The organism is Roseovarius halophilus (ex Wu et al. 2025) (genome assembly GCF_047086965.1).
In genome coordinates this window covers 1-43,611 of record NZ_JBKOTX010000029.1, presented here as the reverse complement: position 1 = coordinate 43,611, position 43,611 = coordinate 1, and the positions used below count along the sequence as shown (strand labels likewise).

Annotated in this window: 39 protein-coding genes, 1 tRNA gene and 2 pseudogenes; 23 read left to right on the top strand and 19 right to left on the bottom strand. The window is 64.1% G+C overall.

The window, feature by feature from the left end:
• Positions 1-33 precede the first annotated feature (33 nt).
• Positions 34-1,251 carry a multidrug effflux MFS transporter gene (locus ACH107_RS08420; protein ID WP_412505446.1) on the bottom strand — a complete coding sequence of 406 codons (1,218 nt, stop codon included), beginning with the start codon at positions 1,249-1,251 and terminating at the stop codon, positions 34-36.
• 169 nt (positions 1,252-1,420) lie between these two features.
• On the opposite strand from ACH107_RS08420, the gene ACH107_RS08415 reads away from it, so the two are divergent.
• From ACH107_RS08415 to ACH107_RS08395, 5 genes are all read left to right on the top strand, one after another.
• Entirely contained in the window at positions 1,421-2,953 is a 1,533-nt protein-coding gene (locus ACH107_RS08415) for an acyl-CoA carboxylase subunit beta (protein WP_412505442.1), read from the top strand.
• Positions 2,954-2,982: 29 nt separating this feature from the next.
• The gene (locus tag ACH107_RS08410) at positions 2,983-3,384 is read left to right on the top strand and encodes a DUF6497 family protein (protein ID WP_412505441.1); all 402 of its coding nucleotides are present in this window, start codon (positions 2,983-2,985) and stop codon (positions 3,382-3,384) included.
• Positions 3,385-3,757: 373 nt separating this feature from the next.
• The gene (locus ACH107_RS08405; protein WP_412505440.1) at positions 3,758-4,117 is read left to right on the top strand and encodes a hypothetical protein; all 360 of its coding nucleotides are present in this window, start codon (positions 3,758-3,760) and stop codon (positions 4,115-4,117) included.
• A 435-nt stretch (positions 4,118-4,552) separates the two neighbouring features.
• Positions 4,553-6,553: an acetyl-CoA carboxylase biotin carboxylase subunit gene (locus ACH107_RS08400; protein ID WP_412505439.1), complete on the top strand. Its 2,001-nt coding sequence runs from the start codon at positions 4,553-4,555 to the stop codon at positions 6,551-6,553.
• Between the two features lie 49 nt (positions 6,554-6,602).
• Complete coding sequence (locus ACH107_RS08395) at positions 6,603-7,085, top strand: hypothetical protein (RefSeq protein WP_412505438.1); 483 nt, start codon at positions 6,603-6,605, stop codon at positions 7,083-7,085.
• 13 nt (positions 7,086-7,098) lie between these two features.
• Here ACH107_RS08395 and ACH107_RS08390 read toward each other — a convergent pair whose 3' ends face one another.
• On the bottom strand, positions 7,099-7,431 hold the full coding sequence (locus ACH107_RS08390) for a DUF4174 domain-containing protein (protein WP_412505437.1): 333 nt from the start codon (positions 7,429-7,431) through the stop codon (positions 7,099-7,101).
• A 34-nt stretch (positions 7,432-7,465) separates the two neighbouring features.
• Between ACH107_RS08390 and ACH107_RS08385 the strand changes: the two genes are divergently transcribed.
• The 7 genes from ACH107_RS08385 (at position 7,466) to ACH107_RS08355 (ending at position 14,379) form a co-directional block, all read left to right on the top strand.
• Positions 7,466-8,662, top strand: coding sequence for a hypothetical protein (locus ACH107_RS08385; RefSeq protein WP_412505436.1), 1,197 nt, complete (start codon positions 7,466-7,468; stop codon positions 8,660-8,662).
• Positions 8,634-10,763, top strand: a complete 2,130-nt coding sequence (scpA, locus tag ACH107_RS08380) for a methylmalonyl-CoA mutase (RefSeq protein ID WP_412505435.1) — start codon at positions 8,634-8,636, stop codon at positions 10,761-10,763. The genes ACH107_RS08385 and scpA overlap by 29 nt, the downstream gene beginning before the upstream one ends.
• A 69-nt stretch (positions 10,764-10,832) precedes the next feature.
• The gene (locus ACH107_RS08375; RefSeq protein WP_412505434.1) at positions 10,833-11,306 is read left to right on the top strand and encodes an MAPEG family protein; all 474 of its coding nucleotides are present in this window, start codon (positions 10,833-10,835) and stop codon (positions 11,304-11,306) included.
• Between the two features lie 80 nt (positions 11,307-11,386).
• Positions 11,387-12,001: a VOC family protein gene (locus ACH107_RS08370; RefSeq protein ID WP_412505433.1), complete on the top strand. Its 615-nt coding sequence runs from the start codon at positions 11,387-11,389 to the stop codon at positions 11,999-12,001.
• A 261-nt stretch (positions 12,002-12,262) separates the two neighbouring features.
• Entirely contained in the window at positions 12,263-12,943 is a 681-nt protein-coding gene (locus ACH107_RS08365; protein WP_412505432.1) for a TerB family tellurite resistance protein, read from the top strand.
• Between the two features lie 2 nt (positions 12,944-12,945).
• On the top strand, positions 12,946-13,980 hold the full coding sequence (locus ACH107_RS08360; protein WP_412505431.1) for an endonuclease/exonuclease/phosphatase family protein: 1,035 nt from the start codon (positions 12,946-12,948) through the stop codon (positions 13,978-13,980).
• 36 nt (positions 13,981-14,016) lie between these two features.
• The gene (locus ACH107_RS08355) at positions 14,017-14,379 is read left to right on the top strand and encodes a hypothetical protein (protein WP_412505430.1); all 363 of its coding nucleotides are present in this window, start codon (positions 14,017-14,019) and stop codon (positions 14,377-14,379) included.
• A gap of 11 nt (positions 14,380-14,390) precedes the next feature.
• Here the strand turns inward: ACH107_RS08355 and ACH107_RS08350 are convergent, their stop codons facing one another.
• From ACH107_RS08350 to ACH107_RS08330, 5 genes are all read right to left on the bottom strand, one after another.
• The gene (locus ACH107_RS08350) at positions 14,391-15,929 is read right to left on the bottom strand and encodes a Ppx/GppA family phosphatase (RefSeq protein ID WP_412505429.1); all 1,539 of its coding nucleotides are present in this window, start codon (positions 15,927-15,929) and stop codon (positions 14,391-14,393) included.
• Positions 15,930-15,984: 55 nt separating this feature from the next.
• Positions 15,985-18,159: an RNA degradosome polyphosphate kinase gene (locus ACH107_RS08345; RefSeq protein WP_412505428.1), complete on the bottom strand. Its 2,175-nt coding sequence runs from the start codon at positions 18,157-18,159 to the stop codon at positions 15,985-15,987.
• A 49-nt stretch (positions 18,160-18,208) separates the two neighbouring features.
• The gene (locus ACH107_RS08340) at positions 18,209-18,883 is read right to left on the bottom strand and encodes a chromosomal replication initiator DnaA (RefSeq protein WP_412505445.1); all 675 of its coding nucleotides are present in this window, start codon (positions 18,881-18,883) and stop codon (positions 18,209-18,211) included.
• Complete coding sequence (locus ACH107_RS08335) at positions 18,883-19,950, bottom strand: AI-2E family transporter (RefSeq protein WP_412505427.1); 1,068 nt, start codon at positions 19,948-19,950, stop codon at positions 18,883-18,885. The genes ACH107_RS08340 and ACH107_RS08335 overlap by 1 nt, the downstream gene beginning before the upstream one ends.
• A gap of 84 nt (positions 19,951-20,034) precedes the next feature.
• Positions 20,035-20,313 carry an FAD-dependent oxidoreductase gene (locus ACH107_RS08330; RefSeq protein WP_412505426.1) on the bottom strand — a complete coding sequence of 93 codons (279 nt, stop codon included), beginning with the start codon at positions 20,311-20,313 and terminating at the stop codon, positions 20,035-20,037.
• A gap of 245 nt (positions 20,314-20,558) precedes the next feature.
• Between ACH107_RS08330 and proS the strand changes: the two genes are divergently transcribed.
• The gene (gene proS, locus ACH107_RS08325) at positions 20,559-21,911 is read left to right on the top strand and encodes a proline--tRNA ligase (protein WP_412505425.1); all 1,353 of its coding nucleotides are present in this window, start codon (positions 20,559-20,561) and stop codon (positions 21,909-21,911) included.
• Positions 21,912-21,982: 71 nt separating this feature from the next.
• On the opposite strand, the gene ACH107_RS08320 is transcribed toward proS, so the two are convergent.
• Positions 21,983-22,855 carry a LysR family transcriptional regulator gene (locus tag ACH107_RS08320; RefSeq protein ID WP_412505424.1) on the bottom strand — a complete coding sequence of 291 codons (873 nt, stop codon included), beginning with the start codon at positions 22,853-22,855 and terminating at the stop codon, positions 21,983-21,985.
• A gap of 115 nt (positions 22,856-22,970) precedes the next feature.
• Between ACH107_RS08320 and ACH107_RS08315 the strand changes: the two genes are divergently transcribed.
• Positions 22,971-24,515: a proton-conducting transporter membrane subunit gene (locus ACH107_RS08315; protein ID WP_412505444.1), complete on the top strand. Its 1,545-nt coding sequence runs from the start codon at positions 22,971-22,973 to the stop codon at positions 24,513-24,515.
• Between the two features lie 16 nt (positions 24,516-24,531).
• Positions 24,532-26,898, top strand: a complete 2,367-nt coding sequence (locus tag ACH107_RS08310; protein ID WP_412505423.1) for a YbcC family protein — start codon at positions 24,532-24,534, stop codon at positions 26,896-26,898.
• Positions 26,899-27,853: 955 nt separating this feature from the next.
• On the opposite strand, the gene ACH107_RS08305 is transcribed toward ACH107_RS08310, so the two are convergent.
• Together ACH107_RS08305 and ACH107_RS08300 are read right to left on the bottom strand one after the other, a co-directional pair.
• Positions 27,854-28,390, bottom strand: coding sequence for a hypothetical protein (locus ACH107_RS08305; protein ID WP_412505422.1), 537 nt, complete (start codon positions 28,388-28,390; stop codon positions 27,854-27,856).
• Between the two features lie 84 nt (positions 28,391-28,474).
• Positions 28,475-29,179, bottom strand: a complete 705-nt coding sequence (locus ACH107_RS08300) for a hypothetical protein (RefSeq protein ID WP_412505421.1) — start codon at positions 29,177-29,179, stop codon at positions 28,475-28,477.
• Between the two features lie 109 nt (positions 29,180-29,288).
• Between ACH107_RS08300 and ACH107_RS08295 the strand changes: the two are divergent.
• The 3 genes and pseudogenes from ACH107_RS08295 to ACH107_RS08285 form a co-directional block, all read left to right on the top strand.
• A pseudogene (locus ACH107_RS08295) lies at positions 29,289-29,675 on the top strand (HAD hydrolase-like protein); the annotation flags it as partial.
• Positions 29,676-29,761: 86 nt separating this feature from the next.
• Positions 29,762-29,980 carry a hypothetical protein gene (locus ACH107_RS08290; RefSeq protein WP_412505420.1) on the top strand — a complete coding sequence of 73 codons (219 nt, stop codon included), beginning with the start codon at positions 29,762-29,764 and terminating at the stop codon, positions 29,978-29,980.
• Between the two features lie 37 nt (positions 29,981-30,017).
• The gene (locus tag ACH107_RS08285) at positions 30,018-31,220 is read left to right on the top strand and encodes a UbiH/UbiF family hydroxylase (protein ID WP_412505419.1); all 1,203 of its coding nucleotides are present in this window, start codon (positions 30,018-30,020) and stop codon (positions 31,218-31,220) included.
• Positions 31,221-31,243: 23 nt separating this feature from the next.
• Here ACH107_RS08285 and ACH107_RS08280 read toward each other — a convergent pair whose 3' ends face one another.
• The 3 genes from ACH107_RS08280 to ACH107_RS08270 form a co-directional block, all read right to left on the bottom strand.
• Complete coding sequence (locus tag ACH107_RS08280) at positions 31,244-32,371, bottom strand: aminotransferase class V-fold PLP-dependent enzyme (protein ID WP_412505418.1); 1,128 nt, start codon at positions 32,369-32,371, stop codon at positions 31,244-31,246.
• Between the two features lie 70 nt (positions 32,372-32,441).
• Entirely contained in the window at positions 32,442-32,900 is a 459-nt protein-coding gene (locus ACH107_RS08275; RefSeq protein WP_412505417.1) for an Lrp/AsnC family transcriptional regulator, read from the bottom strand.
• Positions 32,897-33,352, bottom strand: a complete 456-nt coding sequence (locus ACH107_RS08270) for an Lrp/AsnC family transcriptional regulator (RefSeq protein ID WP_412505416.1) — start codon at positions 33,350-33,352, stop codon at positions 32,897-32,899. Before ACH107_RS08270 ends, ACH107_RS08275 begins: the two co-directional genes overlap by 4 nt.
• Here ACH107_RS08270 and ilvC point away from each other — a divergent pair.
• Together ilvC and ACH107_RS08260 are read left to right on the top strand one after the other, a co-directional pair.
• Positions 33,327-34,502 (top strand): ketol-acid reductoisomerase, encoded by a 1,176-nt coding sequence (gene ilvC, locus ACH107_RS08265; protein WP_412505415.1) that lies wholly within the window; start codon positions 33,327-33,329, stop codon positions 34,500-34,502. The genes ACH107_RS08270 and ilvC overlap by 26 nt on opposite strands.
• Positions 34,503-34,587: 85 nt before the next feature.
• On the top strand, positions 34,588-35,526 hold the full coding sequence (locus ACH107_RS08260; protein ID WP_412505414.1) for a DMT family transporter: 939 nt from the start codon (positions 34,588-34,590) through the stop codon (positions 35,524-35,526).
• Here the strand turns inward: ACH107_RS08260 and folP are convergent.
• The 4 genes from folP to ACH107_RS08240 form a co-directional block, all read right to left on the bottom strand.
• Positions 35,495-36,547: a dihydropteroate synthase gene (gene folP / locus ACH107_RS08255; RefSeq protein WP_412505413.1), complete on the bottom strand. Its 1,053-nt coding sequence runs from the start codon at positions 36,545-36,547 to the stop codon at positions 35,495-35,497. The genes ACH107_RS08260 and folP overlap by 32 nt on opposite strands.
• Positions 36,548-36,657: 110 nt before the next feature.
• A complete protein-coding gene (locus ACH107_RS08250) occupies positions 36,658-37,587 on the bottom strand; it encodes a dihydroneopterin aldolase (RefSeq protein WP_412505412.1) in 930 nt (309 codons plus the stop codon).
• Between the two features lie 177 nt (positions 37,588-37,764).
• Positions 37,765-39,438, bottom strand: coding sequence for a cytochrome c oxidase subunit I (gene ctaD / locus ACH107_RS08245; protein WP_412505411.1), 1,674 nt, complete (start codon positions 39,436-39,438; stop codon positions 37,765-37,767).
• A 200-nt stretch (positions 39,439-39,638) separates the two neighbouring features.
• Entirely contained in the window at positions 39,639-40,025 is a 387-nt protein-coding gene (locus ACH107_RS08240; RefSeq protein ID WP_412505410.1) for a c-type cytochrome, read from the bottom strand.
• A gap of 319 nt (positions 40,026-40,344) precedes the next feature.
• Here ACH107_RS08240 and ACH107_RS08235 point away from each other — a divergent pair, with 319 nt between their 5' ends.
• The gene (locus tag ACH107_RS08235) at positions 40,345-41,205 is read left to right on the top strand and encodes an ankyrin repeat domain-containing protein (protein WP_412505443.1); all 861 of its coding nucleotides are present in this window, start codon (positions 40,345-40,347) and stop codon (positions 41,203-41,205) included.
• The gene (locus ACH107_RS08230; RefSeq protein ID WP_412505409.1) at positions 41,202-41,834 is read left to right on the top strand and encodes a hypothetical protein; all 633 of its coding nucleotides are present in this window, start codon (positions 41,202-41,204) and stop codon (positions 41,832-41,834) included. The genes ACH107_RS08235 and ACH107_RS08230 overlap by 4 nt, the downstream gene beginning before the upstream one ends.
• Positions 41,835-41,842: 8 nt before the next feature.
• Here ACH107_RS08230 and lipB read toward each other — a convergent pair whose 3' ends face one another.
• Positions 41,843-42,532, bottom strand: coding sequence for a lipoyl(octanoyl) transferase LipB (gene lipB, locus ACH107_RS08225; protein WP_412505408.1), 690 nt, complete (start codon positions 42,530-42,532; stop codon positions 41,843-41,845).
• A gap of 208 nt (positions 42,533-42,740) precedes the next feature.
• On the opposite strand from lipB, the gene ACH107_RS08220 reads away from it, so the two are divergent.
• Positions 42,741-42,827: transfer RNA gene (locus tag ACH107_RS08220), tRNA-Leu, on the top strand.
• A 549-nt stretch (positions 42,828-43,376) separates the two neighbouring features.
• On the opposite strand, the pseudogene ACH107_RS08215 reads toward ACH107_RS08220, so the two are convergent.
• Positions 43,377-43,611 (bottom strand): annotated as a pseudogene (locus ACH107_RS08215) (hypothetical protein); the annotation flags it as partial.

Here is a 43,611-nt window from a genome sequence, read left to right as displayed (position 1 = left end):
GTCCCGCCGGCGATTAACCCGCGCTGCCGTGGCTCACGGCCGGGCCAGCCGGCGCTCCCGCCGCATCACCAGCGCGATGGCGACAATGCCCGACGCCGCGGTGCCGACCATCAGCCACAGCAACGGAAACGCGCCGGTGCCCGGGCTCAGCAGGGTACCGGCCAGCGCCGACAGCGCCGCGCCGCCCCCGATCATCATGGCCCCCGACAGCCCGCTTGCCGTGCCGGCCAGTTCGGGGCGCACCGACAGCGCGCCGGCCGTGGCATTGGGGATCGTCATGCCGTTGCCCAGCCCCATGAACGTCATGAGCCCGAAAAACCCGATCGGGGTGCCGAGGCCCATCTGGAACAGCGTCAGGTTCAGCGCGATGCCCCCGGCATTGATGGTCGCGCCCCACAACACCATGCGGTTGACACCCACCCGCACCGAGAACCGGCCCGACACGAAGTTGCCGAGGAAGTAACCGATCGCCGGCGCGCCGAAATAGACGCCCAGCTCCTCCGGGCTCAGCCCGAATACCTGGTCACCTACGAAGGGGGCGCCGCCCAGGTAGGCGAAAAACGATCCCGACGACAGGGCCGCGGCCATCGAGTAGCCCCAGAAGCGTGGCGATTTCAGGAGCTTGGGATAATCCCGGATCTGTTCTGCGAAGGTCTGGCCCGACAGCGGCGCGGTCTCGCCCAGGTCGGCCCACGTCATCCACGTGACCAGCGCGCCAAGCGCGAAAAGCAGCCAGAAACTGGCCTGCCAGCCAAAGGCGGCATCCAGCACGCCGCCGATCGCGGGGCCGATCATGGGCACCACGGCCATGCCCATCGTGACATAGCCGATCATGCTGGCGGCCTGGTCCTGCGGGACCATGTCGCGCACCACGGCACGGCTGAGCACCATGGCCACCACGACGCTGGCCTGGCACATCCGGAAGAAAAGAAAGACCCAGACATTGCCGGCCACGATGCAGCCCACCGTGGCCAGCAGGAAGATGGCCATCCCGCCGAGGATCACCGGGCGCCGCCCCAACCTGTCCGATACCGGCCCCATGAGAATCTGCAGCGCCGCGTTGACCCCGAGATAGAGCGCGACCGACAACTGCATGAGCCGGTATTCCGTCTCGAACCACGCGGTCATGCCGGGCAGGGACGGCAGGAAAATGTTCATCGCCAGCGCCGAGATCCCGGCCAGCAGGATCAGCGTGACGACATGTGGCGGTGTGGCGCGGTCCAGAAACCGGACCCTGGAATGCGACGGCATGACGCAAGTGGTAGGAGCATGCACCACGGAAGTCCATCCCGCGCCGGTGTTTTGCGGATTAGCGGGTTAACAGACATTGGTTTCCAGATATTTGCAAATTTGCCGGATTCTTCTTTCTGCATCGTGGGGTTTTGCCTATGGTGCCGCCAAAACCGTGAGAGGAGCCGCCATGAAAGATATTCTGCAGGAGCTCGAGAGCCGCCGGGGAGAGGCCCGTCTGGGGGGCGGGCAGCGCCGGATCGACGCGCAGCACGCCAAGGGTAAGCTTACGGCCCGCGAACGCATCGACCTGTTGCTCGACGAGGGCAGCTTCGAGGAATTCGACATGTTTGTCGCGCATCGCTGCACGGATTTCGGCATGGATCAAAACCGGCCCTACGGCGACGGCGTTGTCACGGGCTGGGGCACGATCAACGGCCGGCTCGTGTACGTGTTCAGCCAGGATTTCACCGTGCTCGGCGGGTCGGTGAGCGCCACCCATGCGCAAAAAATTTGCAAGATCATGGACATGGCCATGCAGAATGGCGCGCCGATCATCGGGATAAACGACTCCGGTGGCGCGCGCATCCAGGAAGGCGTGGACAGCCTTGCCGGGTATGGCGAGGTCTTCCAGCGCAACATCGAAGCCTCGGGCGTGGTGCCGCAGATCAGCGTGATCACCGGCCCGTGTGCCGGTGGGGCCGTCTACTCGCCCGCGATGACGGACTTCATCTTCATGGTCAAGGACAGCTCCTACATGTTCGTGACGGGCCCCGACGTGGTCAAGACCGTCACGAACGAGCATGTCACGGCCGAGGAGCTGGGCGGGGCCGGAACCCACACCAAGAAAAGTTCGGTCGCCGACGCGGCCTTCGAAAACGACGTGGAGGCGATGGCCGAGGTGCGGCGGCTGGTGGATTTCCTGCCGCTCCACAACCAGGAAGCGCCGCCGGTGCGCCCTTTCTTCGATGAGCCGGGCCGCAAGGATCTTAGCCTCGACACGCTTGTTCCCGACAACCCCAACATGCCCTACGACATGAAGGAGCTGATCGTCAAAGTGGCGGACGAGGGGGATTTCTACGAGATTCAGGAGGATTTCGCCAAGAACATCATCACCGGGTTCATAAGGCTGGAAGGCCGTACCGTGGGTGTCGTGGCCAATCAGCCGATGGTGCTGGCGGGATGCCTCGATATCGACAGCTCGCGCAAGGCCGCGCGCTTCGTCCGGTTCTGTGACGCGTTCGAGATCCCGATCCTGACATTCGTGGACGTGCCGGGATTCCTGCCGGGCACCAGCCAGGAGCACAACGGCGTGATCAAGCACGGGGCGAAATTGCTCTTTGCCTATGGCGAAGCGACGGTGCCGAAGGTCACGGTCATCACGCGCAAGGCGTATGGCGGGGCCTACGTGGTGATGTCGTCCAAGCACCTGCGCGGCGATTTCAACTATGCGTGGCCTACTTCCGAGGTGGCCGTGATGGGGGCCAAGGGCGCCACGGAGATCCTCTATCGCTCCGAACTCGGCGATGCCGAGAAGATCGCCTCCCGCACGCAGGATTACGAGGACCGTTTCGCCAATCCCTTCGTCGCGGCGGAACGCGGCTTTATCGACGAGGTGATCCAGCCGAACAACACGCGGATGCGCGTCAGCCGGGCCTTTGCCGCCCTGCGCAAGAAAAAGCGCAAGATGCCGTGGAAGAAACACGACAATATTCCGCTTTGATACCCATGGCCGGTGAACAAGGGCGCAGGATGCAGGGCGTGATCGGCGAGGTCGCAGCGGTAAGCGCCGGCGCGGTGTTCGCGGTGTCCGGCATCGCGGTCGCGTCCGAGTCCGTGATCTTGCCGTCGGGCCTTCAGGCCAGCCTCCATGAAACGCGGCTGGATGATGAGGGGCGCGTGTATCGGCTGCGCTTCGTGGCGCCCGGCTTCGAGGGGGGCGAGGCGGCGCTTGCCCACATCGCAGATGACATGGCGTATCTCTGCCGGGACGTGGCGTTGCCCGAGGTCGCGGCGATGGCCGCGCCGCCGGAGCGGGTGGTCATTTCACTGGCCGATAAAGCGGCGGAATTCGGCGAGTACGATCCCGCGGTAACGCAGTCTTTCGAGGCCTTTCGCGTGGACGGCGGCCGCTGCATCTGGGAGCCTTTCTGATGGCTGTACAACATCTTGAAAGCTGGCAGTCTTGGTATGATGTTGCTTTCGCGTCACGCATCGTGGCGTGCCGTTGGGGGGCGTGGTCCCGCCGCGTCGGCTGCTGTGTCATGAAACCCGGCCAGAGCGCGAGGATTTGCCTGCCGCGTTCGAGGGCTTGTGCGAGCAGCAAACGTCCTTCGGCATCAGGGGCGTCGCGGCCCGTGTCACCGCATGCATGCAGCAAGCCGAGCAAGCGCCCGTCTGTGGCAAGCCCATCACCGTGGCATCGGAACCGATCGACAAGTACGGGCAGCCCCCAGCGTACGATCCGGGGGGTAGCCACCACCCCGCCCGCTCGGGCCATGCAGGACCGGCCTGCGGGGCGGCTGTCATGCTGAAACATCGCGGGTTTCCCGGCCGTCTGCCGGGCACGGATTTCCAGTTCACCATCCGTCGCGCCAACGCCAAGGGTGCGACCAGGCTGGTCGCGCGAGAACGCTATCGCGATCGGCGGCCGGCGGACAGCAACGCCGACCTCGTTTTCGTGCGCGCGCTGTGGGAGCATTTCGGTGATCAGCCGTTCGAGCGCGGCAATCTGGATGCCGGGCGCCTGTCCTGGCTTTTCGGCCGCGAAGTGCTGCCGGTCGAGGACCCGTTCGATCCGGAGAGTTACGAGTCGTTGCTCGTCCTTGATGTCCCGGCGGCCCGCGCGGCATTTCCCGACGCGTTCAACGAGGATCTGTGGGAATGACGGCGCGCGGTTCTGGTCACGTCCCGCTCATTGGCGGCAATCTGCCAGACGGGGCGCGTAATACGCATGATTCAGCCGATACGGGCGGCGAGATGCGGCGCCTGTTGGGTGCTGGCGCATCTGTCTGCATGATACCCAGTGCCGGCGGGGCGTCCCCCCAGATAGTCGCGACGGCTGATATGTTCCATTACCCTTCCCCTCGCGGGCGGTCTTCCGACAAGTGTGAAAGGCCGCCCGCCTTTTTCTTTCCACGCAACATTCGCCCCACGTCGCGGCCTCGCGACGATGACCGCCGGGCCGGTCGTTCCGCCGGTTCCCCGAGGGCGTGGCGGGGACGCGTTCCATTTGCTTTCCCGTGCCGTGGGGCAGGGGGCAGTCTCGATGCCGGGCCGGGGAGCGCCCCGCGCGGCCAAGAACCGAAAGAAGGTGCATGACATGTTCAAGAAGATCCTGATCGCCAACCGCGGCGAAATCGCCTGCCGCGTCATCAAGACAGCCCGGCGGATGGGCATAAGCACGGTGGCGATCTATTCCGACGCCGACCGGAACGCGCTGCATGTGCAGATGGCCGACGAGGCGGTGCATATCGGCCCGCCCCCGGCAAACGAATCCTACATCGTCATCGACAAGGTGATGGACGCCATCCGGCAGACCGGGGCGGAGGCGGTGCATCCGGGCTACGGTTTCCTGTCCGAGAACCCGAAATTCGCCGAGGCGCTTGAGGCGGCGGGCGTCGCCTTCATCGGGCCGCCGAAGGGCGCGATCGAGGCGATGGGCGACAAGATCACCTCCAAGAAGATCGCCAAGGAAGCCGAAGTCAACACCGTGCCGGGCGTGATGGGCCTGATCGAGGACGCCGACGAGGCGGTGAAGATCAGTCAGGAAATCGGCTATCCGGTGATGATCAAGGCCAGTGCCGGTGGCGGTGGCAAGGGCATGCGTATCGCTTGGAACGACGACGACGCGCGCGAAGGGTTCCAGAGTTCCAAGAACGAGGCGGCAAGCAGCTTTGGCGACGACCGGATCTTCATCGAGAAATTCGTCACGCAACCGCGCCATATCGAGATCCAGGTCCTGTGCGACGGTCATGGCAATGGCGTTTACCTTGCCGAGCGGGAATGCTCGATCCAGCGGCGCAACCAGAAGGTCATCGAGGAGGCGCCGAGCCCTTTCCTCGACGAGCAGACGCGCCGGGCCATGGGCGAACAATCCCTCGCGCTGGCCCATGCCGTGAATTACGCCAGCGCCGGCACGGTGGAATTCATCGTCGATGGCGACAAGAACTTCTATTTCCTTGAAATGAACACGCGCCTGCAGGTGGAACACCCTGTCACGGAACTGGTCACGGGCGTCGACTTGGTGGAGCAGATGATCCGCGTGGCGTATGGCGAGAAGCTCCAGCTGGCGCAGGACGATATCAGTATCAACGGCTGGGCGATCGAAAGTCGCCTCTACGCCGAGGACCCTTATCGCAACTTCCTGCCCTCCATCGGCCGGCTGACACGGTACCGCCCGCCCGCGGAACTGGATGTCGAGGGAGCGGTGGTGCGCAACGACACCGGCGTCTACGAGGGCGGCGAGATCTCGATGTATTACGACCCGATGATCGCCAAGCTCTGCACATGGGGCCATACAAGGGGCGAGGCCATCGAGGGGATGCGCAACGCGCTCGACGCCTTCGAGGTCGAAGGGATCGGTCACAACCTGCCGTTCCTGAGCGCGGTGATGGATCACGCCAAGTTCGTCTCGGGCGACATGACAACCGCCTTCATCTCCGAGGAATACCCCGACGGCTTCGAGGGCGTGGAACTGGGCGAGGATGCCTTGCGCCGCATCGCGGCGAGCTGCGCCGCGATGCACCGCGTTGCCGAGATACGGCGTACCCGCGTTTCGGGCCGGATGGACAACCACGAACGTCACGTCGGTGATGACTGGGTCGCGACGCTTCAGGGCTTGTCGTTCCCGGTGACGGTCACCGCCGACAAGGACGGGGCGACCGTCACATTCGAGGATGGTGCGACGATGCGCGTGACGAGCGCGTGGACGCCCGGCGACACGCTTGCCCATGTGATCGTGGACAACCAGCCCGTCGTACTCAAGACCGGCAAGATATCGGGCGGCTTCCGCATCCGCAGTCGCGGCGCGGATATCAAGGTCCATGTGCGCACACCCCGGCAGGCCGAACTGGCCGCGTTAATGCCCGAGAAACTGCCGCCTGATACCTCCAAGATGCTGCTTTGCCCGATGCCGGGCCTGATCGTCGATATCAATGTGTCGATAGGCGACGAAGTGCAGGAAGGGCAGGCGTTGTGCACCGTGGAGGCGATGAAGATGGAGAACATCCTGCGGGCCGAAAGGAAAGCCGTGGTCACCAAGATCAATGCCGGCCCCGGTGACAGCCTGGCCGTTGACGACGTGATCATGGAATTCGAGTGAGCGGATGCAAGGTGCGGTCGTACAGCGAGTTGGAAGCGGGTTGGTGCCGATGGCGCTGACCTGCGTGAGCTTTCTGTCGGCTTGCGCGCGGGAGGATGAGGTCGCGCTTCGCGCGCGGCTTGCCCAGTGGTTCATGATCGGTGACTCGGTGGAATTCAGCGCCCAGCACGACTGTGCGGCCGCAACCTACCGCCTGCGCGGGACGCGGATGAAAAGCGCGTTGCCGGTGACGTCGGACATGGCGCGCCTGTTGCACGATCTTGAGCGACATGGCGTGGCGGCGCTGGATGACCCGGCGCGGTCTCCGGATGCGGCCCTGATTGACCTGGTGACTGCGGACCGGCCAGCCGGAATGACAATCCGTCGTACGGCGCTTGAGGCGCGACGCTGCATGGAAGGCATCACGGAAAGTGCGTTCCGCTACGCGTTGCAGAACCCGGCCACCGTTTTGGCGTATGACAGCCGACACCATACTCTGATGCTGCTTGATCGTGCCACAGGTGTCCTCGTCACGGCGAGGGGAGCGTCGTGATGGCGGCGGCCGGTCAGCTGCCGCCCTGCTGCTCGCGCATCTCGCGCTGTCGCGTCGGCAGTTTGTCGATCGTCCGGGTGATTTCACGAACATCCCACGGGAACGGTTTGCGCAGGTATTTTTCACCGTTCTTGCCGATCAGGACCAGCATGAACCCCCGGGGGCGCAGTTCGGTGCGCAACGGGTTGTTTGCGGCCGGGTCGGTATCGGTCAGCACGATGACATCGCGCGCTGCCAGGGGCTCGGGCCGGTCGGTGATGAATTCCATCTGTCGGATGAACCTCGGGTCCGAGGCGCTGTCGGCGAAGACGATCAATGGCCGGTATTGCCACAGAAAGTCGTTCAATTGCGACTCACCTGCCTTCCGGATCAGAGCCGGAATGTACGGCTCATCGGATGCCGCCGCGTCTTGCGCGATGGCCGGTAGTGGCGCAAACAGCAGTAAAACAAGGGAAATTAGAATTCGCATGGTGCCTCCTGTGCGGCAAGATATAGGCGTGTTCGACCGATTTGCGAAGTCTGTTCGCGTGGGGCCTCTGAAAATTTTAACCTTAATTCCTTCGTCAGCTTTCGGGTGCAGCATGATCCGCATGGCCCATCCGCCGCATGGTGCGGCGCAAGAGCGAAAGGCGCGTGACGACATGGAAATCATCCTGCATCTTGGAGCGCATCGGACAGCCTCGACCGGGTTCCAGTTTTACCTTCGAGAGAACGCGCAAAGACTCGCCGCCACGGGGATCGGCTTCTGGGGTCCATGGCGGACACGTGACGGGCTTCTCACCGGGGTTGTCCCCGTGCCCGGGCGCCGCCCTCCCGGCGTGCAACTGGACCGCGCGCAGGGCCGTATCGGCCTGAACCTCGCTGAACTGGCACGTGACGGCATCCGCCAATTGATCGTCAGCGACGAGAACATGATCGGCGCGTGCAGGCGCAACCTCAAAATCAACAGGCTTTATCCGGATGTCGGTGAGCGGATGGCAAGATTTGGCGCGGCCTTCTCCGGGCGTGTTGTGCGGATCGTTCTGTCGATCCGGTGTCACGACAGCTACTGGAGCTCCGCATTGGCGTACAGTGTCGGGCGCGGGCATCATGTGCCGCGGCACGGGGAGCTGGACCGGCTGGCGACCGCGAACAGGCACTGGCGTGACGTGATCGCCGACATCGCGTGCGCTCTGCCGGCAGCCGAGATCGTCGTCGTGCCTTATGAAACCTTCGGATCGCGGCCCGAAGTCAAACTGGCGATGATGACCGGCCTTGCAACGCCACCGAGACGTCACGCGCGGGAGTGGGTCAACCGCGCCCCGAGCCTTGGCCAACTGCGCAAGATACTGAGCGATCGCGGTGACGATCCCGCGTGCCTGCCCGCGCAGGAGGGCAGGTGGATGCCTTTCACGCGCGAACAGGCGGATTGCCTTCGCGAGGCGTATGCCGACGATCTGTTCTGGCTTCGGGGCGGGGCTGACGGCCTGGCCACCTTTGTAGAGGAAACCGGACCGGTGAGCGCGGGGAAACATCCGCCCGCCGGCCAGACGAAAAGAGGACAGCCAAATGGCATCGAAGAAAGAAGACTGGCGTAAGATCGCGGAAAAGGAACTCAAGGGACGGTCCCTGTCCGATCTGACGTGGCAAACCCTCGAGGGCATCGAGATCGAGCCGCTTTACACCGAGGAGGATGTCGCGGAACTCGACCATCTGGGCTCGATCCCCGGCGCGGCGCCATTCACGCGCGGGCCACGGGCAACGATGTATGCCGGCCGGCCCTGGACGATACGGCAATATGCCGGTTTCTCGACGGCCGAGGAGTCGAACGCCTTCTACCGCCGCAACCTGGCTGCCGGGCAGCAGGGCGTATCGGTTGCCTTCGACCTGGCCACGCACCGCGGCTATGACAGCGACCATCCCCGAGTCGTGGGCGACGTGGGCAAGGCGGGCGTTGCCATCGACAGCGTCGAGGACATGAAGATCCTTTTCGACGGCATTCCGCTCGACAAGGTGTCTGTCAGCATGACGATGAACGGCGCCGTGATACCTGTACTGGCCAGCTACATCGTGGCCGGGGAGGAGCAGGGCGTTGCCCTGTCGGACCTGTCCGGCACGATCCAGAACGATATCCTCAAGGAGTTCATGGTTCGCAACACCTATATATATCCGCCCGAACCCTCCATGCGGATCGTCAGCGACATCATCGAATACACCTCGACCGAGATGCCGCGTTTCAACTCGATCTCGATCTCGGGCTACCACATGCAGGAGGCGGGCGCGAACCTCGTGCAGGAGCTGGCCTACACCCTCGCCGATGGCAAGGAATACGTGAAGGCGGCGATCGCGGCGGGCATGGACGTGGACAGCTTCGCGCCGCGGCTGTCTTTCTTCTTCGCCATCGGCATGAACTTCTTTATGGAGGCGGCCAAGCTTCGCGCCGCGCGGCTGCTCTGGCATCGCATCATGACCGAGTTCGGCGCACAGAACGACAAGTCCAAGATGTTGCGCACGCATTGCCAGACCAGTGGCGTGAGCCTGCAGGAACAGGACCCCTACAACAACGTGGTGCGCACGGCCTACGAAGCGATGAGTGCGGTTCTGGGCGGCACACAGTCACTGCATACCAACGCCCTCGACGAGGCGATGGCGCTGCCCACCGATTTCAGCGCCCGCATCGCGCGGAACACCCAGCTGATCCTGCAGGAGGAAACCGGCGTGACCAACGTGGTCGATCCGCTCGCCGGCTCCTATTACGTCGAGAAGCTCACGCATGATCTGGCTGAAAAAGCATGGGAGCTTATTAAGGAAGTCGACGAAATGGGCGGGATGACCAAGGCCGTGGCCAGCGGTATGCCCAAGCTGAGGATCGAGGAAAGTGCCGCGACGCGGCAGGCGATGATTGATCGCGGTGACGAGGTCATCGTGGGCGTCAACAAGTACCGTCGTGACAAGGAAGACCCGATCGATCTTTTGGACATCGACAATACCGCCGTTCTCAATTCCCAGGTTGAGCGCCTGCAGAAAATCCGCGCCGCCCGGGACGATGGCCAGTGCCAGGCGATGCTGGATGAGCTGGGCCGCCGCGCGAGAGAGGGCGGCAACCTTTTGGAAGCGGCGGTCAACGCCGCGCGGGCGCGTGCATCGGTGGGGGAAATCAGCATGGCGATGGAAAACGAATTCGGCCGGCACAGCGCCGAGGTCAAGACCCTGGCCGGTGTATACGGCAAGGCCTACGAGGGCGATGAGGGCTTCGCGGCCATCCAGCATTCCGTCGAGGAATTTGCCGAAGCCGAGGGGCGTCGCCCGCGGATGCTGGTCGTGAAGATGGGACAGGACGGGCACGACAGGGGGGCCAAGGTGATCGCGACGGCGTTTGCCGATATCGGTTTCGACGTGGATGTCGGCCCGCTGTTCCAGACCCCGGAAGAGGCCGCGCAGGATGCCATCGACAATGACGTCCACGTCATCGGTATCTCCAGCCAGGCAGCCGGTCACAAGACGCTGGCCCCCAAGCTCATCGAGGCGTTGCGAAACAAGGATGCCGATGACATCATCGTGATCTGCGGCGGGGTCATTCCGCAACAGGACTATGCTTTCCTCGAGGAAGCCGGGGTGAAGGCGATTTTCGGGCCGGGGACCAATATCCCGGACGCGGCACAGGACATCCTGAAGCTGATCAGGCAGGCACGGTCCTGAAGCGCGCGGGATGGTGACCGGGCAGGCCATGCCGCCGAACGTGGAAACGACTCGCGAGGAGGATCCGACATGCCACGGGGCAGGGCCGGCCTGATCATCATCTCATTGTCCTTGCTGTGGAGCGTCGCGCTTTTGTGGGGCGCTGCCCGCTTTGTTACCTTGCCGGTGTTCACGCTGATGCCGACGGTCATGACGGCTTTCCTCGCTCCGGGGCTCGTGCTTGCGCTGATGGTGGCTCGGATCGGCTGGCGCCAGCGTGCCGGCCGACAGTGGCGTATCGATCGGCACGTCCTTGACGTGACGGTGCTACAGCTCGTGCTGGCCTTGTGCATCTGGCCAGGCGCGGCCGTCCTGCTGGGGTCGGCGGGGCCGGGTGCGATCACGGTGCTCGGTGTCGGGTTCGTGATTTCCAGTCTTGGTCACTGGCTGGGTGCATATCTGTCGCGCCCCCTGCGAGATCTCGGCCGCGCTGCCACCTTCGCCCCCACGATGCTCGTTGCCTTGTGGGCGCTCGCGTCGGCCGCGGCGTATGGCAGCGGTTGATGCCAATCCCGATCACGGTGCCAAAAGCCTGACCCGCGCTGTAAGTCTTTAACGCAACCCTGCCGACCCATGGCCGCTCGATGCTGCAACTTGATCATATTGCCCTTGCTGCCGAGACCCTTGAAGAGGGGGGCGATGTTGCCGAGTCACGGCTTGGCGTCCCCTTGCTGCCCGGGGGCGTTCATCCGCGGTTCGGCACACACAACCGTCTGCTCGGCTTGGCGGACGGTCTCTATCTCGAGGTGATCGCGATCGACGCGTCCGTGCCGGGCCCGCCGGAAGGTGCGCGGTGGTTCGATCTTGATCGCTTCAAGGGGCCGCCGCGCCTGGCCAACTGGATTTGCCGTACGAATGATCTTGACGCGATGATAAGCCGCTTTCCGGCGGCAGGTACCGCCGTGGCGCTGTCGCGCGGGGATCTGAATTGGCGCATGGCGGTGCCGCGGAACGGGATACTGCCTTTTGACAACATGTTCCCGGCGTTGATGCAGTGGGAGTGCACGCCGACGCCCGCACAGATCCTGCCCGGCTCGGGGTGCAGGCTGACCCGGCTCACGGTCTCCCACCCGGAGGTGTGCGCGCTTGCCGACGCGCTGTCGACGGTCCTCGTTGATGACCGGATTGTCTTCCGGTCTGGGCCCGCGCGCTTGGGCGCCGAGATCGAAACGCCGGACGGGACAAGGCTGCTGGCCTGAAAACCCGCCGGACCTGCTTCTGGAATCGCCTGTGTTCGTGGCTGTCCGGAACCCGTTCTGCCGTGCAGTTGCGGGGGCGTGAACGCGGATGGTCCGGATCAGGCGCGAGACGCGATCAGGCTTAACCGCCATAAATGCTTTGACAGCACGGGGCAGGTAAGGCAGGCGGCGCGAGGAATCGACTGCTTGATCCGATCCTGACGCGGACGTTTCCGCGGCCGTCGCGCTGACAGCGGGTGAGAAAGCCGGTAGGGTTGAACCATGTCCATCTGGAAACGCATTGCGGACGCCGTGTCAGCCCTTGCCAAGGGCGAGTCGCTGACGGAGATATTCGACCGTTTGCGTGCGCCACCCGAACGCAGCGTCGCGTTCACGATCGCGGTGATCGCGCTCAGTGCCAAGATGGCCAAGGCCGACGGGCTGGTAACGAAAGACGAGGTTTCGGCGTTCCGCGAAGTATTCCATATCGCACCCGAGGACGAGCCGGGCGCCGCGCGCGTCTTCAACCTCGCGCGGCAGGACGTGGCAGGTTACGAGGAATACGCCCGCAGGATCCGCAAGATGTTCGGTGACGAGGCGGGTACGCTGAACGACCTTATGGAAGGTCTTTTTCATATCGCGATGGCCGATGGCGTCTATCACCCCAAGGAAAACGACTTCCTGGCCCGTGTGGCCGAGATATTCGGGATCGGCGAGGCCCGTTTCAAGGGGTTGCGGTGCCGTTTCGTGCCGGATGCGCATCCTGATCCGTATGCCGTGCTCGGCGTGACGCCGGACATGCCCCTCGACGAGATCCGCAAGCGATGGCGCAAACTGGTGCGTGAAACACACCCCGACAGCATGGTGGCGCGCGGGGTCCCGGAGGAAGCCGTCAAGATGGCCGAGAAACGCATCGTTGACATCAACCGCGCGTGGGAGGAGATCAGCAAGGAGGCGGCCTGACGATGCGCATCGCCACCTACAACGTGGAATGGTTCAACGCGCTTTTCGACGTGGACGGCAATCTTCTGGATGACGGGGAAAAGTCAGCCCGACACGACGTGACGCGGTCGGATCAATTGGCTGCTCTCGGCATTGTCTTGACCGCGATCGACGCTGACGCGGTCATGATCATCGAGGCGCCCGACCCCGGCGGCAAAAGCGCCACGGTGTTGGCGCTGGAAAATTTCGCGCGTGTCATGCAACTCAGGGCGCGCCGGGCCGTCGTCGGTTTCGAGAACGGCACCCAGCAGGAAATCGCGCTTTTGTACGACCCGGATGCGCTTCGGGTACGGCACGATCCGCAGGGGGCGCTGTCGGCTGGCGGTGACGGACATGGCGACGTTCCGCGTTTCGACCGCCAGTTTCGCATTGATCTGGATATTGATGCGAAAAAGGATTCGATCACCTTCTCGAAGCCGCCTTTCGAGCTCGCGGCGGAAACGGCGTCGGGGTTCCGGTTCCGCATGATCGGTGCCCATCTGAAGTCCAAGGCGCCGCACGGGGCGGAAACCCGGGACCAGATCATGCGCATGGCTATCAGTAACCGGCGCAAGCAGCAGGCACAGGCTGTCTGGCTGCGCCAACGCGTGGAAGCGCATCTGGAGGCCGGGGATCCGTTGATATTGCTCGGCGATCTCAATGACGGGCCGGGCCTTGATGAATACGAGGACCTGTTCGGGCGTTCATCGGTCGAGATCATAATGGGCGCGGATGCGCCGGCGCTGCTCAGGCTTCATGACCCGCACGCTCATGACGCGGTAAAACAGCGGATCGGCCCGTTGCGCGCAACAGCCCGTTTTTACCTGACGAGCGAACGTCGATATCTTCAGGCGCTTCTGGATTACATCATGATATCGCCCGATCTGATGGCCCGTGATCCGAGATGGCGGATCTGGCATCCTTTCGACGATCCGGGGTGCTGGCGGTACCCCGAACTGCGCGATGCCCTGCTTGACGCGTCCGATCACTTCCCGGTGACGCTCGATATCGACATCTGATCTTACAATGGCACACGGCGCCCCTATATTCCGACCATGAGACAGATTTTCCTGATCGCCGCGATAATGTGCCTGCCAGCCATGCCGATCCATGCCGAGGACGATGGCAAAGACAACGGCCTGTCCCTGATGGAGGAGGGCGCAAGACTGTTCATGGAAGGCATCATGCGCGAGATGGAGCCGGCAATGGATGATCTGCGCGGGCTGGCCGAAGGCGTGGAGCCCAAACTGCGTGAATTCGTGCGTGAAATGGGCCCGGCCTTGGCCGACATACTCGGCAAGGTCGAGAACCTGAGCAATTACCACCCGCCGGAAATGCTGCCAAACGGTGACATAATCCTGCGCAAGAAGGTGCCCGATACGGTGCAGGAGCCGCCGGAGGACGAGATCGAGATCTGAACGGCCGCGCGCTACCGCTTGATGACCGGCGTGGCCGAGAGTGACTGCGCGAGAGACAGGAAACGCGCTTCGGCCACTTCGCCGAAAAGGTCGCGCGCCGCCTTGGACAGGCGCAGCTCCAGCACCTTCTTCTTGGGAAACCAGCGTATTTCTCCAAGGTTGGCGTCTTCACGCAGCCAGAGCATGGCGGCGAACCGCATCGCCTTGCCAAGAACCTCGGCCTGACGGGCCTGTTGTTCACTCAGCAGCGGCTTGAGGTCATCGAAACGACTGCTGTTCTGCTTGTTCGAATACCTGTGCATGAGCGCAAGCCCGAGAAATATGCGTTCGGAATGTTTCAGACCGCCGAGATTGGCGCGCGTTGCGTTGTCGAAACAGTCTTCTGCGCGGTAGTCGGGGTGCGCGCGCCAGCTGACATCGTGCAACAGGCACGCCGCCTTGATCAGGCGGCTGCATTCCGGGCTGGCGGACTTGAAAATGGGATATATGAAGTCGTGCACGATCTTGCCGAACCCGGGCAGCCGCGCGTCCTTCGCCTCGGCAAAACGGCACGCTTCGATCAACGGGTCGCGATCGCGCAGCTTCTGGGGCATCTGTTCGTAAAGCAGCCCTTCGCGGATGCCGTAGCTTGAAATCGCGATGTCCCTTGGTTTGAAGGTCTTGACGAGTTCTCGCAGCACCTCCGACGCTTGCGGCAAAAGCGCCACGCGGGCCGAGGAGACACCGGCGTCCTGCCGGATTTTCTCGATATCGTGAGCCTTGATGAATTTCGCGGTGTCGCGAACGTCCGCCGGGCTCATGCGATATTCGTGCAGCACCCGCAGCGGGTATCCGCGCCGGGCCATGTCGACCTTTGCGATGGCCCGCCACGAGCCACCGACGAGGAACAGACGATTTTTTTGCGGGCCGATGCTTTCCCGCATCTGTGCGAGCGTTTCACGAACGTATGTCTTGCGGGCCTTCTTGCCGCCCTTCATGTCGCGCAGCTTGAGCGGGCCGAGGTTCGAGGTCAGCCGTCGCCCGACCTCGCCGCCGTTGATCTCCGCCAGTTCCATCGAGGACCCACCGATGTCGCAGACGAGCCCGTAGGAACCGGGCCAGCCCAACAGGACGCCCTGCGCCGACAGTCGCGCCTCCTCGTGGCCGTCCACGACCCATAGCTTGATGCCCGTGGCCTGCATCACCTCGTCGCAAAAGTCGGGCCCGTCCTCCGCCTCGCGCACGGCGGCTGTCGCGACCGCCGTCAGGGGGCCGGTGCCCATGCCGTCGCCCAGCAGTTTGAAGCGCTTGAGCGCCGCGAGGGCGCGCGCGCGTCCATCGGGGTTCAGGCGTCCCGTTTCCGACATGCCCGCGCCGAGCCCGCACATGATCTTTTCATTGAAGAAATAGGCCGGTGACCGTGCCGCGCCGTCGAACACCACGAGCCTGACCGAGTTCGACCCGACATCAACCACACCGACACGGCTGACAGCGCGGGCCGAGGGTTTGTCAAACAAGGGCCGGCCAAATGGACCCCAATCCTGTTCTGCGGTGTCGTTTGTCCCGTCCATGTGTCCCCCCGGACCCGACTTCGGGTTCCATGTATGCGACAGTGTCGGGAATGAATCAATCGCCCGTATGAGTCAGCTTGGGCACATCGCCGGCCCCGGCCGAGCCGCGCCCGGACAGGGACGGGTTCTCCATGAAGAAACGATGGCAGTTGAAGGCGAATTCCCCGTCGGGAACCTGCGATCGCGTAAAGGTGCCATCGGCCTTCATCACCCAGCTTTGCGCGACATCGGCGAGGTTTGCCGCCATGATCTGGCTGACGATCTGCGCTTTCACCGTCGCGTTCTCGATCTCGACGAGGGTTTCAACCCGGCGGTTCAGGTTGCGCCCCATCCAGTCCGCGGAACTGATGAAGACCCGCGCGCCCTTGGACGGCACCCCGCCACCGTTGCCGAAACACACGATGCGCGAATGTTCGAGGAAACGCCCGACGATGGATTTTACCCGGATGTTTTCTGACAGTCCCTTCACACCGGGTCGGAGCCCGCAGATGCCCCTGACGACGAGGCTGATTTTCACCCCCGCCTGCGAGGCGCGGTAGAGCGCGTCGATCACGTCCGGTTCCACGAGCGCGTTCATCTTGGCCCAGATCTGCGCCTGCTTGCCGGCTTGGGCGTGCGCGATTTCCGCATCGATCAGCTCGATGAGCCGCGATTTAAGCATCATCGGCGAGATCGAGAGGTTTTCCAGCTTTTCGGGTTCGGCGTAACCCGAGAGGAAATTGAACACCTTTGTCGCGTCGCGCCCCAACGCGGCATCGCATGTGAACAGGCTGAGGTCGGTGTAAATCTTGGCCGTGATCGGATGATAGTTGCCCGTGCCGTAATGTGTATAGGTCACGAGGCTGTCGCCTTCGCGCCGGACCACCGTCGAAATCTTTGCGTGCGTCTTCCAGTCGATGAAACCGTAAACCACGTGCGCGCCGGCCCGTTCCAGACGGCGTGACTGGCGGATGTTCGCGGCCTCGTCGAAACGGGCTTTCAACTCGACGAGGGCCGTGACCGACTTGCCGTCCTCGGCGGCTTCGCAGAGTGCCTCGACGATGGGTGAGTCCTTGGAGGTGCGGTATAGCGTCTGCTTGATGGCCACGACGTGCGGGTCACGTGCCGCCTGTGCAAGAAAACGCACGACCATGTCGAACGTCTCGTAGGGATGGTGCAGCAACATGTCCTTCTGTCGAATGGCCGCGAACATGTCGCCGTCATGGTCCTGCACCCGCTCGGGGACGCGCGGCGTGAAACTGGGCCACAGAAGATCGGGACGCTCTTCGAGCACGAGTTCCTTGAGGTCGGCCAGCCCGATCATCCCCTTGACCTCGACGACCTCGTGCGGTTCGACGTGCAATTCGCGCATGATCATCTCGCGCAGGGCGGCCGGCGCGCCCGCCGAGAGCTTCATGCGCACCACCTCGCCCCGGCGACGCCGCTTCAGCGCAACTTCGAATTCCCGCACGAGGTCCTCTGCTTCTTCCTCGACCTCGAGGTCGCTGTCACGCAGGACGCGGAACGAGCAGTGCGCCTTGCACCTGTAACCCGGGAAGAGGCTCGTCAGGTGCATAAGCAACAATTCTTCGAGCGGCAGGACACGATGTGCGCCGTCCGGCGCGGGGAGTGTCACGAAACGGTCGATCTGGTGCGGAATCGGCAGCAGCGCCTGAAGGGCGCGTTTGTCGGATTTTCGTTCAAGCTGTAGCGCCAGCGAGTAGCCGAGATTCGGGATGAACGGAAACGGGTGCGCCGGATCGATGGCAAGGGGCGATAGCACCGGAAAAACCTTGTCGATGAAGACGTCGCCCAGGAACTTGCGGTCTTCCGCCGTGAGGTTGTCCCGTTCGAGGATGGATATGTTCTTTTCTTCCATCTCCCGCCGCAAGGCCTCGTAGGTTTCCTGCTGTGAGTCGAGCAGGCGCCGCGCGTTCTCGTCGATCCTGACGAGTTGCTCTGCGGGGGTCAGCCCGTCGACCGCCGGTGTCGTGTTGCCCGCATGGGCCAGTTCGCGAAGGCCGGCCACGCGCACGTTGTAGAACTCGTCGAGATTGGTCGCCGAGATCGACAGGAAACGCAGCCTTTCAAGCAACGGGAGGCGCGCGTGCTGGGCCTCTTCGAGAACGCGCCAGTTGAAGCCCAGCCAGCTGAGTTCGCGATTGTAGAAACGTCCGGGACCCGACATGTCGAGGTCCGTTAGGTCAACGGGCTCGGGAAGGGGCGATTTCAGGAAGTTGGACTGGGTCATGGAAGCCTTGTGGCGTGACGTTGTAACGAATGGGTGACAAGGATTGCGCCTATCGCGCCGGATTGTCCAGCACCTCGGCCGCGAGCCTGCGGTTGACGGGGCGGCCGCTGGCCAGGGCAGCCGCGTCAAGTGCGGCAACGATCTGGCGCGCGGCGTCAAAGGAACGTTCCATCCGGCGGGCAAGGAACGGGATCGTGCCGGGCGTCGGCATGATCTGCCTGTCAGTGAAGAGCTTCATCAGCACGGCCTTGAGCAACGCGTCATCAGGGGCGGACAGCGCGACCACAGGCATCGCCTGCATGCGACTGACCAGGTCCGGCAGGGCAAGTTCCCATGCGCGTGCCGGGCGCTCCGCGGTGAGGAGCAAGGCATACCCTTCGGCCAGCAGCAGGTTGTGCAGATGGAAAAGCGCGCGCTCACCCCGCGCGTCGCCGGCGACGCGGTCACAATCCTCAACGGCCAGGGGGCCACGACACAGGGCCGGTACGCTCAGGTCACGAAGTTCCTGCGCGCCGATGATGCGCGCGCCCGACAGGTTTGCCCAGACATGGGCCAGGTGTGTTTTGCCGGCGCCTGATGGTCCGGTCAGCAGCAATTTGCGCGCAGGCCACTGATGCCAGGTCTCGATCATCGCCACCGCGTTGGCGTTCGCCGGGGAGATGAAAAAATCCTCGCGTCCGAGTGCTTCGCGCACCGGCAGCTCAAAGCTCATCTGCTGATGCATCATTCGTCATCCCGCGCGACAAGGCCCCGGTAAAGCCGACTGTCCTTGTACTGACCTATGGCGAACCGGGCCAGCACCCCGATCGCCGCCGCCACCGGTACCGCCACGAGCATCCCGACGAAACCGAACAACGCGCCGAACACCGACAACGCGAAAATCAGCCAGACCGGATGCAACCCGACCGAATTGCCGACAAGCTTGGGGGTCAGGAAATTGCCCTCTGCCACTTGGCCGAGAACGAAAATTCCCCCGACGATCGCGATCGACAGCCAGTCCCCCCAGAACTGGAAGAGGGCGAGCCCGACGGCAAGCGCGCCGCCAACCACGGCGCCCACGTAGGGGATGAACGTGATCAGGCCCGCGAGGAAGCCGACCACCAGCCCGAATTGCAGCCCGGCCATCATGAGCGCGACGGCATAGTAGGTGCCGAGGATCAGGCACACGGTTCCCATGCCGCGGATGAAACTGGCCAGTGTCTCGTCGATGTCGCGCGCCAGCTGACGGATGACGGGAGCGTGGTCACGTGGCAGAAGGTCGTCGATTTCCGCGATCATGCGGTCCCAGTCGTAGAGCAGGTAGAAAGCCACGACAGGCACGATCACGAACAGCACGATCATGTTGATCAGCGAGGCGGCGGAACTGACCACGGATTCCAGCAATTGGCCGCCGCGATCGCGGATGGTTTCGCCGACCGCGATCAGTGACCGGCGCAGCGCCGAGTTCTCGTCGACGAGGTCCGGGAAGCGCTCGGTCAGGAAGTTTTGCAGGTCATTGAAAAGCTTCGGCGCGATGTTGAAAAGCGCGACGGTTTGTTGGACGAGGGTGGGGACCACCATCAGGGCCATGACCACGAAGATGCATACCGTCACGAGCGTTATCACGACGAGCGCGATCGCGCGGGACAGGCCCGCCCTCTCCAGCCTGTCGGCAACAGGATCGAGGAAGTAGGCGATCGCGCCGCCCAGCACGAAGGGCAGGATCACGTCCCCGAGGAACCAGAGCGTGACGAGAAATATCGCAGACGCGATACCCCAGTATTTCGCCTGTTTCCTGACCGGAAGCGCCATGCGTGCCCCTGCGTGCGTGTCTGATACACATCGCCGAAGCCGGCGCCGCTTTCAAGCCGGCGCCGGAAAAAATCGTGCTGGTCGTCAGTGCTGCCCGCACCCGGGCTCATGCGGGCGCACGCCCTGCCGGGCCAGCGTCGTCTGACTATCCGTGATGTTCACCATGTCCAGCGGGCAGGCGTGCCGGAGGGAAAGCGCGGCGGCGACGCCCGCACCCTGTCCGGACACCGCGCAGCACGCCATGTTCCGTGTCGCGGTGTGCGCGATGCGGTCGCTCCCGGTGGCCCGTCCGGCGACGAGCGGGTTGTCACGGTTCTTGGGCAGCATCAGTATGCCGTTGCCGTCGATGAAGTCGGGGTACATGCCGCAAGCGCGGCGGACAGCCCGCCGGGCCCTGATCCAACGACAAGGACATCGGTCTCGTGGACTGCCGGGGTCTGTCGGGCTGGTTCGTAAAATCGCGCCTGCCAATACATCCGACGTGCTGGAAACGCGCGCATGTCTTTTGCTGACTGGACAGTCAAACACAATTTAAAGGGCAATGATTGCCCCCTTCCGATTAATCGCTTAGACCGCGGAAAAACCAGCCTGACCGAAGGATGAACGCCATGCGCCTGAGCCGCTACTTCCTGCCTGTCCTCAAGGAAACCCCCGCCGAGGCACAGATCGCCAGCCATAGGTTCATGCTGCGCGCGGGGATGATCAAGCAGGCCAGCGCGGGCATCTATTCTTGGCTGCCGCTCGGCTTCAAGGTACTGCGCAAGCTGGAAAACATCGTGCACGAGGAACAGGCCCGCGCCGGGCACATCGCGATCCAGATGCCGGTGCTGCAATCGGCAGACCTGTGGCGCGAGTCGGGCCGCTACGATGATTACGGCGAAGAAATGCTGCGCATGAAGGACCGCCACGATCGCGACCTGCTCTATACCCCCACGGCCGAGGAACTGGTGACGGATATTTTCCGTGCGCATGTCGGTAGTTACAAGGACCTGCCGCTGACCCTGTATCAGGTCCAGTGGAAATTCCGCGACGAGGTGCGCCCGCGTTTCGGCGTGATGCGCGGGCGCGAATTCCTGATGAAGGACGGGTACAATTTCGACCTCACGCGCGAGGACGCGATGCACGCCTACAACCGCCATCTGGTCAGCTACCTGCGCACTTACGAACGGATGGGGCTTCAGGCGATCCCGATGCGGGCCGAAAGCGGGCCGATCGGCGGGGACGATACGCATGAATTCCTTGTTCTGGCTGAAACCGGTGAGTCCGAAGTGTTCTATGACAGCGAGATCACCGACCTGCGCTTCGGCGACCGCGAGATCGATTATGACAGCGTCGCGCAATGCCAGGCCGTGCTCGAGGAATTCACCTCGCGCTATGCCCGGACAGATGACACCCATGACGAGGCGGTGTTCAAGGAACGGGTTCCCGAGACGCGGCGGCGCAATGCCCGCGGCATCGAGGTCGGCCAGATTTTCTATTTCGGCACCAAGTATTCCGAACCTATGGGCGCCACCGTTCAGGGCCGCGACGGCAAGCCGGTGCCGGTGCACATGGGCAGCCATGGTATCGGTGTCAGCCGCCTGGTCGGCGCGATCATCGAGGCCAGCCATGACGACAAGGGGATCATATGGCCCGAGGGCGTGACCCCGTTCCATGTGGGGATCGTGAACCTCAAGCAGGGTGACGCCGCCGCCGACGCGGCCTGCGAGGCAATCTACACGTCGGTCGAGGCGCTCGGGCTGGAGCCGCTGTACGACGACCGCGACGAAAGGGCAGGGGGCAAGTTTGCCACGATGGACCTGATCGGCCTGCCTTGGCGCATCACCGTCGGGCCGCGCGGGCTGAAGAACGGCGTGGTCGAATTGACAAGCCGCCGCACCGGCGAAAGCGAGGAGCTGCCCCCCGAAGAGGCGGTCAAGAAACTCGCGCAGATCTACGCGCCGCATGTCCGGCTGTTTTAAAGTGCGACCAAACCGGCGGTAGCCTTGTTCGCGTCAAGCACGGCGAAAGGCGTGCGCCCATGCGGATATCTTCACCCCAGCAGTTCGGCGACCAGTGGATTGGGGAATTTGCGGTGCAGCGTCACGGCCAGAAACGTCTCTTCCATGGACTCGAGCTTGGCCGCTTCGATCAGGGTCCCCGACGTGAGCTCGTCCTTGACGACGATCGGCGGTATCACGGCGAGCCCGGCATCTTCCCGCGCCAACAGCCTGAGCATCGCCATGTCGTCGGCCTCCGCGGCGATCTGGGGTGAAACGCTCAATTGGGAAAGCAGGGTGTCGAACGTCGCACGCAGCGCGGTTTCCGGGGTCGGCAGGATAAGCGGCTCGCCCGACAGGAGATCGGCAAGGGGCCGGTGGTGCACGGGGCCGACGCGCGCAGGTGTGCCGATAAGGCTGACAGGTTGCGCGTCGATGCGTTTGACGAGGTACTGGCTGGCGGCATCCCGTGCCGGCGCATGGTTGGTCAGAACGAGGTCGAGCGACATCGCCTCTAGATCGCGGAGGAGGTCCGGCTGGGTGCCGGATCGCACCACTACTTCGACGTCGCGCCGGCCGATCATCGGCCTGAGAAGCTGTATCTGGAAGTTGCGGGACAATGTCGACAGCGCACCGACCCGCAGTGCCCGCCGCCCGTCCCCGACCCCGCGCAAGGTTGCGGCAAGGTCATCCGCCGTCCTGAAAATCGCCTCGGCATGGTCCAACGCGATACGCCCGGCCTCGGTCAGCACGAGGCTGCGACCGCGACGTTCGAACAGGTCCTGTCCCAGAAAGGCCTCAAGGGTCTTGATTTGCGTCGAAAGTGCCGACTGCGAAAGATTGAGCGCGCGCGCCGCGCCGGTCAGCGTCCCGTCATGAGCGACAGCGCGGAACAGGCGCAGGTGGTGAAGGTTGAGGCCAGTCATAATTCGATATTATAGAACGTAAAATGAGAAAATAAATATTTTTTTTAACGCCAATTGCTCGGTATCTCCGTTCCAGTTCAACCTGAAACGGAGAAGTCCCTTGTTCTACGTACCGATGATGTTGCCCTTGGCGCCTCTCTTGCTCGTGCTGGCCGCGGCATATTACCTGTTGCGGCCGGTGGGCGGGCCGCCTCGGCGCAGCGGTCTCGCCGAGATCGTGTCGCTGGTTGCCCTCGGGATCGCGGTCACTTGCGTGGTGCATCTGGTCGCGGTGGGGCCGGCCACGCTTTCATACGGCCACGCGGGGTGGCTTTCGCTGCGTCTTGATGCGGTCAGCGCAACGATGCTGCTGCTGGTGACGTTCGTCGGCTGGATCGTGATGCGGTACGCGCGGACCTATCTCGACGGAGAGCCGCGCGAAGCGGTCTTTCACGGCCTGATGCTGGCAACGCTGGCCGCGGTGTCGCTGCTGGTCGTCTCGGGTGGTTTCGTTGTCCTTGTGATCGCTTTCATGGCGATCGGTCTTTGCCTTCGTGCCCTGCTGCTATTCTACCCCCGCCGGCCCGAAGCGCGCCGGGCGGCAACCAAGTTCACGCTCATCTGGGGGGCAAGTGATGTTGTCCTGATCGGTGCCGCCGTGCTTTTCCTCGTTGATCTGGGGACAGTTGGTTTCGCCCGTCTGGTCGACCTGGCGGGATCCGGCCTTTCGCCCGTCGGGCAGGCGGCGGTGTTTCTCCTGATGTTGGGGGCGGTCATGAAAACGGCGGTGTTCCCGCTTCACGGCTGGCTCACCGAGGTCATGGAGGCGCCGACGCCGGTTTCGGCCCTGCTGCACGCGGGCATCATCAATTCCGGCGGTTTTCTCCTGATACGGCTGGCGGATGTGGTGCAAGCGAGCGCCGGCGCGATGGCGGTCCTAGTCATGCTTGGCGGCTTCACCGCGCTTTTCGGCGCGGTCGTGATGCTTACCCAAAGTGCGATCAAGACGGCGCTTGCATGGTCGACCATCAGCCAGATGGGTTTCATGCTTCTCCAGTGCGGGCTTGGGCTCTGGCCGATCGCGCTTCTGCATATCGTTGCCCATTCGCTTTACAAGGCGCATGCCTTCCTTGCCTCGGGCAAGGCTGTCCGGGCGGTTTCGGCGATCCGGCGGCCGGGGCCGGTCGCGACGCCGAGTCCGGGAGCGGTGGCGCGGGCATTCGCGCTCGCGCTTGTGCTGCTCGGCGTCGTCGCCGTCGCCTTCGGGGTCGTGATCGGGCCGAAACCCCCGCAGGCCTATGCGCTCGGTGCGATATTGATATTCGGCGTGGCCTACCTGGTGGCACAGGGGCTGGCTGATGCCGCGCCCGCGGCGCTGACACAGCGGACGGCCGTGGCCTCCCTCGCGGCGGCATTCGGCTATTTCACGTTTCAGCTGATCGCTGTCATGCTGTGGGGCGGGCAGCTTCCGGCGCCGCCGGCACCCGGTGCGCTCGAATGGGCCATGATCATCGTGGCGCTGATTTCGTTCGGGCTGGTCGCGGTGGCGCAGTCCCTCTTTCCGTTGTGGGCGCATCACCCCGCGACGGCCGGGCTGCGGGTTCACCTTGTGAACGGGCTCTACCTCAACACGTTGCTCGACCGGCTGATCGGCGGTCTGCGGTTCGTGAAACAATCCTGAAGGAAAGGACGACCACATGTTTCTCAATCATGATCGCATCGAACCGGCCAAGGTGACCGAGCTTCGCAAAGCCGTCGAAGCGGCGGCGCGGTCCGTGCCGCCGGCCTTTCCCCTTGATGCCACCGTCGCGGTGAACCCCTTTCTGGGGCAAGCGCACGAGGATTTGGCGGTTGCGGCCGCGCGCCTCGCCCGGGTCGCCGGCACGCGGATCACCATGCCACGCGAGGAATACAGGGACCTTTTCGAAGCGGGCAGGATCACGGATGGTGATCTCGCCGATGCGCTTTTCGACAGCGCGTCACCGCTCAAGCCTGTGGATCTCGCGGCGCTCAAGGCCAAGCTTCACGTACCAAGCCCTAAGCCGCAAGCCCTGCCGACGGTCGCCGAACTTGCCGCGCTCAAGACAGGGACGGACTGGCCCGCCCTGATCCGCCGCTGCATCGGGCTGTGGGCCGCGGGACATTTCGACAGGGGGCAGGCCCTGTGGACGCCCGCGCCCGGCCGCGGTGCCTTTGCCGCATGGCGCGAATGGGCGATGCATGACCTGACCCCCGAAATCGCCGGGCTGAAGGGCTTCTGCGCGCGCGTGACCGACGCGCCGGATACGGCCGAGCGCGCCATCCAGAACGCCGCCGCCAACCTCGGTCTTGCCGGTGGAGCTGGACAAACGGCGTTTCACCGGCTGTTCATGGATCTCGGGGGATGGGCGCAACATGCGCGGTGGCTGCTCTGGCAAGCCGAACAGAACGGCGATACGGATCACGCGCTTTCGGATCTGCTGGCCATCCGGATTATCTGGGAAGATCTGCTTCTTGCACATGTTCCCGATGTCGCCAACGACTGGGCCGCGACTGTCGCGGCGCACGAGGCGCCGGTCGCGCCCACGCAGGACGACGTGATCGACGCGATCCTCCAAGACGCGCGCGAGCGTGCCTATCAGCGTGACCTGTCGAATTCCCTCGTGGCATCACAGCCGAAAAGAACCCGGCCTGCGATCCAGGCGGCCTTCTGTATTGATGTCCGTTCAGAGGTTTTCAGGCAGGCGCTCGAAAAAATGGACCCCGAGGTCGAAACGATCGGTTTTGCGGGTTTCTTCGGGCTTCCGGTCGAGCATAGGGCCCATGCATCGGACCTGCTGGAGGCGCACTTGCCCGTGCTTCTGACCCCCGCGGCGCGCGCGTCCAGCCAAGGCGACCCGGAACTTGAGCATGCGGCACGTATCAAGGCGCGTGCCGTCAGAGCCTGGGGCCGTTTCAGGCAGGCCGCCGTGTCCTCTTTCGCGTTCATCGAAGCGGCGGGCCCGGTCTACGGGGTCAAACTTGTCCGCGACGCGCTCGGGGCGGGCCCGTCCGAGAAACGGGCGGGGACCGCGCCAAGGTTCGAGAAAGCCCTTTCGCCGGAAGAGAAAGCGGAGCTTGCCGCAAAGGTCCTCAAGGCCATGAGCCTGACGCAAGATCATGCGCGGCTCGTTCTCCTGCTGGGCCACGGTGCGTCTGTGACGAACAATCCGCATGAAAGCGCCTACCAGTGTGGCGCATGCGGCGGGCATACAGGCGAAGTATCCGCGCGGCTGCTTGCATCGCTCTTGAATGACCCCGAAACGCGCGCGAATCTCGGGGATCACGGCGTGCAGCTTCCGGACGACACGCTTTTCGTGGCCGGGTTGCACGATACCACGACCGATGATGTTTCACTTTTCGCTGATAGCTGCGTGCATGATCACGCGCGCGAGCTGGAAAAGGCGCGCGACCTGCTGGCGAGGGCGGGCAAAGCCGTATCGGCCGAGCGGGCCGAACGGCTGCCGGGCGCGCAGCCCGCCCGCATGGACCGGCGCGCGCGGGACTGGGCGGAGGTGCGCCCGGAATGGGGCCTCGCGGGGTGCGCGTCCTTCATTGCCGGGCCGCGGGCGCGGACGGACGGGGTGAAACTGCACGGTCGCAGCTTCCTGCACAGCTATGATTGGCGCCAGGACGATGATTTCTCGGTCCTTGAATTGATCCTGACTGCACCCGTGGTGGTCGCAAGCTGGATCAACCTGCAATATTACGGGTCGTCGGTTGCCCCGGATGTCTTCGGCGGCGGCAACAAGTTGATTCACAACGTCACGAGCGGGATCGGCGTGGTGCAGGGAAACGGGGGGGTGCTGCGCCCCGGTCTGCCATGGCAGGCGCTGCATGATGGCGCGAAGCTCGTCCACGAGCCACTGAGGCTGTCCGTGCTCGTCGAGGCGCCGCAGGACGCGATAAGCGCGGTCCTGGACCGGAATGCGCCGGTGCGCGCGCTTTTCGATAGCGGCTGGCTCCACCTGTTCGCGCTCGAGGATGGGTGCATCGCGGCCCGCTACCGGCCGGAGCGGGGGTGGACTGCACCGCGTGTCTCGTGACGGGAAAACTTGCTGCCAAGGGCTGGAAAATGCCAACGATTTGCCTGCCGGGGTCACCTCGGCAGGCCCTTGCCGGCAAGGTTGAGCCGGCGCCTTTCCGTGCGAAGGTGTTCAGAGGCAGGCAAATTTCGCCGCGCTGGCCCGGACGAGGCGGTAGCTGCGTCGGCGCATCATTGACGCCCTGACCGGGCTGATTTAGCATCTGGTGCGATGGGGCTGCCTTCCAACGCCGGGTCGGGCACTTGGGGCCAACCCACTCCCGCCGTCAGTTCGGACTACTTGAACTGGGCCCCATCGCCCTGTCGTTTCACGAAGGACGTTCATGCCGCCGCCGTCCTGCTGCCGGCCCGGTCGCGCCTTGCGCATCTGTCCCGCTGTCAGAATGTTTCGACCGCGCGCCATCTTCAGCTCGCCGCCCCGTTCGGCCGGTGAACGTGTTCGCACCGCGCCTTGGCATGAAGCCATCCATGCCGCCAGCATTCCCGCGGCCCGGGGTAGCGGTCGGCGTAGAGTATCTCTTCCTTGCGGGGGGGTGGCGTCGATCGGCGCGCCAGCGCTGTAGGCGTCTTGGCCAGCAACATACGGTGGCTTTTCGGCGGCGCTCGTCGCCTCGGTGCTTTCCTGCATCCCAGGCGTCAATCACGGCGTCAGGGTCGGGCGCTACCGCCCGCCCGGGGTGGCGCTTGCCGCGCCACAATGCGCCGCTCTGATCGCGTACGGAGGGCAGCCGTACAACATGCGAGGCCTGATCAAATCACTTGTTCAAAAATGTCCGCAATGAACAGTACGAGACAACCGGCAACAAGACCGTGGTGTCTTCTGGGGGCACCCGACAAGAAGCGCGACGCACCGGTGAAGCTGGGCGTATAGCCCTCGGGCCAGCACGGGACGGGCTCCGCCGCCGTTGGCGCCATCGATAACTGCCAGACGCCCGAATGACCTTAGGCGCAAGCGGTCAAAAACCGTCGTCGCCTGAACCCGAACTGCTGCCGGTGCTGCTCGTGGACGTGGACCCAGTCACCATTTGTCCCGGGATCACCTGCGACCCGCTGTCCGAATCCGACGAGATACTCTCCCCTTCCAAGCTCTGCGCGTTCACATCCGTCACGACCTTGAGCACTTCGCTGAACAGCTTTTTCCGCTCAGCCTTCGTCAAACCCATCCTTGCCTCGGCAAGACAGGCCTGAAACAGGAGGTCCCGTGTCAGCAGGACGTTTGGGTTCCGCCCGCCAAGGGGTATCTCGTCGTCACCGACCCCGATCTTTAGACCTTTCGAAGAAGCACTACCGGTGAGATCGATGGTCGCATCTGCCGGTGGCCCGTAACAGACCGTGCCATCCCCGTTATTCACCACCAGCTGGGCCGTGGACGACATTAACTTGATCCCGGATGGAATCTCGCTGTCCGCTTGATGATAGACATCAGCCTCGTTGGAACACCCCGCGGCGCCAATCAAAGCTAGAACATACATTGCTTTCATACTTTTTTTCACCTCGTGCCCCGCGTCATACGATCATACCGTGAACAACCCGGAACTTGGGCGCGCACCGGGCGCCCCCAAGCTCTTAGGAAAGGCTTATTTTTTCAGATCGAAGTTGTGATGCCAGAGCGATAGTTCCACGCTCCAGGTTTTGACATGCGGGATCCCGATCGAGAGTTTGGCGGACTGGCGCATGTCGAATTTTATATGGTCATTCTCAACATGAACGTCCTTGACATAGGTGCAGATCGAAACGCCCTGACCGAAGTAATTAACGCCCTCCTGGGGAACGCATCCGTTGCTCGAAACGCCTTGATACCCGGTATCAAGGCTGAACGGGTGGGTGATCTTCAGACGCACCTCTGCCTTGGGATCCGGGGAAAATTCGGCCTTTTCGTACACCGTTCCCGCGATATCAACGTCGGGGCTGCAAACATGTTTCTTGAACAAGCCAAGATTGATTTCGGTGCATTTCTTGGTGTGCGCATGGAAATTTTGATGTGCGCTGTAATCCTGCGCCCACGCGGACCCGGCCATGGACAGGGTGGTAACAAGGGTCGCTGCCGCCAGCGATTTAATCTGCTTCATGATAGGCATGTTGTACTCCAGTTTAAGGGGATGTGCCTGACCAACTTCTTTGACGGGGCCGGCTTCGTCGAACCTGTCATAGGTCTTACCGGGGGTATCTTTGGTAACTTTTTGGGGCTTTTGTTTTCGGATATGTGAGAAAGTCGTTAACGCTTTCCAGCGATCGTGGCGGCGGCCTGATCGAGATATACCTAAAAGGCGGTGATGGCCCATGAGGGCGGTATATCATGGCGGAGTCGAGTCGCCGTCAATTCCCGAAGAGAAAGGTATATGCCAGATGACGAAGGCGACCATCACGCCGTTGCCTGATCCATCGGGATTTTCGCTCGACGCGCTGGAGCCTGACGCATGGCTTGTCGATCGCATCCGTGCGCTGCCGGGCCGCAAGAGCGTCTATACCAACGGCTCGGCCCCCTATGCCGCCCGGGCGGTCGAGAAACTTGGCCTCGGCGGGTTGTTCGATGCGCTCTACGGCGTGGAACATGCCGGGTACAGGCCCAAGCCCGAGCGCGCGGCATTCGACGCCGTGCTGTCGCGCGACGGGCTGGCCCCCTGCCGCGCGGCCATGTTCGGGGACGAGCCGCGCAACATCGCCGAACCGCATGCATTGGACATGCGCACCGTCCATGTCGCGCCCGAACGGCACGATGCCGCGCATATCCACCACCATACCGATGATCTGGGCGGCTTTCTGTCGCGGCCTGTCTGACATCGCTGTCCTGCGGCGAAATGCGCCTTTCAAAACGCGATGGCGGTGATATTTGGCGCGACGAAGACATAAGAACAGGACGGTTGATGACAAGCGCGGAACATAACCCGACGGAAAACGCGCACACCCCCCATGACGAGCCGGCCAAGGACGTCGCGGCGTGGCCGATCATTCTGGGCGTGCTGTTGTTCGTGGCCGGCTGGGGCGCCAGTATCGCGCTCTGGGGTGTGCCGGGCCTCTATATCCCGGCGCTGGCCACCGTGCCGGTGATCTGGGGGTTGTTGATCGCGGTTTCACGGGGCTGACCCAATGCCGGGCGGGCCTTGTAAAGGGATGTGACGGGTGCCGAGCACGGATTGCGACATTCTTGTTTCCGGGGGCGGGGTTGCCGGCCTGACTGCCGCCGCGGCTTTCGGCTGGGCGGGTTTTACCGTCATTTGCGTGGACCCCGCGATGCCGGTCACCGAGCGGGCGGCCGAGGGCGCGGATCTGCGCACGACGGCGTTCCTCCGGCCCTCGCGTGATCTGCTGGACAGGGTCGGACTCTGGCCGCGGCTGGACTCGCACGCGGCGCCGCTACACGTGATGCGGATCGTGGACGCGGGTGGCGAAAGCGCCGTGCCGCGCGTCGTCAAGGAGTTCGAGGCCAGCGACATCTCGGACGGGCCCTTCGGCTGGAACCTGCCCAATTGGCTCCTGCGGCGGGAGATGGTGGCGCGTCTGGACGCGCTGAATACGGTGGATTTCCGGCCCGGCGTGAGCGCCGAGACACTCTTTACCCGCACCAACGAAGCGCGCGTCGGGCTGAGCGACGGAACCCGCGTGCGCGCGCGCCTCGTGATCGCCGCCGACGGGCGCGCGTCGCCCATGCGTCAGGCCGCCGGGCTTGACGTTCATACCACCCGGTACGGACAAAAGGCGCTGGCCTTCGCCGTGACCCACCCGGTCCCCCACGACAACGTCTCGACCGAGATACACCGCAGCGGCGGCCCCTTCACCCTCGTGCCGCTGCCCGACCACGAGGGGCGCCCGTCCTCGGCCATCGTCTGGATGGAGGAGGGGCGCGAGGCGCTGCGCCTTGCCAACCTGCCCGTGGCCGAGTTCGAGGCGGCGATGAACGATCGGTCCTGCGAATTGCTGGGGCCGCTGACGCTGGCCTCGCGGCGGACAACATGGCCCATCATCAGCCAGATCGCCGCGCAGATGTGGTCGGAGCGTATCGCCCTGATCGCCGAGGCGGCGCATGTGGTGCCGCCGATCGGGGCGCAAGGGCTGAACATGTCGCTTGGCGACATCCGCGTGCTGCTCGATCTGGCCCGCGAGGCCCCGGCGCGGCTCGGGGATGCAGACATGCTCGAAACCTACCATCGTCGCCGCCACCCCGAGGTATCCCTCCGCGTGACGGGGATCGACATGCTCAACCGCGCTTCGATGGCGCGATCCCGGCCCCTGCGCGACGCGCGCGCGGCGGGGCTCGATGCGATCTATTCGCTCGGACCGGTGCGCAAGACACTGATGCAGCTAGGGCTCGGGGCGCGGGGCTGAGCCCCGCGCGCGCGCCCCGCGCGTCAGAGAACCTTGTCCAGAACGGCCTTCAGCCGCGCCTGTGTGCCTGCCACGTCATAAAGCTTGTCGAGCCCGAACAGCCCCAGACGGAAGGTACGGAACCCCTCGGGTTCGTCGCAGGCCAGAGGCACGCCGGCGGCAATCTGCATGCCCTCCGCGGCGAACGTGCTGCCGTTCTGGATGTCCGGATCATCGGTGTAGCCGACGACGACACCCGGCGCGCCGAAACCGTCGGCGGCCACCGATGCCACGCCCTTCGTGGCCAGCATCGCGCGCACGCCGTCACCGAGGGCCCATTGTGCCTCGCGCAGCCTTTTGAACCCGTAATCGCGCGTTTCCTGCATGGTATCGCGAAAGGCCCGAAGCGCATCGGTGGGCATGGTGGCGTGATAGGCGTGCCCGCCGTTCTCATAGGCCTCCATGATGGCGCGCCATTTCTTCAGATCGATGGCAAAGCTGTCTGAAACGGTCGCGTCGAGCCGCTGCAACGCCCGGTCAGACATCATCACCAGCCCGGCCGAAGGCGAGGCCGACCATCCCTTCTGCGGCGCCGAGATCAGCACGTCGACCCCGGTCTTTTCCATGTCGATCCAGGCGCAGCCCGACGCGATGCAATCAAGCACCATGAGCGCGCCGACCTCGTGGGCGGCCTCGGCCAGTTGGGCGATGTAGCCGTCGGGCAGGATCAGCCCGGCCGAGGTCTCCACGTGCGGCGCGAAAACGGCGTCGGGCTTCGACTCGCGGATCCGGGCCGTGACGTCCTCGATCGGGGCCGGGACAAAGGGCGCCTGCGCCCCGTTGGCCGACTGGCGCGCCATGCAGACCGTCGTGTCGGCGGTGAACTTGCCCGCGTCGAAAATCTGGCTCCAGCGGTACGAGAACCAGCCGTTGCGCACGATCAGCGCATGGGCGTCGTGCCCGAACTGGCGCGCCACGGCCTCCATGGCGAAGGTGCCGCCGCCGGGCACGAGCGCGACGCCCCGCGCGTTGTAGACCTCTTTCAGCATCCCGGAAATGTCGCGCATCACCTGCTGGAAGCTCTGGCTCATGTGGTTGAGCGACCGATCGGTGAAGACGACCGAGAATTCCTGCAGGCCGTCGGGGTCGATATGATCAAGTAGGGCGGACATTGGTATCTCCTCTGGTTTGACCGGTTGCTAGCGTGCCGGCGCCGGAATGGCAAATGCCCGCGCCCGGGGCTCAGCCGATGGGGCCGGGGCGGCGTTCCTCGGACAGCAGCACGTTGGCCTCCACGTCGCCCACCCCCGGCAGCATCATGATGCGCCGCCGCAATACGCGCTCGAAATCCGAGATGTCGCGCGCGACGACGCGCAGCCGGTAATCATAAAGGCCAAGGATATGTTCCACCGTCTGCACCTCGGGGATGGCCGAAACCGCGCGTTCGAAATCCCCGATGCTGACGCGGCCCTTGGTGGCCAGCTTCACGCCCAGAAAGACGGTGACGCCGAAGCCCAGCTTTTCGCGGTCGAGATCGAGCCGCCGGCCCTTGATCACGCCGCTGTCGTGAAGGCGCTTGATCCGCCGCCATGCCGCCGGCTGCGACAGTCCCAGCTTGCGGCCCAGCGTGCTGGCGCTCTGCGTGGCGTCGCGGGCCAGTTCCCGCAGGATCCGCCGGTCTGTGGTGTCAAGGTCGATCACAGCGGCAGAACCTCGTCGGACTTGATCTGCGCCACGTGCACCAGCGCCTCGATATCGGCGATATGCGGCAACGTCAGGATGGTGCTGCGATAAATCTGCTGGTAATGCGCCATGTCCCGCGCGATGACCGACAGGCGCAGGTCAACGCGGCCGAGGAACGTCTGGATCTCCAGCACCTCCGGCGCGTCGCGCGCGGCCGCGAGGAATTCGTCGAAGGCACGCGGCTGCGTCTTGTCCAGCGTTATGCGCAGGCTCACCTCGACCTCGTAGCCGAGTGCGCGCCAGTCGATCACGGCACGGTTGGCGCGGATGATGCCGGCGGCCGTCATCTTCTCCAGCCGCCGGGCGCAGGTGGCCGGTGTCACGCCGGCCAGCTCGGCCAGATCGGCGGGGCCGAGCGCCGCGTCGTGCTGGTAGTGGCGCAGGATGCGCCTGTCGGTTTCATCAAGCATGATTTTTTCATACATCAGTAAATCACGAATGAAAATTAAGAAAAAATCGGGTTTAATCCGATCTTTGCGCCTCTTTTTGCCGGATGCGCCGTATCCTGACGCGGATCACCAAGCAAGGGAGACAGACATGCGCGTCTATTACGATCGCGATTGCGATATCAATCTCATCAAGGACAAGAAGGTGGCGATCCTCGGCTACGGCAGCCAGGGCCACGCCCACGCGCTGAACCTGCGCGACTCGGGCGCCAAGAACGTCGTCGTGGCGCTGCGCGAAGGCTCTGCATCGGCCAAGAAGGCCGAAGGCGAAGGCCTGAAGGTCATGGAGATTTCCGAGGCGGCCGCTTGGTGCGATCTGATGATGTTCACCATGCCCGACGAACTGCAGGCCGAGACCTACCGCAAGTACGTGCATGACCACATCAAGCCCGGCGCGGCCATCGCCTTTGCCCACGGGCTCAACATCCATTTCGGGCTGATCGAACCCAAGGAAGGGGTCGATGTCGTCATGATGGCGCCCAAGGGGCCGGGCCACACCGTGCGCGGCGAATACGTCAAGGGTGGCGGCGTGCCCTGCCTCGTGGCCGTACACACCGATGCGACGGGCAAGGCGCTGGAAACCGGGCTGTCCTATTGCGCGGCCATCGGCGGTGGCCGCTCCGGCATCATCGAGACGTCCTTCCGCGAGGAATGTGAAACCGACCTCTTCGGGGAGCAGGCGGTGCTGTGCGGCGGGATGGTCGAGCTCATCCGCATGGGCTTCGAGACGCTGGTCGAGGCGGGCTATGCCCCCGAAATGGCCTATTTCGAATGCCTGCACGAGGTGAAGCTGATCGTTGACCTGATATACGAGGGCGGCATCGCCAACATGAACTACTCGATCTCAAACACCGCCGAGTACGGCGAATACGTCTCGGGGCCGCGCGTGCTGCCCTACGAGCGGACGAAGAAGGAAATGAAGGCGATCCTGAACGACATCCAGTCCGGTGCCTTCGTGCGTGACTTCATGCAGGAAAACGCCGTCGGCCAGCCGTTCTTCAAGGGCACGCGCCGCATGAACGACGCCCACCAGATCGAAGCGGTCGGCGAGAAACTGCGCGGCATGATGCCCTGGATTTCCGCGGGCAAGATGGTGGACAAGGAAAAGAACTGATCCATCCTCCCCGTGAACGGCGCAGGCGCGGCCGCTCGGCGGGCGCGCCTGTCGCGTTCCGGGGATACAGCAAAGGACATCCGCCATGAGCCGAACCCAGACCGCCGCCGCCCCCGCCACGCCGGGCCTGACGGAATGGTTGCTGATCATGACGCTCGGGTTCCTATGGGGGGCGTCCTTCATGGGGGCCAAGGTCGCACTGGCCGATTTCGGCCCGCTGGTGCTGGCCGCGGGACGGATCGCGCTGGCTGCCGCGGTTCTCGTGGCGGCGATCATGGCAACCGGGCGCCGCCTGCCGGGGCTGCGCGGCGGGCATGACCGGCGCGTCTGGCTTTTCTGCCTCGGGATGGGTGTGTTTTCCAATGCCTTGCCCTTCTTCCTGCTCAACTGGGCCCAGCAGAGCGTCGCGTCGGCCTTCGCCGGGATGACGATGGCAAGCGTGCCGCTGTTCGTGCTCCCGCTGGCCCATCTTTTCGTCCCCGGCGAACGGATCGGCCCGGTCAAGCTCGTGGGGTTCGTCACCGGGTTCATCGGGGTTCTTTTGCTGATCGGCCCGCGCGAGCTGTTGCAGCTCGAAGCCGGCGGCTGGACGCTCACGCTGGCGCGGCTGGCCTGCGTGGGCGCGGCGAGCTGCTATGCCATCGGATCGGTCGTCACGCGGCGCGCGCCGCCGGTTGACAGGCTGGTATTCGGGGCCGGCGCGCTCCTCTGCGCCACCGTGGTGATCGCCCCCGTGGCGCTGTGGCTGGAAGACTGGCCCGACACGGTGTCGCTGATGCCGGCCCTGGGGTTCGTCTATCTCGGGCTGGGGCCGACCGCGCTGGCGACGCTCATCCTCGTGCGGGTCATCCGCACAGCCGGCCCGAGCTTCCTGAGCCTGACGAATTATGTCGTGCCGCTGTGGTCCATCGGCCTCGGCACGGTCTTCATGGGCGAGACGTTGCCGCCGCTTTTCCTTGCCGGTTTCCTGCTGATCATGGCCGGTCTGGCCGTCAGCCAGTGGCGCGTGATCCTGCGGCGCTGAAACCGGCCCCGGCCACTTGGCCCAGCGTGGCGGCCTGCCACAGGCGCAGCGCCTCGGCGGTTTCCCGCACGTCGTGGATGCGCAGCATCTGGACCCCCTGCGCAACCCCGTGCAGCGCCACGGCAATCGACCCCGGGGCGCGCTGCCGCGCGGCCTCTGTGCCGCCTATGGTGCCGATGAACCGCTTGCGCGAGGCGCCCAGCAACACCGGGCAGCCCAGCCCGTGAAACAGCGCAAGGTTCTGCAAAAGCGTCAGGTTGTGCTCCAGCGTCTTGCCGAAGCCGATGCCGGGATCGACGATGATCTGATCGCGCGCGATGCCCGCGACCTCCAGCGCCGTGACCCGTTCCGACAGGTAATCGTAGATGTCGAGCGCCACGTTGTCATAGCGCGGATCGATTTGCATGATCTCGGGCGTGCCCTGCGCGTGCATGACACAGACGGGCAGGCCCGTCTCGGCGCAAAAGGGCGCGAGTTCCGGATCGAACGTGAACCCGGCCACGTCGTTGACAAGGTCCGCGCCGGCCGCGTGGGCGGCCCGCGCCACCGCGGCCTTGCGGGTGTCTATCGAAAGCGGCGCGTCGTTTCCCGCGCGGATCGCCTCGATCACGGGGGCGGTCCGGTCGATCTCTTCCTGCACCGGGATTTCCCGCGCGCCGGGGCGGGTGGATTCGCCGCCCACGTCGATCATGTCGGCCCCGCTTTCGATCATGGCGGCGCTGTGAGACAGGGCGGTATCTGGGTCGAAATGCTCCCCCCCGTCGGAAAAGCTGTCGGGCGTGACGTTCAGGATGCCCATCAGGCGCGGCCTGTCGAAGCCCAGCCCGGCGATCGGCGCGCGCGGGGCCGTCAGGCGGTCGCGCATCCCGGCCGGCAACTCGGACGCGGGCCGCAGGCGCGGCGGCGCGTCCCGGCGCAATTCCTCGACCGTGTCGAACCAGCACAAGCCCCCAGCCAGCGGCAACGCGTCATCGGGCCGGGCGTGATCGGATCGCGGAACGGGGCGGTAATAAACGGTCATGCTGTCATCCTGTCGCGGCAGTGAAAGGCGGGTCCGGGCCGGACCGGTCGCAACCGTCCAGATACAGCCCCGTCACCGGATGTCAAAGCCGGGTGCGCCCCGCGACGGTATCAAAGCCCGCTTTGCGCCACGTCCTGTATCAGCACGGGCACGGGCGCGTCCCGTGGCGGCCGTTCGCCGATCACCAGCAGGTCGGACGCCTCGATGTGGCCCGCGAACCAACCGGCCAGCGCGACCGGGTCGTCCGGGCCCGTGGTGGGGCCGTCCACGGCGTCCAGCACGATCTTCGACGGGGCCCAGACGCTGATCTGCCCGTTCTTCATGGCCCAGTCCAGCTCGGTCCGGGTGTTGACCACGACGCAGCGGTCGTCGCGCCCGGCAAGCACCCACGCGTTCTGTTCCAGCGCCAGCAGGTCCACCCGGCGCTGCGTCATCCTGTGGCCGGTTGACGGGGCCGTCCCCTCGGGATGCCCCACGCAGAGGATCACCGGCTCGGCCCGCGCCTCCAGTTGGTCCAGCCACCGCGCGAGGTTCGGCGACCGTATCGCCGTGTTGGTCAGGTAAACGAGGTGGGGATGCGGTGTCGTGGCCCCGTGATGCGCCACCGGCGTCGTCTTGAGGTCATCGACCGACCGGACGATCTCCACCCCGAGCGCCCCGGGGCCGCGGTCCAGTTTCTCGATGCGCACGAACGTCCGGCCGGCCTGCGGTTCCCAGAGGATGCGTTCGGCGATGCGCTCGGCCAGTGTCTCCAGAAGGTTGAGCCGTTCCTCGGCCAGTTCGGCGCCGATCGCCTCGGTCACCTTGTCATAGCTCAGGATGCGGTCCACGTCATCATCCAGCGGGTCCGACACCGGGCGCACCTCGACCACGACATTGAAACAGATGCGCTGCGTCGTGCCACGCTCGGCCTGAAAGGCCCCGATCTCGACCTCGACGACATGGTCCCGCACCGAAATGCGGTCCAGTGGTCCGTCGGGCGCCGTCGCGTCGGCACGGGCGGCGGGGTGCTCGAAGGCAAGGCGGATTTCATTCGACATGGGGGCGCGCTCCCGTGGCTTCACTGGCCGCGGCGTAGCATGGCCCGCGAACGCGGGGAAAGGGTGAATGCGACAGGAACCGGCAGGTTGGCGGCAGCCGCCCTTTTCGCGTGGTGGAAACGAAGCAGGCCCCGGCGCGTCCCGGGGCCTGTAATCAGCATCGTGGTTGAACGCCGTTCAGTGCGCCGGCTGCTTGTCCCAGTCTTCCTGCTTGGGAAGCTGCTCGAACGTGTGTTCCGGCGGCGGCGAGGGCAGCGTCCACTCCAGCGTGTCGGCATACTCGTTCCAGTAATTCGCCTCGGTCACCCGTGCGCCGCGCAGCAGCGCGTAGATCACGACCCCGAAGAAGAACACGAAGCTCGCGAAGGAGATGAACGCCCCGATCGACGACCACCAGTTCCAGAGCGCGAACGCCTCGGGATAGTCGATGTACCGGCGCGGCATCCCCTGACGGCCCAGGAAGTGCTGCGGGAAGAACGTTAGGTTGGCCCCCACGAACATCGCCCAGAAGTGCAGCTTGCCGGCCCATTCGGGGTACTGGCGCCCGGTCATCTTGCCGAAGTAGAAGTAGATGCCGGCAAAGATGGCAAAGACGGCGCCGAGGCTCATCACGTAGTGGAAGTGTGCAACCACGTAATAGGTGTCGTGATACGCCCGGTCCACGCCCGCCTGGCTGAGCACCACGCCGGTCACGCCGCCGACAGTGAACAGGAAGAGGAAGCCGAAGGCCCAGAGCATTGGCGTCTTGAACTCGATCGAGCCACCCCACATCGTCGCGATCCAGCTGAACACCTTGACCCCGGTGGGCACCGCGATGACCATCGTGGCCAGCATGAAATAGGATTGTTGCGTCAGGCTCATGCCGACGGTGTACATGTGGTGCGCCCACACGACGAAGCCGAGGAACCCGATCGCGATCAGCGCCCAGACCATCGGCAAGTAGCCGAAGATCGGCTTGCGGCTGAAGGTGGCGATGACGTGGCTGATGATGCCGAACCCGGGCAGGATGATGATATAGACCTCCGGGTGGCCGAAGAACCACAGGATGTGCTGGTACAGAACCGGGTCACCGCCGCCGGCCGGGTCGAAGAAGGTCGTCCCGAAATTCCGGTCGGTCAGCAGCATGGTGATCGCCCCGGCCAGCACCGGCAGCGCCAGCAGGATCAACCAAGCGGTGACGAAGATCGACCATGCGAACAACGGAACCTTGAACAGCGTCATGCCGGGGGCGCGCATGTTCAGGAAGGTGGTGATCATGTTGATCGCGCCGAGGATCGACGAGGCGCCCGAGACGTGCACCGCGAAGATCGCCAGATCCATGGAGAAGCCCTGCTCGGTGGTCGAGAGCGGCGGATACATCACCCAGCCGACGCCCGAGCCGAGCTGCCCGTTGCCGCCCGGCGCCAGAAGCGATGCGACACCCAGCGACGTCCCGGCCACGTACAACCAGAAGCTGAGGTTGTTCATCCGCGGGAACGCCATGTCCGGTGCGCCGATCTGCAGGGGCATGAAATAGTTGCCGAAGCCCCCGAACAATGCCGGAATGACGACAAAGAACATCATCAGCACGCCGTGATACGTGATCATCACATTCCACAGGTGCCCGTTCGGGGTGCATTCGCCCGCCGCGGCGGCGGTGAAACGCGCTCCCTCGAGGCACATGTACTGCACGCCCGGTTCCATCAGTTCCATCCGCATGTAAACGGTGAACAGAACCGCGATCAGCCCGACGATCGCCGAGGTGACGAGGTACAGGATACCGATATCCTTGTGATTTGTTGACATGAACCACCGGGTGAAAAACCCGCGGTGCTCCTCGTGTTCATGGCCGTGAATGGCTGCGTCTGCCATTTTGTGCCTCCTGCTGGTGAAACCCTGACGGACGACTCGGCATGCCGGCCTCCGCCTCATGTATTCAGGTTCTAGAATGCCGCCCGTGCCGGGGCAATGCGCGACTTTGACATATGTCAAAGAATTTTGTCGCACCCCGGCAGGCGGGACCGGCGCGAATTTGCCGGCCGGTCCCGAGGGATGATCCGGTCAGGACAGGATCAGTCCGAAAACGTCGCGAGGTAGGCGGCCACGTCCTCGCTGCCCTTGCGCATCTTGAAGGTCATCTTGGACCGCCCCCCGAGGAAGCCGCTGGGATCCTTGGAATATTCCGCGAGGTTCTGTTCGTCCCACACGAGGCCGTCTGCCCCGGCCGAGGCCAGCGCGTCGGAATAATTGTAATCCTCGACGGACCCGGCCGTGCGGCCGATCACGCCGTACAGGTTGGGCCCGACGCGCCCGCCGCGCACGATGGTTTCATCCGCGGAAGCGATCATGTGGCATGCCTTGCACTGGCGGAACGCCTTTTTACCCTTGTCGGCATCCCCGGCGGCAAAGGCCGGCGCGGCCAGCGTCAGAAGGGCGGCAGTAGTCAGAAAGGTTTTCATGTGTCACCTCGTGGTTGGGAAAGCGGGTTCGCGCGTCAGAGCGTCAGTCATAACCCGCCAAGGCCACCGCGCAACGGGCAATTTATCGCAGGCTCGCTTGATCGGGTCGGGTCTTGTCCGAACATGGGCGTCGTGAACGAGTTGGCCACGAAACGTCTTGCCCCCGAGACGATGCTGAGTTGTATTGACGTTGTATTGACAGAGACTGGGAAACAGAAAGCAAATCTGGATGCGATTGATTGGGCGATACGCGATACTTTGGCTGCTTGCGTGGTTGCCGGCGCAGGGGATTGCCGAGGATGCACGCTGAGCCGACTTCCTGACGAAGACGTTCCAATCCACCCATACAGCCGACGAGATACGGGCCTGCCTGCAATCGGGGCATGCGGTGAACGCGCGTGACGATGCCGGCAATACGGCCCTGCACCTGGCCGCCGCCCATGCGCCCAGTGCCGCCGTGACGCGGGTGCTTTTGCGCGCCGGCGCCGACCCCGACCTCAAGAACGCCGCGAACCGCACGCCCATGCACATGGCCGCAGCGCATTCGAGCGATCCGGCGCAGATCGCGACGCTTGCGATCTGGGGCGCGGAGGTGAACAAGGGCTCGATCGAGGATGAATGCTGGTCCGGTCAATGCATGACCACGCCGCTGCACCTTGCCGTGCGACGACCCGGGGCGGTGGACGTGGTCGCGGCCCTGCTGGCCGCCGGCGCAACGGCCGACATTTACGCGGGCGAAGATCTGGCGGATATTTCGGACGACCTGACGGAAGACAGATATTTGTTGCCGCTGCACCTCGCCGCGCGACATGCCGGTGTCGACTCCGTTGTCACGCTTCTCCAGGCAGGGGCCGAGGCGAACGCCGCCGACAATGGGCGCAGGGCGCGCAGCGCGTTGCATTATGCGTCCGTCCGCAAGGGCGGCGCGCTCGATCTCGTGCAGGCGCTTCTTGACGCCGGAGCCTCGGCCGATGCGGCGGATTTCGAGGACACCACGCCGCTGATACTGGCCGCCAGCCATGCCACTGACCCCGAGGTGTTCGCGCGGTTGCTGGACGCCGCCGAGGAACCGTTCGCGGAAAACGAGCGCGGCCTGACGGCAAAGATTGCCTTCGATGCCAACCCGGCGCTGGAGCGCGACGATGCCTACTGGGCCTTGCACGCGGTATGCAACGAATGAAATGGCTCTGGCGCGGTCTTGGTGTCCTGCGGCGCGGCCTCGTTCTCGTGGTCCTGCTGGTGATGCTGGCGTTCAACGTGGCCAGCTTTGCCGTCGAGGGGTTGAACGGCGTGATGAGCGGTGTCGCCGAGGCCGTGGTCGGGCATTCCGTGGTTGCGGAACTGAAGGCGGATAAAAAGAAACTGATCGACAAAATGGACAATGCGACCCGGCGTATCGCGCGGCGCGCCATTCGGGGGGTGGGGCGCAATGTCGCCGCGTTGCCGATGGAGGTGATCCCCGTCGCCGGCGCCGCGACGGTGGTGGCGGTGACAGCGATCGACGTCAAGCAAGCCTGCGCCACCGCGCGCGACATGCAGGAACTGCGCACCGGCAGCGGCATCGACACGGAGCCGAAGGACTGGACCGCGCAGGTCTGCGGGGTGTTCACCAGCCCTGCGGTGCCCGCAGTGTGCGACATGACGATTGATGAGTGCCGCGACCATGCAAGCGAGGTGCGCGCTGACCTGGGCGACGACATGGGCGCGCAGATCGACCGGCAATGCGATGCCCTGAGCAAGCCCGACCCGGAGATTTGCCGCGAGCCTGACCCGGACGATGGGCCGACCACCCCGCTGCCGGAGCCTTGATGGGCGGCTCAGCCCGCGGGGAAGGCCTCGCCGAACGTCCGCCTCAGCGCCACGTCCACGTCGGCCATCGTCACGGGCAGGCCGAGATCCACAAGGCTCGTGACCCCGTGCTCCGCAATGCCGCAGGGCACGATGCCGGTGAAATGCGACAAGTCCGGCTCGACGTTGATCGACAGCCCGTGAAAGCTGACCCATTTCCGCAGGCGGATGCCGATCGCCGCGATCTTGTCCTCGGGCGGGATGCCCGCCGCGGTCAGCGGCTTGTCATGGCGCGGCACCCAGACACCCACGCGCCCCTCGCGGATCTCGCCGCGCAGGTTGAACTCGTCCAGTGTGGCGATCACCCATGCCTCGAGGCGCTGCACGAACTGCCGCACGTCGCGCCCCCGCCGCCCCACGTCGAGCATCACGTAGGCCACGCGCTGACCGGGGCCGTGATACGTGTATTGCCCGCCGCGCTTCGACGGGTAGACCGGGAAGCGGTCGGGGTCGGTCAGGTCCGCCGGGTTGGCCGAGGTGCCGGCGGTGTAAAGCGGGGGATGTTCCAGCAGCCAGATCGCCTCGGGCGCCGTTCCGGCCGCGATTCGCGCCGCGCGCGCCTCCATGGTATCGACCGCGGCCTCGTAGCCGACAAGCCCGGGGGAGACATGCCATTGCACCGCGTGCCGACCCGGTGTTTCGTCCGGTTCCGGAAGCAAGTCTTCTGCTGGCAAGTCCACCATAATCCTGACCGTTGTTCTGATCGCGAAAGCAACGGTAAAACGCATACGCAAACCGACCGCCGACTTCAAAGGCTTTCGCCGCGGGCCGCGGCCGCGGTCTGCCCGGCGAAGTTCCGAAAGCTGCAAGAAAGCCCTTCACATCCCCGCAGGCGGTTGCTATACGCCCGCCACTACCTGATCACGTGCGGTCGTGGCGGAATTGGTAGACGCGCAGCGTTGAGGTCGCTGTGGGGTAAAACCCGTGGAAGTTCGAGTCTTCTCGACCGCACCAAAACATCCCCCCAATCTATTGATAATACGTGATAATTCAACACGGCTATGGTGGCCGCCCCACAATGCGCCCCCGTTTTGTCGACGCTGATCTTGTTCGCATGATTACCGCATCATCCAAAATCCCGCATAGCTCCATGATTGCTAACGATGGATGCAAGACAGGCGGTGACAAGCGATTCAGGCACACAAAGAAAAATAGTCAATCCATTGGCTGAAACTACTGTCTGCAGGCCGCCTGCTTAATTGCTCTATTTGCAGGTAAATTACTAGGGGGAGGTTGTTGGTTGAGTGTTGTACGAAGGGCTGTAACGTGTAACCGGCGAAGTCTGAAAAGTCGCGACATTTCCGGGATTCGACTGCAATAGCCCTTGGTTGCGACGGCCAGTTTGAGCTTCATCCGAGACAAGCGGGAAGAACCTAGACGAGATTGCCGTGACCTGCCCTGCGAGGCGTAAAGCAGGTCACGATGTTCTTGATAAATTTCTTGGCGCAGATGCGTTTCACTGGCTAAACGCGCGCCCGGAGTGTGTTCTGTGCAGAACTCGGCTTAACCAAACTGGAAATCATCCAGCGTCAGGTCGGCCGCCGCGACGTTCTCGATCGTGACGATATGCCCGTCCACGGTCAGCTGCGCGCCGTCGGCGGTGTCGGTGATGTTCAGTGCGTCAAGGAATCCCTGCAAGCCGTTGCCGCCATTGTCGATGTTGGGCGTGCCGTCCAGCGTGCTGACCGTGCGGATCAGGAAGCCGTCGGTGCCGTCCTCGAAATCGGTGATGACATCG

Bases quoted from the DNA above. Each gene is read 5' to 3' on its own strand.
- ACH107_RS08270 (WP_412505416.1), bottom strand. From the start codon at position 33,352: ATGCTTGATGAAACCGACAGGCGCATCCTGCGCCACTACCAGCACGAC.
- ACH107_RS08350 (WP_412505429.1), bottom strand. From the start codon at position 15,929: ATGGACGGGACAAACGACACCGCAGAACAGGATTGGGGTCCATTTGGC.
- ACH107_RS08240 (WP_412505410.1), bottom strand. From the start codon at position 40,025: ATGAAAACCTTTCTGACTACTGCCGCCCTTCTGACGCTGGCCGCGCCG.
- scpA (WP_412505435.1), top strand. From the start codon at position 8,634: ATGGCATCGAAGAAAGAAGACTGGCGTAAGATCGCGGAAAAGGAACTC.
- ACH107_RS08315 (WP_412505444.1), top strand. From the start codon at position 22,971: ATGATGTTGCCCTTGGCGCCTCTCTTGCTCGTGCTGGCCGCGGCATAT.
- ACH107_RS08335 (WP_412505427.1), bottom strand. From the start codon at position 19,950: ATGGCGCTTCCGGTCAGGAAACAGGCGAAATACTGGGGTATCGCGTCT.
- ACH107_RS08290 (WP_412505420.1), top strand. From the start codon at position 29,762: ATGACAAGCGCGGAACATAACCCGACGGAAAACGCGCACACCCCCCAT.
- proS (WP_412505425.1), top strand. From the start codon at position 20,559: ATGCGCCTGAGCCGCTACTTCCTGCCTGTCCTCAAGGAAACCCCCGCC.
- ACH107_RS08375 (WP_412505434.1), top strand. From the start codon at position 10,833: ATGCCACGGGGCAGGGCCGGCCTGATCATCATCTCATTGTCCTTGCTG.
- ACH107_RS08230 (WP_412505409.1), top strand. From the start codon at position 41,202: ATGAAATGGCTCTGGCGCGGTCTTGGTGTCCTGCGGCGCGGCCTCGTT.
- ACH107_RS08405 (WP_412505440.1), top strand. From the start codon at position 3,758: ATGCTGAAACATCGCGGGTTTCCCGGCCGTCTGCCGGGCACGGATTTC.
- ACH107_RS08415 (WP_412505442.1), top strand. From the start codon at position 1,421: ATGAAAGATATTCTGCAGGAGCTCGAGAGCCGCCGGGGAGAGGCCCGT.
- ACH107_RS08355 (WP_412505430.1), top strand. From the start codon at position 14,017: ATGAGACAGATTTTCCTGATCGCCGCGATAATGTGCCTGCCAGCCATG.
- ACH107_RS08395 (WP_412505438.1), top strand. From the start codon at position 6,603: ATGGCGCTGACCTGCGTGAGCTTTCTGTCGGCTTGCGCGCGGGAGGAT.
- ACH107_RS08385 (WP_412505436.1), top strand. From the start codon at position 7,466: ATGTACGGCTCATCGGATGCCGCCGCGTCTTGCGCGATGGCCGGTAGT.
- ACH107_RS08420 (WP_412505446.1), bottom strand. From the start codon at position 1,251: ATGCCGTCGCATTCCAGGGTCCGGTTTCTGGACCGCGCCACACCGCCA.
- ACH107_RS08345 (WP_412505428.1), bottom strand. From the start codon at position 18,159: ATGACCCAGTCCAACTTCCTGAAATCGCCCCTTCCCGAGCCCGTTGAC.
- ACH107_RS08300 (WP_412505421.1), bottom strand. From the start codon at position 29,179: ATGGGCCATCACCGCCTTTTAGGTATATCTCGATCAGGCCGCCGCCAC.
- ACH107_RS08365 (WP_412505432.1), top strand. From the start codon at position 12,263: ATGTCCATCTGGAAACGCATTGCGGACGCCGTGTCAGCCCTTGCCAAG.
- ACH107_RS08250 (WP_412505412.1), bottom strand. From the start codon at position 37,587: ATGTCGAATGAAATCCGCCTTGCCTTCGAGCACCCCGCCGCCCGTGCC.
- ACH107_RS08370 (WP_412505433.1), top strand. From the start codon at position 11,387: ATGCTGCAACTTGATCATATTGCCCTTGCTGCCGAGACCCTTGAAGAG.
- ACH107_RS08360 (WP_412505431.1), top strand. From the start codon at position 12,946: ATGCGCATCGCCACCTACAACGTGGAATGGTTCAACGCGCTTTTCGAC.
- ACH107_RS08260 (WP_412505414.1), top strand. From the start codon at position 34,588: ATGAGCCGAACCCAGACCGCCGCCGCCCCCGCCACGCCGGGCCTGACG.
- ACH107_RS08280 (WP_412505418.1), bottom strand. From the start codon at position 32,371: ATGTCCGCCCTACTTGATCATATCGACCCCGACGGCCTGCAGGAATTC.
- ACH107_RS08340 (WP_412505445.1), bottom strand. From the start codon at position 18,883: ATGCATCAGCAGATGAGCTTTGAGCTGCCGGTGCGCGAAGCACTCGGA.
- ACH107_RS08320 (WP_412505424.1), bottom strand. From the start codon at position 22,855: ATGACTGGCCTCAACCTTCACCACCTGCGCCTGTTCCGCGCTGTCGCT.
- folP (WP_412505413.1), bottom strand. From the start codon at position 36,547: ATGACCGTTTATTACCGCCCCGTTCCGCGATCCGATCACGCCCGGCCC.
- ctaD (WP_412505411.1), bottom strand. From the start codon at position 39,438: ATGGCAGACGCAGCCATTCACGGCCATGAACACGAGGAGCACCGCGGG.
- ACH107_RS08330 (WP_412505426.1), bottom strand. From the start codon at position 20,313: ATGTACCCCGACTTCATCGACGGCAACGGCATACTGATGCTGCCCAAG.
- ilvC (WP_412505415.1), top strand. From the start codon at position 33,327: ATGCGCCTGTCGGTTTCATCAAGCATGATTTTTTCATACATCAGTAAA.
- ACH107_RS08310 (WP_412505423.1), top strand. From the start codon at position 24,532: ATGTTTCTCAATCATGATCGCATCGAACCGGCCAAGGTGACCGAGCTT.
- ACH107_RS08400 (WP_412505439.1), top strand. From the start codon at position 4,553: ATGTTCAAGAAGATCCTGATCGCCAACCGCGGCGAAATCGCCTGCCGC.
- ACH107_RS08410 (WP_412505441.1), top strand. From the start codon at position 2,983: ATGCAGGGCGTGATCGGCGAGGTCGCAGCGGTAAGCGCCGGCGCGGTG.